Source organism: Actinophytocola sp., assembly GCF_036002505.1.
Lineage (GTDB): Bacteria > Actinomycetota > Actinomycetes > Mycobacteriales > Pseudonocardiaceae > DASYTH01.
Window position 1 is genome coordinate 56,169 of sequence record NZ_DASYTH010000196.1, and the last position, 50,014, is coordinate 106,182.

At 69.3% G+C, this 50,014-nt stretch carries 63 protein-coding genes and 2 pseudogenes (1 of these 65 running past the window's edge); 12 read left to right on the forward strand and 53 right to left on the reverse strand.

The window, feature by feature from the left end:
• Together VGR06_RS16645 and VGR06_RS16650 are read left to right on the forward strand one after the other, a co-directional pair.
• Positions 1 to 275, forward strand: partial view of a hypothetical protein gene (locus VGR06_RS16645; protein WP_327559985.1) — the 3' end only. The gene continues 1,102 nt to the left of window position 1, outside the view; 275 of the gene's 1,377 nt are visible here — the last part of the coding sequence; its start codon lies off the left edge, out of view; it ends in the stop codon at positions 273 to 275.
• 43 nt (positions 276 to 318) lie between these two features.
• The gene (locus VGR06_RS16650; RefSeq protein WP_327559986.1) at positions 319 to 1,218 is read left to right on the forward strand and encodes an alpha/beta hydrolase; all 900 of its coding nucleotides are present in this window, start codon (positions 319 to 321) and stop codon (positions 1,216 to 1,218) included.
• Positions 1,219 to 1,341: 123 nt separating this feature from the next.
• Here the strand turns inward: VGR06_RS16650 and VGR06_RS16655 are convergent, their stop codons facing one another.
• From VGR06_RS16655 to VGR06_RS16675, 5 genes are read right to left on the reverse strand one after another with little or no spacing between them, the layout of a single operon-like run.
• Positions 1,342 to 1,689 carry a hypothetical protein gene (locus VGR06_RS16655; RefSeq protein WP_327559987.1) on the reverse strand — a complete coding sequence of 116 codons (348 nt, stop codon included), beginning with the start codon at positions 1,687 to 1,689 and terminating at the stop codon, positions 1,342 to 1,344.
• 14 nt (positions 1,690 to 1,703) lie between these two features.
• Entirely contained in the window at positions 1,704 to 2,537 is an 834-nt protein-coding gene (locus VGR06_RS16660) for a PD-(D/E)XK nuclease family protein (protein ID WP_327560043.1), read from the reverse strand.
• A gap of 9 nt (positions 2,538 to 2,546) precedes the next feature.
• Entirely contained in the window at positions 2,547 to 3,407 is an 861-nt protein-coding gene (locus tag VGR06_RS16665) for a PHP domain-containing protein (protein WP_327559988.1), read from the reverse strand.
• Positions 3,408 to 3,437: 30 nt separating this feature from the next.
• The gene (locus tag VGR06_RS16670) at positions 3,438 to 3,998 is read right to left on the reverse strand and encodes a PH domain-containing protein (RefSeq protein ID WP_327559989.1); all 561 of its coding nucleotides are present in this window, start codon (positions 3,996 to 3,998) and stop codon (positions 3,438 to 3,440) included.
• An 18-nt stretch (positions 3,999 to 4,016) separates the two neighbouring features.
• Positions 4,017 to 4,181 (reverse strand): hypothetical protein, encoded by a 165-nt coding sequence (locus tag VGR06_RS16675; RefSeq protein ID WP_327559990.1) that lies wholly within the window; start codon positions 4,179 to 4,181, stop codon positions 4,017 to 4,019.
• A gap of 139 nt (positions 4,182 to 4,320) precedes the next feature.
• Between VGR06_RS16675 and VGR06_RS16680 the strand changes: the two genes are divergently transcribed.
• Positions 4,321 to 4,740 carry an NUDIX hydrolase gene (locus VGR06_RS16680; protein ID WP_327559991.1) on the forward strand — a complete coding sequence of 140 codons (420 nt, stop codon included), beginning with the start codon at positions 4,321 to 4,323 and terminating at the stop codon, positions 4,738 to 4,740.
• A gap of 133 nt (positions 4,741 to 4,873) precedes the next feature.
• Here the strand turns inward: VGR06_RS16680 and VGR06_RS16685 are convergent, their stop codons facing one another.
• Together VGR06_RS16685 and VGR06_RS16690 are read right to left on the reverse strand one after the other, a co-directional pair.
• Positions 4,874 to 5,983: a DUF2332 domain-containing protein gene (locus VGR06_RS16685; RefSeq protein ID WP_327559992.1), complete on the reverse strand. Its 1,110-nt coding sequence runs from the start codon at positions 5,981 to 5,983 to the stop codon at positions 4,874 to 4,876.
• A gap of 4 nt (positions 5,984 to 5,987) precedes the next feature.
• A complete protein-coding gene (locus VGR06_RS16690) occupies positions 5,988 to 6,494 on the reverse strand; it encodes a MaoC family dehydratase (RefSeq protein ID WP_327559993.1) in 507 nt (168 codons plus the stop codon).
• A 735-nt stretch (positions 6,495 to 7,229) separates the two neighbouring features.
• On the opposite strand from VGR06_RS16690, the gene VGR06_RS16695 reads away from it, so the two are divergent.
• The 3 genes from VGR06_RS16695 (at position 7,230) to VGR06_RS16705 (ending at position 9,451) form a co-directional block, all read left to right on the forward strand.
• Positions 7,230 to 8,309, forward strand: a complete 1,080-nt coding sequence (locus tag VGR06_RS16695) for a magnesium and cobalt transport protein CorA (protein WP_327559994.1) — start codon at positions 7,230 to 7,232, stop codon at positions 8,307 to 8,309.
• Positions 8,310 to 8,383: 74 nt separating this feature from the next.
• Positions 8,384 to 8,509, forward strand: a complete 126-nt coding sequence (locus VGR06_RS16700) for a hypothetical protein (RefSeq protein ID WP_327559995.1) — start codon at positions 8,384 to 8,386, stop codon at positions 8,507 to 8,509.
• Positions 8,510 to 8,569: 60 nt separating this feature from the next.
• On the forward strand, positions 8,570 to 9,451 hold the full coding sequence (locus tag VGR06_RS16705; RefSeq protein WP_327559996.1) for an SGNH/GDSL hydrolase family protein: 882 nt from the start codon (positions 8,570 to 8,572) through the stop codon (positions 9,449 to 9,451).
• On the opposite strand, the gene VGR06_RS16710 is transcribed toward VGR06_RS16705, so the two are convergent.
• On the reverse strand, positions 9,429 to 9,833 hold the full coding sequence (locus VGR06_RS16710; RefSeq protein WP_327559997.1) for a hypothetical protein: 405 nt from the start codon (positions 9,831 to 9,833) through the stop codon (positions 9,429 to 9,431). The genes VGR06_RS16705 and VGR06_RS16710 overlap by 23 nt on opposite strands.
• Before the next feature lie 2 nt (positions 9,834 to 9,835).
• Positions 9,836 to 11,455 carry a type VII secretion protein EccB gene (eccB, locus tag VGR06_RS16715; RefSeq protein ID WP_327559998.1) on the reverse strand — a complete coding sequence of 540 codons (1,620 nt, stop codon included), beginning with the start codon at positions 11,453 to 11,455 and terminating at the stop codon, positions 9,836 to 9,838.
• A gap of 279 nt (positions 11,456 to 11,734) precedes the next feature.
• On the opposite strand from eccB, the gene eccE reads away from it, so the two are divergent.
• From eccE to VGR06_RS16740, 5 genes are all read left to right on the forward strand, one after another.
• Positions 11,735 to 12,919, forward strand: a complete 1,185-nt coding sequence (eccE, locus tag VGR06_RS16720) for a type VII secretion protein EccE (RefSeq protein WP_327560044.1) — start codon at positions 11,735 to 11,737, stop codon at positions 12,917 to 12,919.
• Between the two features lie 133 nt (positions 12,920 to 13,052).
• The gene (locus VGR06_RS16725) at positions 13,053 to 13,787 is read left to right on the forward strand and encodes a hypothetical protein (protein ID WP_327559999.1); all 735 of its coding nucleotides are present in this window, start codon (positions 13,053 to 13,055) and stop codon (positions 13,785 to 13,787) included.
• A gap of 227 nt (positions 13,788 to 14,014) precedes the next feature.
• Entirely contained in the window at positions 14,015 to 15,220 is a 1,206-nt protein-coding gene (locus VGR06_RS16730; protein WP_327560000.1) for a S8 family peptidase, read from the forward strand.
• Between the two features lie 261 nt (positions 15,221 to 15,481).
• Positions 15,482 to 17,053, forward strand: a complete 1,572-nt coding sequence (locus tag VGR06_RS16735) for a S8 family peptidase (protein ID WP_327560001.1) — start codon at positions 15,482 to 15,484, stop codon at positions 17,051 to 17,053.
• 268 nt (positions 17,054 to 17,321) lie between these two features.
• Complete coding sequence (locus tag VGR06_RS16740; protein ID WP_327560002.1) at positions 17,322 to 19,157, forward strand: S8 family peptidase; 1,836 nt, start codon at positions 17,322 to 17,324, stop codon at positions 19,155 to 19,157.
• A gap of 117 nt (positions 19,158 to 19,274) precedes the next feature.
• Here VGR06_RS16740 and truA read toward each other — a convergent pair whose 3' ends face one another.
• The 14 genes and pseudogenes from truA to secY form a co-directional block, all read right to left on the reverse strand.
• On the reverse strand, positions 19,275 to 20,063 hold the full coding sequence (gene truA / locus VGR06_RS16745; RefSeq protein WP_327560045.1) for a tRNA pseudouridine(38-40) synthase TruA: 789 nt from the start codon (positions 20,061 to 20,063) through the stop codon (positions 19,275 to 19,277).
• A 514-nt stretch (positions 20,064 to 20,577) separates the two neighbouring features.
• Positions 20,578 to 21,016, reverse strand: a pseudogene (gene rplQ, locus VGR06_RS16750) (50S ribosomal protein L17); the annotation flags it as partial.
• A 50-nt stretch (positions 21,017 to 21,066) separates the two neighbouring features.
• Positions 21,067 to 22,119, reverse strand: a complete 1,053-nt coding sequence (locus VGR06_RS16755; RefSeq protein WP_327560003.1) for a DNA-directed RNA polymerase subunit alpha — start codon at positions 22,117 to 22,119, stop codon at positions 21,067 to 21,069.
• A 222-nt stretch (positions 22,120 to 22,341) separates the two neighbouring features.
• Positions 22,342 to 22,947 carry a 30S ribosomal protein S4 gene (rpsD, locus tag VGR06_RS16760; RefSeq protein ID WP_327560004.1) on the reverse strand — a complete coding sequence of 202 codons (606 nt, stop codon included), beginning with the start codon at positions 22,945 to 22,947 and terminating at the stop codon, positions 22,342 to 22,344.
• A 22-nt stretch (positions 22,948 to 22,969) separates the two neighbouring features.
• Positions 22,970 to 23,374, reverse strand: coding sequence for a 30S ribosomal protein S11 (rpsK, locus tag VGR06_RS16765; RefSeq protein WP_326467031.1), 405 nt, complete (start codon positions 23,372 to 23,374; stop codon positions 22,970 to 22,972).
• 229 nt (positions 23,375 to 23,603) lie between these two features.
• The gene (gene rpsM, locus VGR06_RS16770; RefSeq protein ID WP_327560005.1) at positions 23,604 to 23,984 is read right to left on the reverse strand and encodes a 30S ribosomal protein S13; all 381 of its coding nucleotides are present in this window, start codon (positions 23,982 to 23,984) and stop codon (positions 23,604 to 23,606) included.
• Between the two features lie 182 nt (positions 23,985 to 24,166).
• Positions 24,167 to 24,280 (reverse strand): 50S ribosomal protein L36, encoded by a 114-nt coding sequence (rpmJ, locus tag VGR06_RS16775; RefSeq protein WP_010148647.1) that lies wholly within the window; start codon positions 24,278 to 24,280, stop codon positions 24,167 to 24,169.
• Between the two features lie 28 nt (positions 24,281 to 24,308).
• A complete protein-coding gene (infA, locus tag VGR06_RS16780) occupies positions 24,309 to 24,530 on the reverse strand; it encodes a translation initiation factor IF-1 (protein ID WP_029136093.1) in 222 nt (73 codons plus the stop codon).
• Positions 24,531 to 24,706: 176 nt separating this feature from the next.
• Entirely contained in the window at positions 24,707 to 24,916 is a 210-nt protein-coding gene (locus VGR06_RS16785; RefSeq protein WP_327560006.1) for a DUF6186 family protein, read from the reverse strand.
• Positions 24,913 to 25,548, reverse strand: coding sequence for a hypothetical protein (locus VGR06_RS16790; RefSeq protein ID WP_327560007.1), 636 nt, complete (start codon positions 25,546 to 25,548; stop codon positions 24,913 to 24,915). Before VGR06_RS16790 ends, VGR06_RS16785 begins: the two co-directional genes overlap by 4 nt.
• Before the next feature lie 46 nt (positions 25,549 to 25,594).
• Positions 25,595 to 25,990, reverse strand: a complete 396-nt coding sequence (locus VGR06_RS16795; RefSeq protein ID WP_327560008.1) for a fibronectin type III domain-containing protein — start codon at positions 25,988 to 25,990, stop codon at positions 25,595 to 25,597.
• 106 nt (positions 25,991 to 26,096) lie between these two features.
• Positions 26,097 to 26,870, reverse strand: a complete 774-nt coding sequence (gene map / locus VGR06_RS16800) for a type I methionyl aminopeptidase (RefSeq protein WP_327560046.1) — start codon at positions 26,868 to 26,870, stop codon at positions 26,097 to 26,099.
• Positions 26,871 to 26,926: 56 nt separating this feature from the next.
• A complete protein-coding gene (locus tag VGR06_RS16805) occupies positions 26,927 to 27,481 on the reverse strand; it encodes an adenylate kinase (RefSeq protein ID WP_327560009.1) in 555 nt (184 codons plus the stop codon).
• Complete coding sequence (secY, locus tag VGR06_RS16810) at positions 27,478 to 28,806, reverse strand: preprotein translocase subunit SecY (RefSeq protein WP_327560010.1); 1,329 nt, start codon at positions 28,804 to 28,806, stop codon at positions 27,478 to 27,480. The genes VGR06_RS16805 and secY overlap by 4 nt, the downstream gene beginning before the upstream one ends.
• A gap of 235 nt (positions 28,807 to 29,041) precedes the next feature.
• Between secY and VGR06_RS16815 the strand changes: the two genes are divergently transcribed.
• Positions 29,042 to 29,476, forward strand: a complete 435-nt coding sequence (locus VGR06_RS16815; protein ID WP_327560011.1) for an SRPBCC domain-containing protein — start codon at positions 29,042 to 29,044, stop codon at positions 29,474 to 29,476.
• Here the strand turns inward: VGR06_RS16815 and VGR06_RS16820 are convergent.
• From VGR06_RS16820 to rpoC, 30 genes and pseudogenes are all read right to left on the reverse strand, one after another.
• Complete coding sequence (locus VGR06_RS16820; protein WP_327560012.1) at positions 29,467 to 30,051, reverse strand: hypothetical protein; 585 nt, start codon at positions 30,049 to 30,051, stop codon at positions 29,467 to 29,469. The genes VGR06_RS16815 and VGR06_RS16820 overlap by 10 nt on opposite strands.
• Positions 30,052 to 30,204: 153 nt before the next feature.
• Positions 30,205 to 30,654: a 50S ribosomal protein L15 gene (rplO, locus tag VGR06_RS16825; protein ID WP_327560013.1), complete on the reverse strand. Its 450-nt coding sequence runs from the start codon at positions 30,652 to 30,654 to the stop codon at positions 30,205 to 30,207.
• Positions 30,651 to 30,836: a 50S ribosomal protein L30 gene (rpmD, locus tag VGR06_RS16830; RefSeq protein ID WP_327560014.1), complete on the reverse strand. Its 186-nt coding sequence runs from the start codon at positions 30,834 to 30,836 to the stop codon at positions 30,651 to 30,653. Before rpmD ends, rplO begins: the two co-directional genes overlap by 4 nt.
• The gene (gene rpsE, locus VGR06_RS16835; protein ID WP_327560015.1) at positions 30,836 to 31,480 is read right to left on the reverse strand and encodes a 30S ribosomal protein S5; all 645 of its coding nucleotides are present in this window, start codon (positions 31,478 to 31,480) and stop codon (positions 30,836 to 30,838) included. Before rpsE ends, rpmD begins: the two co-directional genes overlap by 1 nt.
• Positions 31,481 to 31,511: 31 nt before the next feature.
• The gene (gene rplR, locus VGR06_RS16840; protein ID WP_327560016.1) at positions 31,512 to 31,925 is read right to left on the reverse strand and encodes a 50S ribosomal protein L18; all 414 of its coding nucleotides are present in this window, start codon (positions 31,923 to 31,925) and stop codon (positions 31,512 to 31,514) included.
• A 2-nt stretch (positions 31,926 to 31,927) separates the two neighbouring features.
• Complete coding sequence (gene rplF, locus VGR06_RS16845; protein WP_327560017.1) at positions 31,928 to 32,467, reverse strand: 50S ribosomal protein L6; 540 nt, start codon at positions 32,465 to 32,467, stop codon at positions 31,928 to 31,930.
• Between the two features lie 13 nt (positions 32,468 to 32,480).
• Entirely contained in the window at positions 32,481 to 32,879 is a 399-nt protein-coding gene (rpsH, locus tag VGR06_RS16850) for a 30S ribosomal protein S8 (RefSeq protein WP_327560018.1), read from the reverse strand.
• Between the two features lie 70 nt (positions 32,880 to 32,949).
• Positions 32,950 to 33,135, reverse strand: a complete 186-nt coding sequence (locus VGR06_RS16855) for a type Z 30S ribosomal protein S14 (protein WP_327560019.1) — start codon at positions 33,133 to 33,135, stop codon at positions 32,950 to 32,952.
• Complete coding sequence (rplE, locus tag VGR06_RS16860) at positions 33,135 to 33,698, reverse strand: 50S ribosomal protein L5 (RefSeq protein WP_327560020.1); 564 nt, start codon at positions 33,696 to 33,698, stop codon at positions 33,135 to 33,137. Before rplE ends, VGR06_RS16855 begins: the two co-directional genes overlap by 1 nt.
• Entirely contained in the window at positions 33,698 to 34,018 is a 321-nt protein-coding gene (gene rplX / locus VGR06_RS16865) for a 50S ribosomal protein L24 (protein WP_327560021.1), read from the reverse strand. Before rplX ends, rplE begins: the two co-directional genes overlap by 1 nt.
• Before the next feature lies 1 nt (position 34,019).
• Positions 34,020 to 34,388 (reverse strand): 50S ribosomal protein L14, encoded by a 369-nt coding sequence (gene rplN, locus VGR06_RS16870; RefSeq protein ID WP_325162124.1) that lies wholly within the window; start codon positions 34,386 to 34,388, stop codon positions 34,020 to 34,022.
• A 58-nt stretch (positions 34,389 to 34,446) separates the two neighbouring features.
• Entirely contained in the window at positions 34,447 to 34,740 is a 294-nt protein-coding gene (gene rpsQ, locus VGR06_RS16875; protein WP_327560022.1) for a 30S ribosomal protein S17, read from the reverse strand.
• 130 nt (positions 34,741 to 34,870) lie between these two features.
• Positions 34,871 to 35,119, reverse strand: a complete 249-nt coding sequence (gene rpmC, locus VGR06_RS16880; protein ID WP_327560023.1) for a 50S ribosomal protein L29 — start codon at positions 35,117 to 35,119, stop codon at positions 34,871 to 34,873.
• Positions 35,119 to 35,538 (reverse strand): 50S ribosomal protein L16, encoded by a 420-nt coding sequence (gene rplP / locus VGR06_RS16885; protein ID WP_327560024.1) that lies wholly within the window; start codon positions 35,536 to 35,538, stop codon positions 35,119 to 35,121. Before rplP ends, rpmC begins: the two co-directional genes overlap by 1 nt.
• Before the next feature lie 3 nt (positions 35,539 to 35,541).
• Complete coding sequence (gene rpsC, locus VGR06_RS16890; protein ID WP_327560025.1) at positions 35,542 to 36,420, reverse strand: 30S ribosomal protein S3; 879 nt, start codon at positions 36,418 to 36,420, stop codon at positions 35,542 to 35,544.
• Positions 36,420 to 36,887 (reverse strand): 50S ribosomal protein L22, encoded by a 468-nt coding sequence (gene rplV / locus VGR06_RS16895; RefSeq protein ID WP_327560026.1) that lies wholly within the window; start codon positions 36,885 to 36,887, stop codon positions 36,420 to 36,422. The genes rpsC and rplV overlap by 1 nt, the downstream gene beginning before the upstream one ends.
• 22 nt (positions 36,888 to 36,909) lie before the next feature.
• Complete coding sequence (gene rpsS / locus VGR06_RS16900; protein ID WP_327560027.1) at positions 36,910 to 37,191, reverse strand: 30S ribosomal protein S19; 282 nt, start codon at positions 37,189 to 37,191, stop codon at positions 36,910 to 36,912.
• 22 nt (positions 37,192 to 37,213) lie between these two features.
• Positions 37,214 to 38,050 carry a 50S ribosomal protein L2 gene (gene rplB, locus VGR06_RS16905; RefSeq protein WP_327560028.1) on the reverse strand — a complete coding sequence of 279 codons (837 nt, stop codon included), beginning with the start codon at positions 38,048 to 38,050 and terminating at the stop codon, positions 37,214 to 37,216.
• Positions 38,051 to 38,064: 14 nt separating this feature from the next.
• On the reverse strand, positions 38,065 to 38,364 hold the full coding sequence (rplW, locus tag VGR06_RS16910) for a 50S ribosomal protein L23 (protein WP_327560029.1): 300 nt from the start codon (positions 38,362 to 38,364) through the stop codon (positions 38,065 to 38,067).
• 266 nt (positions 38,365 to 38,630) lie between these two features.
• Positions 38,631 to 39,323 (reverse strand): annotated as a pseudogene (rplD, locus tag VGR06_RS16915) (50S ribosomal protein L4); the annotation flags it as partial.
• Positions 39,320 to 39,976, reverse strand: a complete 657-nt coding sequence (gene rplC, locus VGR06_RS16920; RefSeq protein ID WP_327560030.1) for a 50S ribosomal protein L3 — start codon at positions 39,974 to 39,976, stop codon at positions 39,320 to 39,322. The pseudogene rplD and the gene rplC, both read right to left, overlap by 4 nt.
• Positions 39,977 to 39,989: 13 nt before the next feature.
• Complete coding sequence (rpsJ, locus tag VGR06_RS16925; protein ID WP_003938093.1) at positions 39,990 to 40,295, reverse strand: 30S ribosomal protein S10; 306 nt, start codon at positions 40,293 to 40,295, stop codon at positions 39,990 to 39,992.
• A gap of 237 nt (positions 40,296 to 40,532) precedes the next feature.
• The gene (gene tuf / locus VGR06_RS16930) at positions 40,533 to 41,726 is read right to left on the reverse strand and encodes an elongation factor Tu (RefSeq protein ID WP_327560031.1); all 1,194 of its coding nucleotides are present in this window, start codon (positions 41,724 to 41,726) and stop codon (positions 40,533 to 40,535) included.
• A gap of 113 nt (positions 41,727 to 41,839) precedes the next feature.
• Complete coding sequence (gene fusA, locus VGR06_RS16935; RefSeq protein WP_327560032.1) at positions 41,840 to 43,939, reverse strand: elongation factor G; 2,100 nt, start codon at positions 43,937 to 43,939, stop codon at positions 41,840 to 41,842.
• A 54-nt stretch (positions 43,940 to 43,993) separates the two neighbouring features.
• Positions 43,994 to 44,464 (reverse strand): 30S ribosomal protein S7, encoded by a 471-nt coding sequence (gene rpsG / locus VGR06_RS16940; RefSeq protein WP_327560033.1) that lies wholly within the window; start codon positions 44,462 to 44,464, stop codon positions 43,994 to 43,996.
• Entirely contained in the window at positions 44,464 to 44,838 is a 375-nt protein-coding gene (gene rpsL, locus VGR06_RS16945; protein WP_030473471.1) for a 30S ribosomal protein S12, read from the reverse strand. Before rpsL ends, rpsG begins: the two co-directional genes overlap by 1 nt.
• Before the next feature lie 247 nt (positions 44,839 to 45,085).
• On the reverse strand, positions 45,086 to 45,493 hold the full coding sequence (locus VGR06_RS16950) for a type II toxin-antitoxin system VapC family toxin (protein ID WP_327560034.1): 408 nt from the start codon (positions 45,491 to 45,493) through the stop codon (positions 45,086 to 45,088).
• Positions 45,490 to 45,762 (reverse strand): type II toxin-antitoxin system prevent-host-death family antitoxin, encoded by a 273-nt coding sequence (locus VGR06_RS16955; protein ID WP_327560035.1) that lies wholly within the window; start codon positions 45,760 to 45,762, stop codon positions 45,490 to 45,492. Before VGR06_RS16955 ends, VGR06_RS16950 begins: the two co-directional genes overlap by 4 nt.
• 24 nt (positions 45,763 to 45,786) lie before the next feature.
• Positions 45,787 to 47,259, reverse strand: a complete 1,473-nt coding sequence (locus tag VGR06_RS16960; protein ID WP_327560036.1) for a SagB family peptide dehydrogenase — start codon at positions 47,257 to 47,259, stop codon at positions 45,787 to 45,789.
• A 58-nt stretch (positions 47,260 to 47,317) separates the two neighbouring features.
• A partial coding sequence (gene rpoC, locus VGR06_RS16965) for a DNA-directed RNA polymerase subunit beta' (RefSeq protein ID WP_327560037.1) occupies positions 47,318 to 50,014 on the reverse strand: 2,697 nt, incomplete at its 5' end.

A 50,014-nucleotide genomic window follows, 5' to 3' on the forward strand; every position in this document is an offset into this window, starting at 1 on the left:
ACTACTGGTGGACCGGATCCCGCACCATCGCGCTGCACGGCGTGGACCTGTACCCGCTCTGGACGCAGCAGGGCACGCTCGGCCCGGGCGTGGTGTTCGCCGGCCGGGGGCTGCTTCCGGTACCTGACGGAATCCGGGTGGTTGACGTGGCCACGGGACAGCCGGTAGGTACATTCCCGGTGGACCGCGGTGGCTACGCCGGACCGGTCATGATGTCGTCCATCGGGCCGATGGTGCTCGAGCAGCGGGGGCCGGATCTAGTCGCCCTTCGTTGAGCTTCGACAGCGCTTCTAGTACCTGTGGGGCACACTCGGAAGCGTGAGCCTCGTAGCACCTCCGCAATGGTCCCAGCTCAGCCCGCACCGGGCGAAGCGGGTCGACCTGCATGGCAGGTATGGGCCGATCGCCGCGCTGCGTGTCCGGGCCAGATCGAGGAGTACCGATCCGGTGCCGATCGTGGTGCTGGTCCCGGGCTACACCGGCTCGAAGGAGGACTTCGCGCCGCTGCTGGATCCGATCGCCGGCGAGGGCTTCGACGCCCTGGCCATCGACCTGCCGGGCCAGTACGAGTCCACCGGTCCGGACGAGGAGTCCGCCTACCTGCCGAGCGCGCTCGGCCTGGTGGTCGCGGAGCTCGCCGGCAAGCTGGCCGCCGACGGCCACCCGGTGATCCTGCTCGGCCACTCCTACGGCGGCCTGGTCGCCCGCGGCGCGGTGCTGGCCGGTGCCCCGATCATCGGGCTGACCCTGCTGGACAGCGGCCCGGCCGAGCTGCCCCAGGGCTGGCGCCGGCAGGCGCTGGACATCGGCGAGCCCGCCATCCGCCAGCACGGCATGGCGGCGGCCCAGCGGCTGCGCGACACGCTCGACGCCAACAACCCGGTCTGGGCCGCGCACCCCCAGCCGCTCAAGGACTTCCTGCGCGAGCGGTTCATGCGCTCGGTCCCCGCGGCGCTGCTCGGCATGGCCCACGGCCTGCGCACCGAGCCCGACCTGGTCGGCGCCCTGGCCCGGACCATGCAGTCCGGCCGCGCCGAGGGCCTGGTCATGTGCGGCGAGGGCGACGACGCCTGGCCGGTCTCCGCCCAGCGCGACATGGCCGACCGCCTCGACGCCGACTTCGCCGTGATCACCGGCGCCCGGCACTCCCCCAACACGGAGAACCCGGACGAGCTGCTCTACACGCTCATGCCCACCTGGCGCACCTGGCTCTACTGAGCCGCCTCTCCGGAATTTACTGCTGTTGTCGCGTTCCAGCGGACGGTGCGGATGGCAGGTTGACCGTGGCTGAGAACCGTCACGTTCCCCTGAGGTTGCGTTGGTCGGTGGGCGGCTGTGTCCTCAGGCCCACCAGAAGATCCAGAGCGTCACGGCGGCAACCAGCAGCACGCCGGTGACGGCTGCGGCGGCGGGCCAGCCGCGTAGCCGGTCGGCGAGGCGCTGAACCAGGACGGCGACAACCGCGGCGAACACGTGGCCGCCCACGGTGAGCAGGCCGGGGCCGGGCGTGCCGCGGATCCAGGCGACGACCTGGAAGCCCAGCACCACCACGGCGAGCACGCACAGCCCGATGGCCAGCGCGCCGGAAACCTCCGGCCAGAATCGGGACCGCCGGCGCTCCGGTAACGGCTCGGTCTGGTTCATGTCCGCCCGCAACTCGATGGTCTCGGCACCGGCCGGATCGTTCACCCAATCCTTCTTCCTCAGTCGGCGAGCATCGCCCACGGCTCGGCCGCGGGGCCGGCCGCCTGACCGTCCGGGCAGCTGCGCCGGAAGTCGCACCAGGCGCATTGCCGGCCCGGGTTGGCCGGGAACAGCACTTCCGGGTCACCACCGGCATCGAGGGTATCCCGGGCGAGCTGGAGCTCCTCAGCGGTCTCCTCGGCCCGGGACTGGTGCCGCGCCAACGACTCCTCGGTGTGCTCCCACGCGGCCACCGACCCGGTGGGCAGGTGGTGCAGCTCGACCCGGGTGCACGGCCGGCGCAGCGTCCGCCGGGCCGCGATCACGTACAGCGCCAGGGCCTGGGAGCCGCGGGCGTCGTCGGTGGTCAACCCGTGCCGGCCGGTCTTGTAGTCGACGATCACCAGCTCGCCGTCGCGCTCGTCGATCCGGTCCACCCGGCCCTCGGCGACGATCGTGCCGACCGGCGCGGACACCCACCGCTCCAGGCCGACCGGCTCCATGCCCACGTCCAGCCCGGCCACGTAGTCGGCCACCCAACCACCGGCCCGGTCCCGGAACATCGCCGACTGCTCCGGCCCGGCGAACCCGTCGTCCTTCCACCCGGACTTCACCAGCGCGACGGCGCTCTCCGGGGTCCGCTTGCGCACCGGCAGGTCGAAGAACGCCCGCAACGCGTTGTGCACCACCGCACCCAGCGTGCTGTGCGCCCACGGCCCACCCCGCGGCGGCGTGGGCCGGTCGAGATAGTTCATCCGGTACCGCCGCGGGCAGTCGGCCCAGACCGTGAGCCGCGCCGGGGTGACCCTGATCAGCCGGCGCGGCATGCTGTCGAACCCCAACTGCCCGTGCATGGTGCTCATCTAACCGGTCAGAACCTCCACGCCCGAGGCCCGGTCCGCGATCGCGTCCAGCATCTCTGGCGCGGTGCTTTCCTGTCCTAAGTAGACTGTCTTGTTCGTGCCGTGGTAGTCGCTGGCCCCGGTGGTCAGCAGGCCGAGTTCGCCGGCGAGGCCGCGCAGCTTCGCCCGGGTCTCGTCGTCGTGGTCCGGATGGTCGACCTCGAGCCCGTCCAGCCCGGCCGAAGCCAGCTCGGCGATCACCGACCCGGTGACGGTCGGGCCGCGCCGGTGGGCGAACGCGTGCGCCAGCACGGTCACCCCGCCCGCCGCGCGCACCATCCCGATCGCCTCCAGCACCGGGGTCCGCGAGCTCGGGACGTAGTACCGCCCGCGGTCGTTGAGAAACCGCGCGAAGGCTTCGTCCACAGTGGACGCGACACCGGCTCGAACCAGCGCCATGGCCAGGTGCGGCCGGCCCGCGGTCGAGTCCGGTGGCAGCGACCCGAGCAGCGTGTCGGCGTCGACCGGGAACCCGTCCGCCGCCATGCGCTCGGCGATCCGGCGCAGCCGCTCCCGCCGCTCCGCCCGCTGCCGGGCGTACGCGCTCACCACCGCGTCGGCGTCGGGGTCGAACAAGTAGCCCAGCAGGTGCACGTCGCACCGCCCGCCGCGCCCGTCCGGCGACGTGCAGGACAGCTCGGCGCCCCGGATCAGCCGCATGCCCGGGGGCAACGCCGCGGCGGCCTCCGCCCAGCCCGCGGTCGTGTCGTGGTCGGTGATCGCCAGCGCCGCCAACCCGGCCCCGGCCGCGGCGGCCACCAGCCCGGCGGGGGTGTCGGTGCCGTCGGACGCGGTGGTGTGGGCGTGCAGGTCGATGCGCATGACGTCCAGTCTGGACGACGCCGGGACCGGTCAGCCCACCGGCTTCTGGCCCTGGGCGATGCGCTGGGCGCGATACATGGAGAACCGCGCCTTGCGGGCGTCCTCGTCGCCGAAGATCAGGTCGGACAGGGCGTCGAAGACCTGCTCCGGCTTCGGCAGGAAGTCGATGTAGTTGAGCGCCTGGATCTGCCCGGCGGACTCCACGATCAGCGTGCCGTAGCCGAGCATGCGGCCGTTCACGGTCTGCTTGTAGGTCAGGTCGGTGACCTTGCCGATCGGCATCATCAGCGCCCTGGTGGTGAACAGGCCGGTGGTCATCAGGATCCGCTTGTCGGTGACCACGATCCGCTCGAGCCACCACATGAGCACCTGGTAGGCGTAGCGCAGCACGACGATCAGGGCGATGTACCACAGCACGTTCTGGATCAGCCAGCCCTGCGGCGGAAGCAGGTAGGAGATCATCATGCACACCGCGAGCAAGGCAATAGCCTCGAAGGTGTCCCAGGCCAGGTAGGCCCAGTGACGTCGAACCCTGATCACCCGCTGCTCAGTGTCCAGCAGGTACTCGTCAGGGTCCCGTGGCGCGAACATAGCCTGACGTTACCCGCTTCAGCCCTGGAATACCGAACGCACGAACGTGATGACCGCTTCGGCCGCGTTCTTGAGGCCGACGAGGATGTCGTTCACGAGTGCTGCGGACTGCACGGGTTGACTGATCAGAAAGAACGCGATCAATGCGGCCCCGACAATAATTGCCGCCTTCTTAACGTTCACGTGACCTGCCTGTCCCTTCGAACGTGATCTTGCCCTTAAGAGAAAGTTTTACAGCACTTCTGCGCCAAATGGGAGACGAGTCCCGCTGTTGGGTCAACGTGGCGTACGTCTACCGCAACAGGCGTTACGCTGTGTGTTCATGACCGGCTCCGGCGTTCGGATTATCAGGTGCGTCGGCGGCATTGTTCGTGACTCTGCGGGACGGCTACTCCTTGTGCTGCGGGCGAACGAGCCGGGACGCGGACTGTGGTCGCTGCCCGGCGGCCGGGTCGAGGCCGGCGAGAGTGACGCCGACGCCGTGACCCGGGAACTGCTCGAGGAGACCGGCCTTTCCGTGCGCGCCGGTCAACTCGTCGGAACCGTCGAACGCCCCGCGCCAGACGGAACCTACCTGATCTCCGATTATGCCTGCGAGGTGGCCGGCGGAACCCTCCGCGCCGGTACAGACGCACTGGATGCCGCGTGGTTCGACACAACCGAATTCACCGCCCTGGAACACGCCGGCGCCCTCACCCCCCAACTCGCCGACACCCTCCGCGCCTGGCAGGTCGTCCCATAGCCGCCACCGGCCAACATGCCGACGCGACACGCCAACACAGCAACGCGACCGGCCAACACAGCGACGTGAGCGGCCAACACGCATGTTTGCGTCTGGCGTCGGCGTGTTGGCGCGTGGCGTCGGTGTGTTGGCGTCAGGCGAGCCAGGTCATCCGCTGGCCATGCCACGCTGTGCGGGCCAGCGCCCGGCCCACCGGCCGGCCGTCCACCCACTGCACCAGGCCGAGCACGCCGAAGCTGGGCTCACCCTTGCCCCGGCGGAGATCGTCCCGGCCGGGCAGCACGTGCGCCATCGCCGCGACGTACTCGTCGTGGCTGATCCAGTGCACCGGCCGGTCCGCGGCGAGCTCACCCAGCGCGGCCAGGAACGCCTGCTGCCGCTCCGTGGTGAGGTAGAGCAGGGCCAGGCTGGTGATCACGACCAGCGGCAGCTCGGCCGGGATCCGGGCGGCGGCGCGGGCCAGGTCGGCCACGGCGTCCCCGGTGACCAGCTCCGGGCGGTTGCCGCGCTGCGCACCGGCTGCGGCGGCGAACTGGCGCAGCCGCTCCGGCTGGTCGGCCCAGATGCACGCCTCGAGCCAGGCGTACTCGTCCTCGTCGGTGAGGTCCACCGGCGAGCGGTCCAGCCCGACCCGGGCGCCGACCGTGATCTTCTTCGGCACCGCGGGCAGCTCCGCCCCGTCCGCCACCGACAGCGCGCAGTGCAGGCCCAGCGCGGGCTTGGCCGGCCCGGCCGCCAGCTGCCCGGCCTGCTCGGTCTGGTACCGGTAGCCGTACCGGTCCAGGTTCAGCAGCAGGCCCGCGCTGCAGCCCACCTCGAGCAGCCCGACCGGCCCGCGCCCGGCGGCCAGCGCCACGGCCGGGTAGAGCAGCGCCGCCCGGCCCACCTCGTTGGTCTGCACGGTGCGGGTGGCGATCAGGGTCCGGATCTCGCCGGCCCGCTCCAGCACGAACGACCGGAACACCCCCCAGGTGGCACCGTCCGGGCCGCACGCGCCGCCCATCGAGGGGTAGTAGTTGGTCAGCTCGTGGAACGGGTGCGCCTGCAGCGTCCGGTGCACCGCGGCGAACAGCAGCGTGGCCTGGGCGTCCTCGGGGTTGGTCGCGGTCAGCAGGCCGGCGATCTCGGTGTCCTCCGCCGCGAGCTCGGCGAGGTGGGCGTAGAGCGGGGAGAACCCGGCGGCGTCGATGCGGGCGAACCGGCGCAGCTTGCGCTGGGCCCGCTCCAGGGTCTCCGTGGCCATCCCGCTAGTCCGGGCGGGGAACCGGGCGGCCCGGCTGCTCGCCGCCGCGGGCTTCGCCGTAGGACCGCTTGGGCACCATGACCTTGCGGCGGAAGCTGAGCACGACCGTGCCGTCCTGCTTGTAGCCGCGGGTCTCCACGTAGACCACGCCGCGGTCGTCCTTGGACCGCGACGGCGTCTTGTCCAGCACCTCGGTCTCGCCGTAGATCGTGTCCCCGTGGAACGTCGGCTTCAGGTGCTTGAGCGACTCGATCTCCAGGTTGGCGATGGCCTTGCCGGAGACGTCGGGCACGGACATGCCGAGCACGAGCGAGTACACGTAGTTACCGACCACGACATTTCGCCCGAAATCCGTGGTGTTCTCGGCGTAGTTCGCGTCCAGGTGCAGCGGGTGGTGGTTCATGGTCAGCAGGCAGAACAGGTGGTCGTCGTACTCGGTGACGGTCTTGCCCGGCCAGTGCTTGTACACCGCGCCGACCTCGAACTCCTCGTAGTACCGCCCGAACTGCACGCCACGCCTCCCAGCCACCCGAAGGGAGCACCAGTGTGCCGCGCCGGTACCGGGACCGCGCAACGGGTGTGTGAGCGAGTCCACCAGGGCACCGGGCTCGACTGCCCCTCGGGTTCGCGTTGGCGGGCGACGGTGGGTCCGTGGCTGGGTTCAAAGACGGCTTGGCACAACTACGATGTGACTGTTGGTGCTGTTGTGGTAGAGCCTGATGTCATGAAGGGACCCTTCCTGTCATTGAACGTCCTGAAGGCGTCCTTCAGGGCGCTGGCCGATACCCCACCGGCCCCACCTGTCACACCAGCCCCAGCCCCAGCCCCAGCCCCCAGTCTTGGTCCTCGCCACCGCCGTCCGGGCACCGCAGCCCACCACCCCGCCCCACTCCTCCCGTCCTTGCCGTCTTGAGACCCGACCACCCTGCCAACGGCCACCCGCCGACGCCCCCAACCACCCGGCCAGCCTCGCGTCCGGACCGCCGCCCGCGAACGCCACCGGGGGTTGTAGCGCACGTCGAGATTAGGGCGATAGATCGTGAGTGGAGTACTCTGGGTGATTGGTGCCCGCACGGCACCTCGACCGCGAGGAGGTGAGGACGCATGGGCGATCCCCATACCGCCGACAGCCCATCCGGGTGCAGTACCACCCGCGTCCCCACCGGAGCTCCCCTCGTGCCCTAGTTAGGCCCCGTGGTTCCAACCGGGACGCGTCCCGCCACGACGTGCGCCGTTGGAGGACCACATGCCTACGATTCCCTCGCTGAGCGGCCTGCGGGGCCGGAACACCCGGCAGCCCGCGGTCGGCCGCATCCCGGTGCCGATGTCGGCCTACGTGGTCGACTGCGCGGTCTACGTCGACGGCAAGCGCTTGCCGCGGCGGTTCACCCACGCCGACGCCATCGCCGAGGTGCGCGAGCGCGGCGAGGGGTTCGTCTGGATCGGCCTGTTCGAGCCGGACGACGAGCAGATCCAGGGCATCGCCGAGACCTTCGGGCTGCACGAGCTGGCCGTGGAGGACGCGGTCTGCGCGCACCAGCGGCCCAAGCTGGAGCGCTACGACGAGACGCTGTTCATGGTGCTCAAGACGGTCCGCTACATCGAGCACGAGTCGCCGACCACGGCCAACGAGATCGTGGAGACCGGCGAGATCATGGCGTTCCTCGGCCGCGACTTCGTGGTCACCGTGCGGCACGGCCAGCACTCCGGCCTGCACGGCCTGCGCGGCGAGCTGGAGGCCGACCCGGAGCGGCTGTGCAGCGGACCGGCCGCGGTGCTGCACGCCATCGCCGACCGCATCGTGGACAGCTACCTCGCGGTGACCGACGCCATCGAGGAGGACATCGACGAGATCGAGTCGATGGTGTTCGCGCCGAACAGCCCGATCGGCGCCGAGCACATCTACCTGATGAAACGCGAGGTCCTGGAGTTGCGCCGGTCGGTGACGCCGCTGGCCAACCCGTTGCGCCGGCTGGCCGAGGGCTACTCGCCGCTGGTGCCCGACCAGGTCCGCTCCTACTTCCGCGACGTAGACGACCACCTGACCACCGTGTCCGAGCGGGTGGGCAGCTTCGACGAGCTGCTCACCACGCTGGTCGACGCCACCCTGGCCAAGATCACGCTGCAGCAGAGCACCGACATGCGCAAGATCACCTCGTGGGCGGCCATCGTCGCCGTGCCCACCATGGTGGTCGGCGTCTACGGCATGAACTTCGACTTCATGCCGGAGCTGCACTGGCGCTTCGGCTACCCGCTGGTGATGGCGATGATCCTGGTGGCCTGCCTGATCCTGTACCGAACCTTCCGCCGGAACCGATGGCTGTAGCTGGGTAGCCCGTCTCCGCGCCGCACCGGGCCGCCCAGCGAACCCCACGCCGACTGCCATCTCATCCTGCCCCGATGGAGGTTCCCGTGACTCGCCTGCTCACCAACCACTGGTTCTGGATTCTCACCTTCGTGGTCAGCTGGATCGCGATGATCACCGTGCTGATCGCGGACGGTTACGGCAGAGCCTCTGGTATCTAGCTGGTTGGCGGATAGACCGCACCTCCGGCCGAGCTGACAATCCGGCTGGAGGTGGCTGAGATGTCGAAGACGACCCCGGCTCCGTTCCGCTGGCTGGGCGTGCCCGCCGCACTGCTGATCATCACCCTGCTGCTGCCCGCCGGCACCGCCGCGGCGGCTCCCGGTCGCTACGTCGCCCTCGGTGACTCGGCCGCCGCCGGACCACTGATCCCGCTGCCCGACCTGGCCTCGCCGGGGTGCCTGCGCTCGACGGCCAACTATCCGAAGCTGGCGGCGCGGGCGCGCGGCGTGCCGATCACCGACGTCACCTGCTCCGGCGCGGTCACCGCGGACATGACGGCCCCGCAGCAGACCGAGCTGGGCACGGTGCCGCCCCAGTTCGACGCGCTCGGCCCGGACGTCAGCCTGGTGAGCGTGCAGATCGGCGGCAACGACGCGGGGCTGACCGGCCTCGCCCTGAACTGCGTGAACCTGCTGCCGCCACCGTTCGGCACCTCGTGCAAGGACGTCAACACCGCCGGCGGCCGGGACGTCTACGGCGAGCGGATCGCCGGCCTGGCCCCACGCATCGCCGCCGTGCTGGACGGGATCCACCAGCGTGCCCCGAACGCGCGGGTCTTCATCGTCGGCTACACCACCTACCTGCGGCCGAACGGCTGCTACCCGAAGGTTCCACTCTGGGCCCGGGACGCCAACTACATCCAGGCCAAGATCGACCAGCTGAACCAGGTGTTCGCGGACATCGCCGCGAGTCCCGGTGCGTCCTATGTGGACATCCGAACCCCGGGCATCGGCAAGGACGTCTGCGCCTCCTCGCTCACCCGCTGGGTCGAGCCGCTGATCCCGGCGAACCTCGCCGCGCCGCTGCACCCCAACGCCAACGGCATGATCGGGATGGCCGCGGTGCTGACCGCCGCGGTCAGTGCCGCCGCACGGTCGTAGCCAGCGCCAGCCCCGCCAGCACCAGCGCGGCGACGGCCAGCGTCCGGCGCCGCCGCCGGTTGATCGTGAACGTCTCGTCCCGCCCGCCGATCGAGAACGCCGAGCGGGTCGACAGCACCGAGAAGGCGGATCCGACCGAGAGGATCGAACCGGCAGAGCCGATCGACAGGATCGAGCCCGCCGAGCCGATCGACAGAATCGAGCCGGCCGAGCCGATCGAGAGGATCGAGCCGGCCGAGCCGAGGGACAGGATGGTGCCCGCGGACCCGGCGGACAGGGTGCCACCGGCCGACGCGACGCTGAGCGTCGACGCGACCGACAACGCGGATTTCTGGTTCCACGCCGGGTCCCAGTGGACGGCCGGCACCTCGACCGCGACCATGCTCAGCCGCCTCCGTTGGGGTTGTCGTACCGGCCAGGGCCGACCGGCACCGAGTCGTAGGTCTGCTGGACGTCCCGGGTGTTCAGCGAAGCCCCGTCGGGCAGCAGGTTCGTGATCGCGTAGTACGCCGGTTTCTGCCCGGACAGCCCCAGGATCTCCGCCGTCGCCGCGTCCGGCACGCCGTACTTCACGCCCCGGTCGGAGATCAGGTAGATCGGCCCGGTGCCGAAGTCCTCTTTGGACCGTGAGCCGCGCACCACCGCGGCCCGCCCCGGCGGCATGAAGAAGTGGTCGATGCGCTGCCCGTCCGAGCTGGGGGTGGCGATGTCGATGAACGTGTACCGGGTGCCGTCGGACTTCTTCGGCAGCGGAACCTCGGTGCCGACGTGCACGGCCGTGTGGTGGTCGGCGTCGACGCCCTCCCCGGTCACCTCCCAGCCCAGGCAGGCGACCGGGGTGGGCTGCGCCGTCAACACCTCCGGCTGGACCTGCGGGGACGCGCTGTCGTCGATCTTCTTGCCGTCCGCCGTGTCCCGCGAGACACCGGTGATCGCGTCCGGCGCGACCGGAGCGATCTCCTTGTTGTTCAACGACTCGGTGAACCGGATCAGGTCCGCGGTGGTCCGCTTGATCTGCTTGATGCCGTCCCGCAGCAGCACGTAGTAGTCGGGCTCCGGCTCGCCGGCCCGGACCACCTGGAACACCGCGCCCACCTTGAGGCCCTCGACGTCGAACCCGTTGGGCGCGGTGCCCCGGCCGGCGATGGCCGGCGGGGCGAGCTTCGGCGCCTCGGGGATCGCGTTGAGCATCCCGGTGGTGATCACCCGGATGTCGCCGTCGTTGAGCTTGAGCGCGGACTTGATGCTGGGGTTGCCCATGTCGACCTCGGCCCGCACCGCGTTGGCGTTCTTGATGTTCGCCGTGACCGGGGTGCGGTAGACCAGGTAGACCTTGGCGTTCTGGGCGCGGACCAGCAGCGCGTGCGACTCGGCCAGCTCCGGGCCGAGATCGTGCACGCCGGCGAGCACGGTCGTCTCGACCTTGTTCTCGCTCACCGGGTTGGGCAGGCTCGGGTCGACGCGGTAGGCGTCGCAGACCGCCCAGTCCTGCCCCGGCCGCTGCTCGCCGTTGGGCAGCAGGTCCGGGCCGTTCCGGATGCCGGTCATCCGGCCGCGCGGGATGTCCTTGAGCTCCTTCTCGTCCACGATGGTCGGCTGCACGACGTTGCCGGCCGCCCCGCCACCCGCCTGCTGGCCCCCCGCCTGGCCCTGGTTGTTGTTCTGCTGCTGCCGGGCGACCAGGTAGAGCCGGGCGGACGCCAGGTTGAACGTGGGGATCAGCCGCCGCTGGTCCTTCAGGTACACGTACACCTGGCCGGTCTGCTTGCTGATCACGATGCCGTCGTCGTTCGGGGGCGCCGGATCCGGGCTGAGGATCCCCCACACCAGGAAGCCGACCACGCCGACGGCGGCGAGGCACACCCCCACGATGGTGGCCCGGCTGTGCGTGCGCATCGGGTCGTGCAGCATCACCGCGTCCTTGCGCACCAGCGCGGACTGCATGCGGCGAAGGACGAAGCGGTACGCCTGGACCTGTGACTTGGTCGTCGGTGTTGACGGCATTCTCGGCCTGCAACTCTCCCGTTCGCGGTACGGTTTCGCAGGATAGCCGTACGCAACCAGCAGGGGAGTGAGAACGAGCGGATGTCCGTGACCACACCTCCGCGACCAGGCGGGATGCCCCCGCAGCGCGGCCAGGGCGCGGGCGGTGGGCCCAATGGCCCCGCCGGTCCGCCGCCTCCGAACGGACCCGGCCCGGGCCAGCCCCGGCCTCCCGGACCGCCACGCCCGGTGATCTCCGCCCGGCGCCGCACCAGCGGGGCCAGCCTGGGCGCGCTGCCGGTGGCCAACCTGGTGGTGCTGGAGGTCGGCGTCGCGATCGGCCTGGTGCTGCTGGCCATCGACCTGAAGCTGAAGTTCGTGGCCATCGGCGTGGCCGCGGCCGCGCTGCTGATGGCGTTCATCCGCTGGCACGGCCGCTGGTTCACCCAGTGGATCGGGCTCACCACGCGGTACACGTTCCGCTCGCACACCCGGGTCAGCCGGCAGACCGAGCCGGTGTCGATGGAGTCGCTGGCCGAGGCGGAGGGTTCCACGGTCACCGGCCCGGACGACGCGCGGGTGGGCCTGCTGCGGGTGATCGTGCCGGACCTCGTGGTGGCGCACGGCACCGACCACGAGCGGCACCCGCTGGGCCTGGCCTGGCACGAGGGCACCTGGACCGCGGTGCTGCTGGTCGACCCGGCACCGGCGCTGGTCACCCCGATCGGCGCGGCGCCCAGCCTGCCGATCGGCGCGCTCGCGCCCTGCCTGGAGGACCGCGGCGTGGTGCTGGACGCCATCCAGGTCATCTGGCACTGCTACCCCGGCAGCGCCGCGCTCCCGCCCAACTCCCCGGCTCTGGCTTCCTACCTGGAAGTTCTCGGCCCGCTGCCGGCCGCGGCCCGGCGCACCACCTGGGTGGCCGTCCGGATGGACCCGCAGCGCTGCCCGGCCGCGGTCCGCGAGCGCGGCGGCGGCGTGGTCGGCGCGCACCGGGCGCTGATCGGCGCGCTGTCCCGGGTCCGCAACGCGCTCGAGTCGCGCGGCGTGCCGACCCGACCGCTGGATCCCGACGAGCTGCTCAAGGCCGGCATCTCGGCGGCCGAGCTGACCGCGGTGGCCGGCTCCAGCCAGCGCATCGGCCTGCGCGAGCGGTGGACCGGGGTGACCGCCGCCGGCATCGGCCACGCCAGCTACGCGGTCACCGGCTGGCCCCGCGGCAAGGCGGCCACCAGCCTCAACTCGCTGACCGGCGTCCGCGCCCTGTCCGCCACCGTGGCCATGTCGATCTCCCCGGGCAGCGAGGAGAACCGCGTCGGGCTGCGCGGCCTGGTCCGGGTCAGCGCCCGCAACCCCCGCGAGCTCGAGCACGCCGACGAGCGGCTCAGCGCCATCGCCAACCGGATCGGCATCACCCTCACCCCGCTCCGCGGCCTCCAGGTCGCCGGCCTCGCCGCCACCATCCCGTTGGGAGGCCGGGCATGAAGGATCACACCCCGCGCGGGCCGGCGGTGTCTGGACTGAGGAGCAGCGCAGGGAGCGAGCGCCAGCGAGCGACCGAGCAGCGCCCGAAGGAAGACACCGCGTCAAGGCCCGCGCATGCGAGCGGAGCGAGCCAATGAAACACAGCTCGAGTCGGTTGCTGGACGCGCATGGTGGGGACCGCGGGATCGCGCAGGAGTTCCTGGTGTCGCCGGCGATGCTGGACGCGGTGAGCCCGTCCGGGGACCGCGGCGGCATGGTGCTGGGCTCCGGGTTGCAGGGCGAGCCGCTGACCATGTCGGCGCTGCGCCCGGCACCCACCCGGATCGTCGTGGTGGGCGGGCTGTACCTGGCCCGCCAGGTGGCCCTGCGCGCGATGGCCGTGGGCGCCTGGGTGGTCATCGCCACCGGCCGCCCGGCGGCCTGGCAGGCGCTGCAGAAGGCCGCCGGTACCGGCACCGACGGCCGGCCCGCGCCGATCGTGCAGATCCGCCGGCTCAGCCCGGTCGAGCTCCCCCGCCCGTCCGAGGACGGCCCGCTGCTCGTCGTGCACGACGGCGGCCCCACCCCGCAGGAGCTATTCCCGCCCCGCGCCCCGTGGCAGACCACCGTGTACGTGCTCCCGTACATGCACCCCCAGGCCGGCGCCACCGCCAACGCCGCGGATCTCGTTCTGCTGCAACGACTTCCGGTCGGCCAGGCCCAGCTCGCCGCGCGCATCTGGCGGCTGCCCCCGCCCATGGTGCACCAGCTCACCACGCTCGCCGACGAGCAGGTCGTCGCGCTGGGCCGCAACCTCTGGAAGCCCTTCCGCCTCGTCACGACCGCCCGGGAGCAACAGATCCTCGGGCCCGTCCGCCGCGGCGACTGAGGTATCAACCACGATCACCGCATGCCCGGAATGAGGCATTCGTTCCAGACGCTGGGCCGAACGGGCTAATCCGGTCGTCGCCAACTGCGGGAAGCCACGCGACTCCCTTGCGTAACGGGATGGGGCGGACCAATCTGAGAGCGTTTCCCTCTCCGTCCGCATGCGGCCCGCCGTCGAGGGCGTGAGGGCCGGCGGTCGCATGCACCCTGCAGCAAGGAGATCCTGCAATGGGTGAAGCTCGTGACAGGACATTCCGCCGCCTCGGCTCGCTGGCCTTCGCCGTGGCCACCGCGGCCGCCGTGGCGGTAGCGACCCCGACGGTGGCTCAAGCACACTTCGGTGACGTCCATATCAATGTGCTGGGCGCCGGCTCGCCGAACGCGATTCCGGGAAGCTACATCGTCGTGTTCAAGGATGGCCGTACCAGCAGCCAGACCATGACCGCGAAGTACGGCGGACAGGCGAAGAGCGTGTGGTCGGCCGCCCTGCACGGATACTCCGCGACGATGTCCGAGCACCAGGCCCAGCATCTGGCCGCCGACCCGTCCGTGGCGTTCGTCGAGCAGGACCAGACCTTCAGCCTGCTGGCCACCCAGACGCCGGTGCCGTCCTGGGGCCTTGACCGGATCGACCAGCGCGCCCTGCCGCTGAACAACACGTACAACTTCACGCCGACCGGCGCCGGCGTGACGGTCTACATCATCGACACCGGCATCCGGACCACGCACAACACCTTCGGTGGCCGCGCGGTCTGGGGTACCAACACCACCGGCGACGGCAACAACACCGATTGCAACGGCCACGGCACCCACGTGGCCGGCACGGTCGGCGGCTCGCAGTACGGCGTTGCCAAGGGCGTTCGGCTGGTGGCGGTGAAGGTCCTCACCTGCTCCGGTTCCGGCTCGACGACCGGTGTCATCAACGGGATCAACTTCGTGACCGCGCAGCACGCGGCCGGCACGCCCGCGGCGGCGAACATGAGCCTCGGCGGCGGGGTCAGCACGGCGCTCGACAACGCGGTGCGCAACTCCATCGCCGACGGCGTGACCTACGCGATCGCGGCGGGCAACTCCAACGCCAACGCGTGCAACTTCTCGCCGGCCCGGGTCACCCAGGCGATCACGGTGAACGCCAGCACGCAGACCGACGCGCGCGCGTCGTTCTCCAACTTCGGCACCTGCACCGACATCTTCGCGCCGGGTCAGGGCATCACCTCGTCGTGGAACACCAGCAACACCGCGACGAACACGATCAGCGGCACGTCGATGGCCACCCCGCACGTGGCCGGCGCGGCGGCCCTGTACCTCCAGGGTCACCCGACGGCGAGCCCGGCGACCGTGCAGAGCGCGCTGACCGCCAACGCCACCGCCAACAGGATCACCAACCCCGGTACCGGCTCGCCGAACCGGCTGCTGTTCACGATCGGCCTGTAACCGCACGACGCTGAAGGTGGCCGCCGCCCCTTGCGAGAGGGCGGCGGCCACCTTTGCGTTAGGCCGAACGTCGTAATCCTTTCCCAGCCGGAAAACTGTTCAGAACGCCACGGTGAGAAACTGCCCGGCTCTCTTGCGTAACGGAGATTTGCCAGCAAGTCTTGTTGTTGTTCGCCGGCGAATACCACTTTCATTTCCAGTACCGCACGCGGCCCCATCGAGGGCTGGCGGTCGCGTGCGCCCTGCAAAGGAGATCCAGGCATGCGAGAACCTCGCGAACGGTCGCGGCTGGCCGGACTCGGCTTGGCCGCAGCGGCGGCGATCACGGTGGCCATCGGCGCGGCGACCCCCGCCACGGCCGCGGAGGGCCAGGTCCTGTACGCCGGCTCGGCGGACGTGATCGACGGCAGCTACATCGTGGTGTTCAAGGACGGGTTCACCACCCAGAGCGTGGTGAGCCAGGTGGAGAGCACCACCGCCAAGTACGGCGGCCAGGCCACCTACACCTACCAGGCCGCGTTGCGCGGCTACAACGCCAAGATGACCGAGCAGGAGGCGAAGCGCGTCGCCGCGGACCCGGCGGTGGCGTTCGTCGAGCAGAACCGGGCGGTGCACATCGAGGCCACCCAGCCGAACCCGCCGTCCTGGGGCCTGGACCGGCTCGACCAGCGTGACCTCCCGCTGAGCGCCAGCTACACCTATCCCGACTCGGCCGGCTCGGGCGTGGTCGCCTACGTGATCGACACCGGCATCCGGGTCACGCACACCACGTTCGGCGGCCGCGCCCAGTTCCTCACCAACACCACCGGGGACGGCAACAACACCGACTGCAACGGGCACGGCACCCACGTCGCCGGCACCATCGGCGGCTCGCAGTACGGCGTGGCCAAGAACGTGCAGTTGCGTGCGGTGAAGGTGCTGGACTGCGGTGGCTCCGGCTCGTTCGCCGGTGTCGCGCAGGGCATCGACTTCGTGACCTCGAACCACACCAGCGGGCCCGCGGTGGCGAACATGAGCCTGGGCGCGCAGGGCTCCGACACGGCGACCGAGAACGCGGTGCGGAACTCCGTCGCCGACGGCGTGACCTACGCGATCGCCTCCGGCAACTCGAACTCCGACGCGTGCAACTTCACCCCGGCCCGCGTCGCCGAAGCGATCACCGTGAACGCGTCCGACATCAACGACGTGCGCGCCTCGTTCTCCAACTTCGGCACCTGCACCGACATCTTCGGCCCCGGTGTCAACATCACCTCGTCCTGGATGACCAGCGACACCGCCACGAACACGATCAGCGGCACCTCGATGGCCACCCCGCACGTGGCCGGCGCGGCGGCGCTGCTCCTCGGCGCCACCCCGTCGCTGACGCCCGCGCAGGTGCAGGCCCAGCTGAAGGCCAACGGCACCCCGAACAAGATCACCAACCCGGGTACCGGGTCGCCGAACACGCTGCTGTTCACCGGCGCCGGCTCGCCCCCGCCGCCGCCCGGCCCGTGCCCGGCGGCGACCAACGGCACCGACGCGGCCATCCCCGACCTCGGCACCGGCACCAGCTCGATCACGATCTCCGGCTGCACCGGCAACGCCAGCGCGGCATCGACCGTTGAGGTGCACATCGTGCACACCTTCATCGGTGACCTCGTGGTCGACCTGATCGCGCCGGACGGCTCGGTCTACAACCTGTGGAACCGGCAGGGCGGCGGCACCGACAACATCAACCAGACCTTCACGGTCAACCTGTCCGCCGAGGGCACGAACGGAACCTGGCGGCTGCGGGCTTCGGACCGTGCAGCCATCGACAGCGGTCGCATCGACAGCTGGACGCTCGACCTGTAGCGATTGAGATCAACCGACGGTGGCCGTTGCCGGCACGCTCCGGCAACGGCCGCCTCGCAATATCGACCGAACGGCCTAATCCGTTCCCATTCCGAACAAATCTGTTCATAAGGCCACCCAGCGAAGCGGTTCGACTCTCTTGCGTCATGGGCGTTCGCGGATGAGTCTGATTCCGTCCGCTCGCTCGCGAACGGACAAATCACCTCCATCCACATGCGACCCCGCGAGGGCGGGGGTCGCATGTGCCCTGCCACAAGGAGGCCTGCGAATGGAACGCTCCCGTGCCGGTTCCATGGGGCGCCTGGCCGGGCTCGGCACCGCGACTGCCGCGTTCGTGGTCGCCGCGACGCTGAGCCTCGCACCAGCCGCCGTTGCCGAGGGTCAGGTGCTGTACGCGGGGGCGGCAGATTCGATCAGGGACAGCTACGTCGTCGTCTTCAAGGGCTCGGTGTCCGCGCAGAACATCGACAACCAGGTGCGGAGTTCGACCTCCCGCTACGGCGGCCGGGCGACGCACACCTACCGCGCCGCGCTGCACGGCTACGCGGCCACCATGAGCGCGCAGCAGGCCCGCCGGCTCGCGGCCGACCCGGCGGTGGCCTACGTGCAGCAGGACCGCGAAGTGCACGTCACCGACGTGCAGCCCAACCCGCCGTCCTGGGGACTGGACCGGGTCGACCAGCGCGACCTCCCGCTGGACAACAGCTACACGTTCGACACCACGGCCTCGAACGTGACCGCGTACGTGATCGACACCGGGATCCGGCTCACCCATCAGACCTTCGGCGGCCGCGCCACCTGGGGTACCAACACCACCGGGGACGGCAACAACACCGACTGCAACGGGCACGGCACGCACGTCGCCGGCACCATCGGCGGCTCGCAGTACGGCATCGCCAAGGGCGTGAACCTGGTCGCGGTGAAGGTGCTCAACTGCAGCGGCTCCGGCTCCTTCGCCGGTGTGGCCGCGGGGATCGACTTCGTGACCCAACAGCACCAGGCCGGCCAGCCGGCCGTGGCCAACATGAGCCTCGGCGCGCAGGGTTCGGACACGGCGACCGAGAACGCGGTGCGCAACTCGATCGCCGACGGCGTGGTCTACGCCATCGCCTCCGGCAACTCGAACTCCGACGCCTGCAACTTCACCCCGGCCCGGGTCGCCGAGGCGATCACGGTCAACGCCTCGGACATCGACGACGCCCGTGCCTCGTTCTCCAACTTCGGCACCTGCACCGACATCTTCGGCCCCGGTGTCAACATCACCTCGTCCTGGATGACCAGCGACACCGCCACGAACACGATCAGCGGCACGTCGATGGCCACCCCGCACACCGCCGGCGTCGCGGCGCTGTGGCTGGCCGCCCACCCGGCCGACACCCCGGCCCAGGTGGCCGCCGGCCTGATCGCGAACTCCACCCCGAACAAGATCACCAGCCCGGGCACCGGCTCGCCGAACCGGCTGCTGTTCACCAACCCCTCCGGCGGCACGCCGGGCGCGCCGAACGTGACCAACCCGGGTGGCCGCACCGGCACCGTCGGGGTGGCGACCAGCCTGCAGCTCACCGCGTCCGGCGGCACCCCGCCGTACATCTGGTCCGCGACCGGGCTCCCGCCCGGGCTGTCGATCAACGCCTCGTCCGGGTTGATCTCCGGCACGCCGACCACCGCCGGCACGTTCGGCGTCACGGCCACCGCCACCGACACCGCCAGCCAGTCCGGCAGCGCCACGTTCAGCTGGACGATCAGCCCGGCCGGCAGCGGCTGCGCACCCGTGACCAACGGCACCGACGTGGCCATCCCGGACCTCGGCACCGGCACCAGCTCGATCACCATCGCCGGCTGCTCCGGGAACGCCGGGACGGCCGCCACGATCGAGGTGCACATCGTGCACACCTGGATCGGTGACCTGGTCGTCGACCTGATCGCGCCCGACGGCACGGTCTACAACCTGCACAACCGCTCCGGTGCATCGGCGGACAACATCAACCAGACGTACACCCGCAACCTCTCCTCCGAGGTGGCGAACGGCGTCTGGCGGCTGCGGGCCCGGGACGCCGCGCTCCTCGACAGCGGCCGCATCGACAGCTGGACTCTGAACCTCTGACTGTTCCGCCTCTCCGGAATTTTGCTGTCGTCGCGTTCCAGCTGATGGTGCGGGTGGCGGGTGAACCGTGGCTGAGTACCGTCACGTTCCCCTGAGGTTCCGTTTGATTTGAGCCCGCTAAAGTCGGTCCGAGCTGGTGCGGACGTTGCGGGTGAGGCCGGCCCGGGCGGCGAGGTCGGCGTCGGCGGGATAGTCCACGCCGATCAGCGTCAGGCCGTGCGCGGGCGCCACCGCCACCGTGCTCGGGCGTTCGGTCGCGGTCAGCAGGGAGGCGGGCCAGGTCACCGGGCGCCGGCCCTCGCCGACGCTCAGCAGCGCGCCGACGAGGCTGCGCACCATGGAGTGGCAGAACGCGTCGGCGGTCACCAGGGCTTCGAGAATGCCGTTTTCCCGCGTCCACTCCAGCCGCTGCAGCTCGCGGATCGTCGTGGCACCTTCGCGCCGGCGGCAGAACGCCACGAAGTCGTGTTCCCCCAAGAGAAGCTCGGATGCCGCGGTCAGCGCCGCCACCTCGAGCGAGCGCGGCCACGGCACGATGTGCCGGCGCAGCAACGGATCCGTCCGCCACGGCGTGTCGCTCACGCGGTACACGTAGTGCCGGCGCAGCGCCGAGAAGCGGGCGTCGAACTCGGCCGGCACCGGGCGGATCGCCGTCACCCGCACGTCCTCCGGCAGCGCCCGGGCCACCCGGGCGACGAGGGCCTCGGGGTCGACCGGCTCCGGCAGGTCGGCATGCGCGACCTGACCGCTGGCGTGCACTCCGGCGTCGGTGCGCCCGGCCACGGTCAGCCGCACCCGGTGCCGCAGCACCAGACCCAGCGCCTCCTCGAGGACCGAGCACACCGTGCGCCGGCCGGGCTGCCGCGCCCACCCGGAGAAGTCCGTTCCGTCGTAAGCGATGTCCAGCCGGAACCGGGCCAGCCCGGCACCGGTGGGCGAATCAGGCTCATCCCCGCTCGCCGCGGAGCGATCCCTGACGGGCCCGTCGACGAGGGTCAGCCCGCGGGGACGGGTGGCCCGATCGACGGTCCGCCCGCCAGGACTCGAACCACCAGCGGCCGCGAGCCCGCCGACCCCGGGTGGGGTGGCGGGCTCGCCGGCTGGATGAACCCGCTCGGTCAGGACTCGCCCTCGTCGCCGTCCGGCTGGGTGAACCCGGCGGCCTCGGCGGCCTCGGCGGTGGCGAACCACACCTCGGCCACGGTCCGGTCGTACTGCGCGCTACCCGGCACGTGGTACAGCATCGAGTCGGTGCTGCCCTTGACCGGGAAGCCGTCCGGCTCCGAGCCGTCCTCCGGCGCAACGTGGCTGCCGGGGCCGTAGGGGTGCTCGTCGTCGGATCCGCTCTCCTCGACCTCGACACCGGCCGCGGTCGCCTCGTCCACCGCGTCCCCGTCCACCGCTTCGTCCACTTCGGACTCAGCGGTGGCGGCCTCCGCCTTGGCCTTCTCGTCCTTGGCGAACCGGGTCTTGCGCGCCGCCTCGGCCTCGGCCGTGACGGTCTTCTCCTGGACCAGCTCGATGATCGCCATCGGGGCGTTGTCGCCCTTGCGCGGCACGGTCTTGACGATCCGCGTGTAGCCGCCCTGGCGGTCGACGAAGAACGGCCCGATCTCGGTGATCAGCCGGTGCACGACCTCCTTGTCGCGGATCACCCGCATGATCATGCGCCGGTTGTGCAGATCACCCTTCTTCGCCTTGGTGATCAGGCGCTCGGCGAACGGGCGTAGCCGGCGCGCCTTGGTCTCGGTGGTGTGGATCCGGCCATGCTGAAACAGCGACGTGGCCAAGTTGGCCAGCATCAGCCGCTCGTGGGCCGGCGAACCGCCGAGCCGGGCACCCTTGGTTGGGGTGGGCATCACTTGCTCCTCGGGGAAATCACCGCTCGGACCGTCCTGTCAGGACCAGATCAGAGCTGCTCCGTCTCTGCGTAGTCCTGTCCGTCGTCGTGGTGCGTGTCGGCGCTGACGTCGGACCAGCCGTCGCTGCCGTAGTCGGTGGCGGCGGCCGAGGGGTCGAACCCGGGCGGGCTGTCCTTGAGCGCGAGGCCCAGACCGACCAGCTTCATCTTGACCTCGTCGATCGACTTCGCGCCGAAGTTGCGGATGTCGAGCAGGTCCGCCTCGCTGCGCGAGACCAGCTCGCCCACCGTGTGGATGCCCTCGCGCTTGAGGCAGTTGTACGAGCGCACGGTGAGGTCGAGGTCCTCGATCGGCATCGCGTAGGCGGCGATGGTGTCCGCCTCCTGCGGCGACGGACCGATCTCGATGCCCTCGGCGTCCACGTTGAGCTCGCGGGCCAGGCCGAACAGCTCGACCAGGGTCTTGCCGGCGGAGGCGACCGCGTCCCGGGGCGTGATCGACGGCTTGGTCTCCACGTCCAGGATCAGCCGGTCGAAGTCGGTGCGCTGCTCGACACGGGTGGCCTCGACCTTGTAGGTCACCCGCAGCACCGGCGAGTAGATCGAGTCCACCGGGATCCGGCCGATCTCCGCGCCGGCCTGCTTGTTCTGCACGGCCGGGACGTAGCCGCGGCCGCGCTCGACCACGAGCTCGATCTCCAGCTTGCCCTTGCCGTTCAGGGTCGCGATGTGCAGGTCCGGGTTGTGCACGGTGACGCCGGCCGGGGGCACGATGTCGCCCGCGGTGACCTCACCGGGGCCCTGCTTGCGCAGGTACATGGTGACCGGCTCGTCCTCCTCGGAGCTGACCACCAGCTCCTTGAGGTTGAGGATGATGTCGGTGACGTCCTCCTTGACGCCGGGCACGGTGGTGAACTCGTGCAGCACGCCGTCGATGCGGATGCTGGTCACCGAGGCGCCGGGGATGGAGGACAGCAGCGTGCGCCGCAACGAGTTCCCGAGCGTGTAGCCGAAGCCGGGCTCCAACGGCTCGATGACGAACCGGGACCGTGTTTCGTTGACCGGCTCCTCGCCGAGGGACGGTCGCTGTGAGATCAGCACTCTAAACTTTCCTTTCCTAGGGCGCCCGCCATATGACGCCGCTGGGATACCCGCCTCAGTCCACCGTGGACAGGGCGGCCCCTAGAGATCCTGCCTCACCCCGCCGGGGGTCCGGGGGCTTGCCCCCGGGCGGGGTGTGGGGGCTGCGCCCCCACAAGACACTCGAGACGATCCGGCTCGCGCTTTCCGCGAGCACACCTCGCTCAGAAGTCTCGACTCGACTCACTTCGAGTAGAACTCGACGATGAGCTGCTCCTGCACGGGCACGTCGATCTGCGCCCGCTCGGGAACCTGGTGCACCAGGATCCGCAGGGTGTTCGGAAGGACCTGCAGCCAGCCGGGGATCGGCCGGTCGCCGAAGGTCGCCTTGGCCACCTCGAACGGCAGGGTGGGCATCGACTTCGGCTTCACGTCGATGATGTCGAACTTGGACACCTGGAAGCTCGGGATGTTCACCTTCCGGCCGTTGACCACGAAGTGGCCGTGGCTGACCAGCTGGCGGGCCTGCCGCCGGGTGCGGGCGAGCCCGGCCCGGTAGACGACGTTGTCCAGCCGGCGCTCCAGCAGCTGCAGCAGGACCTCACCGGTCTTGCCCTTCTGCCGCGCTGCCTCTTCGTAGTAGCGGCGGAACTGCCGCTCCAGCACGCCGTAGGTGTAGCGGGCCTTCTGCTTCTCCTGGAGCTGCAGCAGGTACTCGCTCTCCTTGATCCGGGTGCGGCCGTGCTGGCCGGGCGGATACGGGCGGCGTTCGAAGGCCTGGTCGCCGCCGACCAGGTCGACCTTGAGCCGCCGCGAGATGCGGGTCGCGGGGCCGGTGTAACGAGCCATCGGTTTGTCTCCTCCCCCGCGCCTAGACCCGACGCCGCTTCGGCGGGCGGCAGCCGTTGTGCGGCTGCGGGGTCACGTCCTGGATGGTGCCGACCTCGAGGCCGGCCGCCTGCAGCGAGCGGATCGCCGTCTCCCGGCCGGAACCGGGACCCTTGACGAACACGTCGACCTTGCGCATGCCGTGCTCGGCGGCCTTGCGGGCGGCGTTCTCCGCAGCCATCTGCGCGGCGAACGGCGTGGACTTGCGGGAGCCCTTGAAGCCGACGTGGCCGCTGGACGCCCAGCTGATCACGTTGCCGTTCGGGTCGGTGATCGAGACGATCGTGTTGTTGAACGTGCTCTTGATGTGCGCGTGGCCATGCGAGACGTTCTTCTTCTCCTTGCGCCGCACCTTCTTCACGGCGCCAGTACGGGACTTCGGTGGCATGTTGTGGGACTACTCCTAAGTCAACGCGAGGTAGCGGCGGGGGTGGCAGTAGTAGTGGCACTGTCTGCGGTCTCTGGCTTCTCCCCGCGCCGGATGCGGGACCCGGCGTCCAGGTAGAGCTCGCGCAGTGCCTGCGGGCGCGGACACTTGGGCGCGACCTGCATGGCCACGAAGGGCCGGTTGCGTCGCCGTTGGGTGGTGATGGCGACGACCGTGCCGCAGCTCTTGCTCACTTCTTCCCGGCCTTCTTCTTGCCGGCGACCGTCTTCTTCGGACCCTTGCGGGTGCGGGCGTTGGTCTTGGTCCGCTGCCCGCGGACCGGTAGACCGCGGCGCCACCGCAGGCCCTCGTAGCAGCCGATCTCGATCTTCCGGCGGATGTCGGCGTTCACCTCGCGGCGGAGGTCACCCTCTACCTTGAAGTTCGACTCGATGTAGCCGCGCAGCTTGAGCACGTCCTCGTCGGACAGGTCTCGGGCGCGCAGGTCGGGGCTGACGCCGGTGGCGGTCAGCAGTTCCTTGGCTCGGGTACGGCCGATGCCGTAGATGTAGGTCAGCGCGATCTCCATCCGCTTCTCGCGGGGAAGGTCGACGCCTGCGACTCGGGCCATGTCTCCTCTTGTCGGTGTGTTCCAGGTCTGCTCCCCCACCGTCCCGAGCCGACCCTTGCTCGCTCGGGCCCCGGCCTGGATTCCGGGGGTGAACCGGGTCCGTGTGACCCGGCAGGTATGGGGAGGTCCTTCTATACTGGCGCTACGCCAGCGAGTAGATCCTCAATGTAATTGTGCGGTGGTCAGCCCTGACGCTGCTTGTGGCGCAGGTTCTCGCAGATCACCATGACCCGCCCGTGACGGCGGATCACCTTGCACTTGTCGCAGATCTTCTTGACGCTCGGTTGGACCTTCACGGTCTGGTTCTCCTGCTTGGCCGCGGGGTCACTTGTAGCGGTAGACGATGCGGCCACGGGACAGGTCGTAGGGCGAAAGCTCCACCACCACCCGATCCTCGGGCAGGATGCGGATGTAGTGCTGTCGCATCTTGCCGCTGATGTGGGCGAGCACCCTGTGTCCGTTCTCCAACTCGACGCGGAACATCGCGTTGGGGAGTGGCTCGACCACGCGACCTTCGACCTCGATGGCCCCGTCCTTCTTGCCCATGTCCTCCGCGTTTCGTGACGGTGTTCAAGTAGTTTGTAGCTCAGTGGTGGTGCACAGTTCGACACACGCCGCCCTGCCCTACCCATGTGGGCGATGCGCACGACGGAGACGGCGCAACGCGTGCGCCACCGTCCTAGTGTACGCGCGCTGCGCACAAGCCCCCAAATCGGGTACCTTCAGCGGCCCGCGTCGCCGAAGAAGTGCCAGCCGACCCACCACCAGCTCAGCACCACCAGCACCTGCACCGAGCGCCGGCCCAGCCCGCCGCTGAGCAACTGGCGCAGCGTCGGCACCGGAGTGCGCGGCAGCCGGGCCACCATCTCCAGGCCCAGCAGCGCGAGGCCGAGCAGCCCGAACACCCAGATGGTGACCGCGTGCATCGTCATCGCTCCTCCTCGCGCGGGGCGCCGACCAGGCGGCGGGCCAGCCACAGGCCGACACCCAGCCAGGCCACCAGCAGCACGGTGCGCGCGGTGGCCGAACCGAACAGCGGGTTCAGGATGGCGCTGAGCGTCGGATGGTCGTAGGAGTCGGTCTGCGGGTCCGGCTGGCTCAGGAACGAGATCAGCTCCCAGACGCAGACCAGGACCATCACGCCGGCCCAGGTCCACTTGGCCCGCCCCGGCCGCGTGGTCTCCGGGTCCGAGACCGGTCGCCAGGCCAGCGGCAGGATCAACAGGCCAGGGATCGCGACGGCGACCACGACGCCGGCCGACGCCGGGGCCCCCTGCCCGACCAGGGCACCGAAGCCGAGGCAGACCAGCACCCCGACAAAGATCCACATCGCGCCGAGCGGCTCCCGCCCGGCGGTTCGCGGCGCCGGCGGCGCGGACCGGTCCCGCAACTCCGCGATCACCAGCGCGACGCCGATCGTGACGAACACCAGCCCGTCCACCTCGGCACCGCGGCCGAAGTGGAACAGGCCGGCGATCAGGATGATCAGGATGGGCAGGTCCCGCCACAGCGGCTTCCGCCCCACCTCGGCCGGAACCGCCGCTCGGGCTTCGGGATCGATCACCCTTCCATGTTGCCCAAATTTCCGGTGAGAAGGTCACCGTGTTCCATTACCCGACGACGTTGATCTCGATCGGGGCGCTCGGTGCGGAGCGGTTCAGCGCCCGGTCCACGGCCTGCACGGTGATCTTGTGCAGGCCCGGCTCGATCCGGCACAGGTCGACCAGCGTCTGGATGTTGTACGTGGTGGCCGCCGGCCGGGCCCGCTGCTGGCCGTCCACGATCACCCAGTAGTGGTAGACCGACCCGGAATCGTCGGTCGAGGCGTCCCAGACCAGCACCGCGTTGCCCCGGAACGTCGTGGGGCTCCGCAGGTTCTGCGGCACCGACGGCGCTGACGTGTCGCCGGCGGCCGCGGCCGGCACCATGCCGGCCAGTATCCCGCTGACCACGGCGCCCAGGCACACGCCGGCCTTCAGCACGGTCAGGATTTTCGGCGAGCTCATGCGCTCTCCCTCCATGGCATGACACAAAGCCACTAGGGGTTACGCGCAGCCTTCCTGGAACGGTTCAACCGAATGGTCACGGTTTCCTGTCAACGAGTACCGGAACTCAGTCCGGTGGGGCGGTGAGGACCCAGGGGCCGTCTTCGGTGATGGCGACGGTGTGCTCCCAGTGGGCGGCGCGGGAGCCGTCACGGGTGACCACGGTCCAGCCGTCGGCGAGCTCGTCGGTGCGGGGCGAGCCCAGCGTCAGCATCGGCTCGATGGCGATGGCCATGCCGACCCGCAGCCGGGAGCCCTTGCCGGGGCGGCCGTAGTTGGGCAGGAACGGGTCCATGTGCATGGCGCGGCCGATGCCGTGGCCGCCGTAGTCGCGGACGATGCCGTAGCGGCGGCCGTGCTCGCGTTCGGCGCGGTGGGTGGCCGCCTCGACGGCGCGGGAGACGTCGTTGAGCCAGCCGTCCGGCTGGATGGCCTCGATGCCGGCCAGCATCGAACGCCGGGTGGCCTCGGACAGCGCCAGGTCGACGGCGCCGACCGAGCCGACCGGAACGGTGACGGCCGCGTCGCCGTGCCAGCCGTCCAGAATCGCGCCGCAGTCGATGGAGACCAGGTCGCCGTCCGCGAGCACCTGCCGCGCGCTGGGGATGCCGTGCACCACCTGCTCGTTCACCGACGCGCAGATGCTCGCGGGGAAGCCGTGGTAGCCCTTGAACGACGGCACCGCGCCGGCGTCGCGGATCGTCTGCTCGGCCAGCTCGTCCAGCTCGGCGGTGCTGACTCCGGGCCGAACCGCTTCAGCGAGCAGTTCAAGGGCCCGGGCGACGACCAGACCGGCGCCGCGCATGGCGTCCAGCTCGGCGGAGGTCTTGATCTCGATCATGCGGTCACGCCGCTGCTGCAGTCCGTTCCGGAGCCGGCCGAGCAGCCCGACACTACTCACGTCCGGTCGCGGAGCGCGGCGAGAAGCCGGTCGGTGACCTCATCGACCTCGCCGACGCCGTCCACGGTGATCAGCAGGTCGCGGTAGTAGTCCAGCAGCGGCTGGGTCTCCGAGCGGTACACCTGCTGGCGGTGCCGGATGACGTCCTCGTTGTCATCGGCCCTTCCCCGGGCGAGCAGCCGGCGAACCAGGGCGTCCTCGTCGACCTGGAGCTCGATCACCGCGTCCAGCTTCTCGTCCCGGTCGGCCAGGATGTTGCTCAGCAGGTCGGCCTGCCGGACGTTGCGCGGAAACCCGTCGAGCAGGAAACCGTCCTCCGTGTCGGGCTCGCCGAGCCGGCCGCAGACCATCTCGATGGTCAGCTCGTCCGACACCAGCCCGCCGGAGTCGAGGATGCCCTTCACCCTGCGGCCCAGCTCCGTCTCCGCGTTGATATGCGAGCGGAACAGGTCGCCGGTGGAGATGTGCGGTACCCCGAGCTTGTCGCTCAACGTGGCGGCCTGGGTGCCTTTGCCGGCCCCAGGCGGGCCGACGAGAACGACCCGCGTCACCTGAGGAACCCTTCGTAGTTACGTTGCATCAGCTGGCTTTCGATCTGCTTCACGGTGTCCAGGCCGACGCCCACCATGATCAGTACCGCGGTGCCGCCGAACGGGAAGTTCTGGTTCTGCCCCTGACCGGTCAGGTCGAGGAAGAAGTTCGGCAGCACGGCGATGGTGCCGAGGTAGATCGAGCCGGGGAGGGTGATCCGGTTCAGCACGAAGGCCAGGTACTCGGCGGTCGGCCGGCCGGGCCGGATGCCCGGGATGAAGCCGCCGAACTTCTTCATCTCGTCGGCCCGCTCGGTCACGTTGAACGTGATCGTGATGTAGAAGTACGTGAAGAAGATGACCAGCGCGAAGTACACCGCGATGTGCACCGGGTTGGACTGCGAGGCCAAGTAGGTGTTGATGAAGCGCTGCCACCAGCTGTTGCTGGTGCCGACCAGTCGGGAGATCAGGTCCGGCAGGTAGAGCAGCGACGAGGCGAAGATGACCGGGATGACGCCGGCCTGATTCACCTTGAGTGGCAGGTAGGTCGACGTGCCGCCGTACATCCGCCGGCCGATCATCCGCTTGGCGTACTGCACCGGGATGCGGCGCTGGCCCTGCTCGACGAACACCACGCTGACGATGATGAACAACCCGAACGCGCAGACCACCGCGAAGATCAGGCCGCCGGTGACGTCGTTGCTCAGGATGTTGGCGCCCTCGAACGGGATCCGGGCGGCGATGTTGACGAACATCAGCAGGGACATGCCGTTGCCGACGCCCCGCTCGGTGATCAGCTCGCCCAGCCACATGATCACCGCGGTACCGGCGGTCATGGAGATCACGATGATCGTCAGGTCCCACACCGAGTTGTGCGGGATGATCTTGATGTCGACGCCGCTGACCGGGTCCTTGCAGTTGCCGAACAGTTGACCCCGGTCGGCCATCGCGACGATGCCGGTGGCCTGCAGGATCGCCAAGCCGATCGTCAGGTAGCGGGTGTACTGGGTCAGCTTTCCTTGGCCCGCCTGGCCTTCCTTCTTCAACTGCTCGAAGCGCGGGATGACCACCGTCAGCAGCTGGATGATGATGCTCGCGGTGATGTAGGGCATGATCCCCAGCGCGAACAGCGACAGCTGCAGCAGCGCACCGCCGCTGAACAGGTTGAGCAGCTGGAAAACGCCCTGCTGGTCGACGTCCGCGATGCACTTCTGCACATTCGGATAGGAGACCCCCGGCGACGGCAGAGTGGCGCCGACCCGGTACACCGCGATGATCAGCAGGGTGAACAGGATCTTTTTGCGCAAGTCCGGCGTAGCAAGAGCCGAGCGGAAGGCGCTGAGCACGCGAGACCTCCTCGGCGATCACCGGGTGCCGGTGATCGGCTTAGCCGGTTTGCGGCCGGCGGGAACACGGTCTGGCCACCAGGTGCCGGCAAGCCAGGAACGCTTCGGGGGGCATTCCACCCGAAGCGTGCTCACGACTCTAACAGGAGCCGGCCGCCCAGTTGCACCCCAGGGCAGGTGGAGATTGACAGGCAACCAAATAGTTGCCTATCGTCGCGGTTGTGGAGGAGAAACCATGACCGAGCTGCGCACGTTCACCTACGTCACCTACATCGCCAGCACCCGCGAGGAGATCTGGCGGGCGCTGACCGAGCCGGAGTTCACCCGCCAGTACTGGAACGGCCGGCTGGTCGAGTCGGACTGGCGGATCGGCTCCCCGGTGACCATCCGGCATGACTATGACGACGGCGTGGACTCCTTGGGCGGCAAGGTGATCATCGCCGACCACCCGCGCCGGCTGAGCTACGGGGTGCCGCCCAACATCGTGACGTTCGAGCTGACCGAGCACGACGACGTGGTGAAGCTGACCGTGATCCACGAGGGCCTCGACGACGTCGGCGTCGCGTCCGTGAGCGAGGGCTGGGCGTTCATCGTGTCCAACCTCAAGACCCTGCTCGAGTCCGGCCGTCCGCTGCCCATGCCGGAGGGCGTGCTCGCCGCCTACCGCTGAGCCGGTGGCTCGTCGGGCAGCCGCACCACGACGGGAACGCCCAGCGGCGGCGTGTCCGGCTCCTCCCGCTCCGGCGCGACCGCCGGCCGGAGCGCCAGCAGCGCGGCCAGACCCGCCACCAGCACCGCCGCGACCAGGACGTGGAACCCGCTGCCGACAGCCAGGTCGATCGCCAGATTCGGCATCGTGACGAGGATCCCGGCCGGCCGAAAAACCTCCGGCCAGGTGGACTCCTGCACCCAGATGGTCAGCACCGTCCCGGCGAGAAACCCCGCTCCGGCCAGCGCCGCCCCACGTTTGACAACGGCAAGCAGCAGCAGAGCCGCGGCCAGCACGAGCGGCACACCGTTGACCGCCACCTCGATGTCCGGCGCCCGGTCCGGCAACCCGTTGGCCGTAGCCTGGACTCCCCATCCGGTGACAATCACCTTCAACACCGAAAGCGGATAGCCGAGCCGCGTCGTGCTGACGAACAACGGCAGAAACGAGCCAGCCACGGTCAACCCGGCGGCCACCACACAGCACGCCACCACCAACCACCGCCGGCGCTCCCGCCATGCCCAGCTCAGTGTCACAGCTCGATCGTCGCGCGCAAACCCGCCCAGGACAACGACGCAGTACAACCGCGCAGCCCGCACCCGCCCGGGCTGCCGGAGCATCGAACCCACGCGGGGCATACGACATCGGCCGGGTCGCGCGGAGCGCGGCCCGGCCGATGTCGTTGGGACTTACAGAGTTGTGGTGGTGCCACCGGCGGCGGCGATCTTCTCGGTGGCGCTCTTGGAGAAGGCGTGGGCGGTGACGTCCAGTTTGATGCCTTCGAGGTCGCCGTTGCCGAGGACCTTCACGAGCTTGTTCTTGCGGACCAGGCCGCCGGCCACCAGCTCGTCGACGCCGACCGTGCCACCTTCGGGGAAGATGCGGGCGATGTCGCCGACGTTGACCGGCTGGTACTCGGTGCGGAACCGGTTCTTGAAGCCGCGCAGCTTGGGCAGGCGCATGTGGATGGGCATCTGCCCGCCCTCGAACGCCGCGGGGACGTTCTTCCGTGCCTTGGTGCCCTTGGTGCCGCGGCCGGCGGTCTTGCCGCCCTTGCCACCCTCACCGCGACCAACCCGGGTCTTCTCGGTCTTGGCGCCGGGCGCCGGGCGCAGGTGGTGGATCTTTATGGCGGTCATGACTCGACCTCCTCGACGGTCACGAGGTGGCGGACCGTGTGGATCAGGCCGCGCACCTCCGGGGTGTCCTCACGCACCGTCGACTGCCGGATCTTGCGCAGGCCCAGCGTGCGCATCGACTCGCGGTGGTTCCGCTTGGCGCCGATGGTGCTCCTGACCTGAGTCACCTTGAGCTTGGCCATCACGCCCCCTGCCCGGCCCGCGCCCGCAGCATGCCGGCCGGGGCCACGTCCTCCAGCGGCAGCCCGCGCCGGGCGGCCACCTCCTCGGGACGCTGCAGGCCCTTCAGCGCGGCCACGGTCGCGTGCACGATGTTGATCGCGTTGTCACTGCCCAGCGACTTGGACAGCACGTCGTGGACGCCGGCACATTCCAGCACGGCACGCACCGGGCCACCGGCGATGACCCCGGTACCGGCCGACGCCGGGCGCAGCAGCACCACGCCGGCGGCCTCCTCACCCTGGATCGGGTGCGGGATCGTGCCACCGATGCGCGGCACCTTGAAGAAGTTCTTCTTGGCCTCCTCGACGCCCTTGGCGATCGCCGCGGGCACCTCCTTGGCCTTGCCGTAGCCGACGCCGACCATGCCGTCGCCGTCACCGACCACGACCAGCGCGGTGAAGCTGAACCGCCGGCCACCCTTCACGACCTTGGCCACACGGTTGATCGCCACCACGCGCTCGAGGTGCGGGGTCTTCTCCTGGGCCGCCCCGCCACGGCCGCTGTCGCGACGGTCCCGGCGGTCCCGGCGCTCGCCGCGCTCTCCGCGGTCGCCGCCCTGGCCACCACCCTGGCCGCCGCCGAATTGCCGCGTACGTCCCGGCATCAGGCGTCCCTTCCCGTCTCAATAGTCATGATCAGAACTCCAGACCGGCTGCGCGGGCCGCGTCAGCGAGCGCAGCAATCCGGCCGTGGTAGTCGTGGCCGCCGCGGTCGAACACGACCTTGGCGACCCCGGCGTTCTTCGCCCGGGCCGCGATCAGCTCGCCGACCTTGGCCGCGCGGGCCTTCTTGTCGCCGTCCACCGTTCGCACGTCGGCCTCCAGCGAGGACGCCGAGGCCAGCGTGTGCCCGGCCAGGTCGTCGATGAGCTGGGCGCTGATGTGCCGGGACGAACGGGTGACCGACAGCCGCGGCTTCTCCGGCGTGCCGCTGACCCGCTTGCGCAGCCGGAAGTGGCGGCGGGCCTTGGCGATCCGGCGCCGGGTGGAGATGTCCTTGCCCACCGGCTTACGTCGGGTTGTTGTGGACGCTGTGGCAGTCTCAGCCATGATCACTTACCCGTCTTTCCGACCTTGCGGCGGATCTTCTCGCCGGCGTAGCGGACGCCCTTGCCCTTGTACGGGTCGGGCTTGCGCAGCTTGCGGATGTTCGCGGCCACCTCGCCGACCCGCTGCTTGTCGATGCCCTGTACGGAGAACCGCGTCGCCGTCTCCACGGTGAACGTGATCCCCTCCGGCGGGATGACCTTGACCGGGTGGCTGAAGCCGAGCGAGAACTCCAGGTCCGAGCCCTTCAGCAGGACGCGGTAGCCGACGCCGTGGATCTCGAGCTTCTTCTCGTAGCCCTCGGTGACACCGACCACCAGGTTGTTCACCAGCGAGCGGGTCAGCCCGTGCAGGGCACGGTTCTGCCGCTCGTCGTTGGGACGCTTCACCGCCAGCGTGCCGTCCTCGGCGCGCTCGACCGTGATCGGCTCGGCCACGACGTGCGCAAGGGTGCCCTTGGGCCCCTTCACGACCACCTGCTGGCCGTCGATGGTGACGTCCACTCCGGACGGAACCGGGATCGGCAGCTTTCCGATGCGCGACATAGGGTTCCCTCCTCTACCAGACGTAGGCGAGGACTTCCCCGCCTACCCCTTGTTTGCCGGCCTGCCGATCGGTGAGCAGCCCGGAGGACGTCGAGATGATCGCCACTCCCAGGCCGCCCAGTACCTTGGGCAGACCGGTCGACTTCGCGTACACCCGCAGCCCCGGCTTGGACACCCGGCGCAGCCCTGCGATGCTGCGCTCCCGGTTGGGGCCGTACTTCAGCTCGACGATCAGGTTCTTGCCCTGCTCGCCGTCCTCGCTGCGGTATCCGGTGATGTAGCCCTCGCGCTTGAGGATCTCCGCGATGCTCTCCTTGAGCTTCGAGTGCGGCAGGACGACCTCGTCGTGGTACGCCGAGTTCGCGTTGCGCAGACGGGTCAAGAAGTCCGCGATCGGGTCGGTCATCGTCATGGTGACCTGTCAACCTTTCTCGCCGTGGTTCCCAAGCGGGCCTTCGGCGAACTGGGGGTCTGGGGCTGGCTTACCAGCTGGACTTGCTCACGCCGGGCAACTCGCCGCGGTGGGCCATTTCCCGCACGCAGATCCGGCACAGGCCGAACTTGCGCAGCACCGCACGCGGCCGGCCGCAGCGCTGGCACCGGGTATAGCCCCGCACCTTGAACTTGGGCTTCTGCGCCGCCTTGTAAACCAAAGCCTTCTTGGCCATCAGTTCTCCCTGAACGGGAAGCCCAGGTGCCGCAGAAGCGCCCGGCCCTCGTCGTCGTTGGTCGCGGTGGTGACGATCGTGATGTCCATGCCGCGTTGCCGGTCGATGGAGTCCGGGTCGATCTCATGGAACATGGACTGCTCGTTGAGCCCGAACGTGTAGTTGCCGTTGCCGTCGAACTGCTTGGGCGACAGGCCCCGGAAGTCACGGATACGGGGCAGCGCGATGGTCAGCAGGCGGTCCAGGAACTCCCACATCCGGTTGCCGCGGAGGGTGACCTTGGCCCCGATCGGCATACCCTCGCGCAGCTTGAACTGCGCGATGGACTTGCGCGCCTTGCGGATCTCCGGGCGCTGGCCGGTGATCGTGGACAGGTCGCGGACCGCGCCCTCGATCAGCTTGCCGTCCCGGGCCGCGTCGCCGACGCCCATGTTGACCACGATCTTGACCACGCGCGGGATCTGCATCGGGTTGCTGAAGGTGAAGTCCTCCTGCAGCGCGGGAACGATCCGCTCGCGGTAGCGGGTCTTCAGCCGGGGGATGATCTTCTGGGCGGTCGTCATCAGATTTCCTTGTCCTGGCCGTGCTTGCCGCGGGCCACGCGGACCTTGCGGCCGTCCTCGGCGATCTTGTAGCCCACCCGGACCGGCTTGCCGTCGAACACCAGCATCACGTTGCTGACGTGGATCGGCGCCTCCTGGGTGATGATCCCGCCGGACTTCGCGCCACGCTGGGTCTGGGTGATGCGGGTGTGCTTCTTCACCCGGTTCACGCCCTCGACCAGGATCTTCTCGGTCTTCGGGTAAGCCTGGATCACCTTGCCGCGAGCGCCCTTGTCCTTGCCGGCGATCACCTGCACGGTGTCACCCTTCTTGATCTTCATGTCAGAGCACCTCCGGTGCCAGCGAGATGATCTTCATGAACTTCTTGTCGCGCAGCTCCCGGCCGACCGGGCCGAAGATGCGGGTGCCGCGCGGCTCGTTGTCCGGCTTGATCAGCACCGCGGCGTTCTCGTCGAACCGGATGTAGCTGCCGTCCGGGCGGCGCTTCTCCTTGGCGGTGCGGACCACGACCGCCTTGACGATGTCGCCCTTCTTAACGGCGGCACCGGGGATCGCGTCCTTCACCGTGGCGACGATGATGTCGCCGATGCCCGCGTAGCGACGCGCCGAGCCGCCGAGCACCCGGATGCACAGGATCTCCTTGGCACCCGTGTTGTCGGCGACGCGCAGTCGCGACTCCTGCTGGATCACTTCCTACTCCTGACCCGTTGCGGCGTATCAGATTTCCGACCTGGTACGCGCGGTCTGGTTACTTGGCCTTCTCGACGATCTTCACCAGCCGCCAGCGCTTGGTGGCCGACAGCGGGCGGGTCTCCATCAGCAGGACGCGGTCGCCGATGCCGGCGGTGTTGTCCTCGTCATGCGCCTTCACCTTGGTGGTGGACCGCAGCACCTTGCCGTACAGCGGGTGCTTCTTGCGGTCCTCGAGGGCGACCACGATCGTCTTGTTCATCTTGTCGGAGACCACCAAGCCCTCGCGTACCTTGCGGCGGCCGCGGGTCTTGTCGTGGAACACCTCACCGGTGTTGATCGGCTCGCTCATGCTGTGTCCTTTCGGCTCGCTCCGCTCGCGGGAGCGGGCCTCAACGCGGCGCCTTCCCTCCTGCGCTGCTCACTCACTCGCTGGCGCTCGCTCGCTGCGCTGCTCGTCAGTCCAGACACCGCCGGCCCGCTCATGCGGAAACCTCATCGCTGGGAACCTCGTCCGGGGACACCGAGAGGCCGAGCTCGCGCTCGCGCATCACGGTGTAGATCCGGGCGATGTCGTGGCGGACCGTGCGCAGCCGGCGGTTGTTGTCCATCTGCCCGGTGGCCATCTGGAAGCGGAGGTTGAACAGCTCCGCCTTCGACTCACGCAGCCGCAGCACGAGCTCCTCGTCGTTCAGCTCACGCAGCTCGGCAGCCGGAGTGCCCGATGCCATCAGAAGTCACCACCTTCACGCGTGACGATGCGGCACTTCATCGGGAGCTTGTGCATCGCGCGGCGCAGCGCCTCACGGGCCACGACCTCGTTCGGGAAGCTCAGCTCGAACATGACCCGGCCCGGCTTCACGTTGGCGATCCAGTGCTCGGGCGAGCCCTTGCCGGAGCCCATCCGGGTCTCGGCCGGCTTCTTGGTCAGCGGGCGGTCCGGGAAGATGTTGATCCACACCTTGCCACCACGGCGGATGTGCCGGTTGATGGCGATACGCGCGGACTCGATCTGCCGGTTGGTCACGTAGGCGGACGTGAGCGCCTGGATGCCGAACTCGCCGAAGTTGACCCTGGTGCCACCTTTGGCCATGCCGGCCCGCTTCGGGTGGTGCTGCTTGCGATGCCTGACCTTGCGTGGGATGAGCACGACTCAGCCCTCCCCGTCCGTGCCTGTGCCTGTGTTGTCGCTGGGTGGCGGCGTCTCGGCGACGCCGTTGGTCGTCGTCGCGTCGAGCGCGCTGGCGGCGGCGGCCTGCTCGGCGGCGTCCGCGCGGCCGGCGTCGGTCCCGGTCCCGGTCGTGCCCGAGGCTCCGGACCGGCGGGCCCGGGTCGGCCGCTCGCGTCGCGGCGCGCGCTGCTGGTCGGTCGCCGCGTGCGCGGTGGCGTCCCGCTCGCGGCGGCCGCCGACCACGTCACCCTTGAAGATCCACACCTTGACGCCGATCCGGCCGAAGGTGGTGCGGGCCTCGAAGAAGCCGTAGTCGATGTCGGCGCGCAGCGTGTGCAGCGGCACCCGGCCCTCGCGGTAGTGCTCGGAGCGGGACATCTCGGCACCGCCGAGCCGCCCGCTGCACTGCACCCGGATGCCCTTGACCTGCGGCGAGCGCATGGCCGACTGGATGGCCTTGCGCATGGCGCGGCGGAAGGAGACGCGGTTGGACAGCTGCTCGGCGGTCACCTGGGCGACCAGTTGGGCGTCCGCCTCGGGGTTCTTCACCTCGAGGATGTTCAGCTGCACCTGCTTCTTGGTGAGCTTCTCCAGCTCGCCCCGGATGCGGTCGGCCTCGGCGCCGCGCCGGCCGATCACGATGCCCGGCCGGGCGGTGTGGATGTCCACCCGCACCCGGTCCCGGGTGCGCTCGATCTCCACCTTGGAGATGCCGGCCCGCTCCATGCCCTTGGAGAGCAGGCGGCGGATCTTGACGTCCTCCGCCACGTACTCCGCGTACTGCTTGTCGGCGTACCAGCGGGACTTCCAGTCGGTGGTGATCCCCAGCCGGAAGCCGTGCGGGTTGATCTTCTGTCCCACTAGCTGGCACTCCCCTTCGCGCTGGACTTGCGGCCGGTCTCGGGCTTCTCGGACTTCTTGGACCGGGCGGCCTTCGCGGGCTTCTTCTCGATCTTGAGCGACTCGACCTCGACGGTGATGTGGCTGGTGCGCTTGCGGATCCGGTAGGCGCGGCCCTGCGCGCGCGGCCGGAACCGCTTCAACGTCGGGCCCTCGTCCACGTAGGCCTTGCTGATCCAGAGCGTCTCCGGATCGAGGTCGAGGTTGTTCTCGGCGTTGGCCATCGCGCTCTTGATCACCTTGGCCACCGGCTCGCTCGCCGCCTGGGGGGCGAACTGGAGGATGGCCAGGGCCTCCTCGGCGCTGCGGCCCCGGATGAGGTCGACGACCCGGCGCACTTTCATCGGCGTGGCTCGGACATAGCGGGCCCGAGCGATGGCACGCGGAAGCTCCTCTTCCGGCGCCACCTGAGCGTTACGGGCGTTCATCGCTTTCTTCCCTCACTAGGTCCTAGCGCCTGCGCGCCTTGCGGTCGTCCTTGACGTGGCCACGGAACGTACGGGTGGGCGCGAACTCACCCAGCTTGTGCCCGACCATGGACTCGGTGATGTAGACCGGCACGTGCTTGCGGCCGTCGTGCACCGCGATGGTGTGGCCCAGCATGTCCGGGATGATCGTGGACCGGCGGGACCAGGTCTTGATCACGGTCTTCTTGTTGGACTCGTTGAGCGCGTCCACCTTCTTGAGCAGGTGGTCGTCGACGAACGCGCCCTTCTTCAAGCTACGAGGCATCTGCTGTCACTCCCTCCTGCTCTTAGCGCTTCTTACCGGTCCGCCGGCGGCGGACGATCATCTTGTCGCTCGGCTTGCCTTTGCGGCGGGTGCGGCCCTCCGGCTTGCCCTTCGGGTTCACCGGGTGCCGGCCACCGGAGGTCTTGCCCTCACCACCACCGTGCGGGTGGTCGACCGGGTTCATCGCCACACCGCGGACGGTCGGGCGCCGGCCCTTCCACCGCATCCGGCCGGCCTTGCCCCAGTTGATGTTGGCCTGCTCGGAGTTGCCCACCTCGCCGACCGTGGCGCGGCAGCGCACGTCGACGTTGCGGATCTCGCCGGAGGGCATGCGCAGTTGCGCGAACCGGCCCTCCTTGGCCACCAGCTGCACGCTGGCGCCGGCCGAGCGGGCGATCTTGGCGCCACCACCGGGCCGCAGCTCGATCGCGTGGATCACCGTGCCCACCGGGATGTTGCGCATCGGCAGGTTGTTGCCCGGCTTGATGTCGGCCCGCGGACCGTTCTCGATCGTGTCGCCCTGCTTGAGCTTCTCCGGGCAGATGATGTAGCGCTTCTCCCCGTCGGCGTAGTGCAGCAGCGCGATCCGCGCGGTGCGGTTCGGGTCGTACTCGATGTGCGCGACCTTCGCCGGCACACCGTCCTTGTCGTGCCGGCGGAAGTCGATGAGCCGGTACGCCCGCTTGTGCCCGCCGCCCTTGTGCCGTGTGGTGATCTTGCCGTGCACGTTCCGGCCGCCGCGGCCGTGCAGCGGGCGAACCAGCGACTTCTCCGGGTGGTCCCGGGTGATCTCGGCGAAGTCTGCGACGCTCGCACCACGACGCCCCGGCGTCGTCGGCTTGTACTTGCGAATGCCCATGTCTGATCAGTCCCTCAGGTCGCCGGTCCGCCGAAGATCTCGATCGGCTTGCTGTCCGCGGTCAGCGTCACGATCGCCCGCTTGGTGTCCTTGCGCTTGCCGTATCCGGTGCGGGTGCGCTTGCGCTTGCCCTGCCGGTTGAGCGTGTTCACGCTGATCACCTTCACGCCGAACACCTTCTCCACCGCGATCTTGATGGCGGTCTTGTTGGCGTGCGGGGCGACGACGAACGTGTACTTGTTCTCCTCGAGCAGCCCGTAGGACTTCTCGGAGATCACCGGCGCGAGCAGGATGTCTCGGGGGTCGGGGATCACTTGTCGGCCTCCTTCGCCTTCTTCTGCGACGGCGGCAGCTCGAAGCCCGCGGCCTCGGCGTCCTCCTCGGTGGCGAACCACACGTCGGCGACGGTCCGGTTGTAGTGCGAGCTACCCGGCACGTGGTACCGCTTCGTGCTGGCGTTGCCCTTGATCGGGAAGCCGTCCGGCTCCCCGCCGTCCTCGAGCGGGAAGTGGCTGCCCGGGCCGTAGTCGGCCGTGGCCTCCTCGGCCTCGGCCTGCTCAGCGGCGGCCTTCTTGGCGGGCTTCTCCGCCGTGGGCTCCGCGACCGAAGCGCCGGCTTCCGTCGAGGTCGCCACCGCGGTGCCGACCTTCGCCGGGCCGCCGAGCAGCACCTCGAGCGCGGCCTTCGAGAAGATCACGTCGTCGTTGACCAGCACGTCGTAGGTGTTGAGCTGGTCCGGCGAGAGGATGTGCACGTTCGGCAGGTTGCGCGCGGACACCCAGTCGACGTCCTGGTCCCTGGTCAGCACCAGCAGCAGGCGCTTGGCCGAGCTGACCGACTCGAGCACCTTGCGCGCCGACTTCGTGGAGGGCGTGTCGCCGTCGACCAGGCCGGTGACCACGTGCACCTGGCCGTTGCGGGCCCGGTCGGAGAGCGCGCCACGGAGCGCTGCGACCTTCATCTTCTTCGGGGTCCGCTGGGAGTAGTCCCGCGGGGTGGGACCGTGCACCACGCCGCCGCCGGTGAACTGGGGCGCCCGGGTGGAACCCTGCCGGGCCCGGCCGGTGCCCTTCTGCCGGTACGGCTTCTTGCCACCGCCGCGGACCTCGCCGCGGGTCTTGGTGTCGTGCGTGCCCTGGCGCGCCGCGGCCTGCTGGGCCACCACGACCTGGTGCATCAGCGCGATGTTGGCCTGCGCGTCGAAGATCTCGGCGGGCAACTCGACGGAGCCGTCGGTGTCGCCGTCCGGGGTCCGGAGGTCAACGCTGGTCATTCCGCCGCACCACCCTTCGCGGCGGTCTTCAGGAAGACCAGGCCGCCCTTGGGACCGGGGACCGCGCCCTTGATCAGGATCAGGCCGGAGTCCGCGTCCACCCGGTGCACGGTGAGGTTCTGGGTGGTGACCCGGACGTGGCCCATCCGGCCGGCCATCCGCAGGCCCTTGAACACCCGGCCCGGGGTGGCGCAGCCGCCGATCGAGCCCGGGCTGCGGTGCTTGCGCTGGGTGCCGTGGCTGGCGCCGAGGCCGGCGAAGCCGTGCCGCTTCATCACACCCGCGGTGCCCTTGCCCTTGCTGGTGCCGGTCACGTCGATCACGGTGCCGGCCTCGAACACCTCGGCGGTGATCTCCTGGCCGACCTCGTAGGTCTCGGCGTCGGTGGTGCGCAGCTCGGCGAGGTACCGCCGCGGGGTCACGTCGGCCTTCTTGAAGTGACCGGTGCGCGGCTTGTTGACCTTGCGCGGGTCGATCGCGCCGAAGGCCAGTTGCACGGCCGCGTAGCCGTCGTTGTCCGCGGTGCGGATCTGGGTGACCACGTTCGGGCCGGCCTTGATCACGGTGACCGGGACGATCCGGTTCTTCTCGTCGAAGACCTGGGTCATCCCGAGCTTGGTGCCCAGGATCCCCTTCATCTGCCTGTCAGACATATCTACTCAGGCCTCACTGGATGTTGACGTCGACGCTGGCCGGGAGGTCGATGCGCATCAGGGCGTCGACCGTCTTCGGCGTCGGGTCGAGGATGTCGATCAGACGCTTGTGCGTGCGCATCTCGAAGTGCTCGCGCGAGTCCTTGTACTTGTGCGGCGAGCGGATGACGCAGTAGACGTTCTTCTCGGTGGGCAGCGGCACCGGCCCGACGACCCGAGCGCCGGTGCGCGTCACGGTCTCGACGATCTTGCGCGCGGACGCGTCGATCGCCTCGTGGTCGTAGGCCTTGAGCCGGATGCGGATCTTCTGTCCCGCCATGGTGGCTTGCCGTCCTTCTTGAGTGCCGCTCCGGTCCACGCGGTCGGGTGTGTCGCGCCCTTCGCGCAGACCGACCCCTTGGACATGTTGCCGTTGGGGTTGGTCATGGGATGGCTCGCGTGTCCCGCGGGCCCGCTCGCAGCGGGGCGGCCGGCTGATGAAACCGACCGGCCGCCCCACGACGAGCAACCTGTCCAGGATGCCACACCGACGTGCGGCGACCCAAACCGGGGGTCGTTACTTGATGATCTTGGTGACGCGGCCGGCGCCGACGGTCCGGCCACCCTCGCGGATGGCGAACCGGAGACCCTCGTCCATGGCGATGGGCTGGATGAGGTCGACCTTCATCTCGGTGTTGTCGCCCGGCATGACCATCTCGGTGCCCTCGGGGAGGGTCACCACGCCGGTCACGTCCGTGGTCCGGAAGTAGAACTGCGGGCGGTAGTTGTTGAAGAACGGGGTGTGCCGGCCGCCCTCGTCCTTGGACAGGATGACGACGTTGGCTTCGAACTGCACGTGCGGGGTGGTGGTGCCCGGCTTCACGACGACCTGGCCGCGCTCCACCTCCTCGCGCTTGATGCCACGCAGCAGCAGGCCCACGTTGTCGCCGGCCTGGCCCTGGTCGAGCAGCTTGCGGAACATCTCGACACCGGTGACGGTGGTCGACTGGGACTTCTCCCGGATGCCGACGATCTCGACCGTCTCGCCGACCTTGACGATGCCGCGCTCGACCCGGCCGGTCACCACGGTGCCGCGGCCGGTGATGGTGAACACGTCCTCGATCGGCATCAGGAACGGCTTCTCGGTCTCGCGGACCGGCTCCGGCACGTTCTCGTCGACCGCGTCCAGCAGGTCCATCAGCTTGGCGCTCCACTCGGCGTCGCCCTCCAGCGCCTTGAGCGCGGAGACGCGGACCACCGGCAGGTCGTCACCGGGGAACTCCTGGCTGGACAGCAGCTCGCGGACCTCCAGCTCGACCAGCTCGAGGATCTCCTCGTCGTCGACCATGTCGGCCTTGTTCAGCGCCACCACGATGTAGGGCACGCCGACCTGGCGGGCGAGCAGCACGTGCTCACGGGTCTGCGGCATCGGGCCGTCGGTCGCCGCCACCACCAGGATCGCACCGTCCATCTGCGCCGCGCCGGTGATCATGTTCTTGATGTAGTCGGCGTGACCGGGGCAGTCCACGTGCGCGTAGTGCCGCTTCTCGGTCTGGTACTCGATGTGCGCGATCGAGATCGTGATACCGCGGGCCTTCTCCTCCGGCGCCTTGTCGATCTCGTCGAACGGCGTGAACGGGTTCAGGTCCGGGTACTTGTCATGCAGGACCTTCGAGATCGCCGCGGTCAGCGTCGTCTTGCCGTGGTCGATGTGACCGATGGTCCCGATGTTGACGTGCGGCTTGGTCCGCTGGAACTTCGCCTTCGCCACTTTCTTCGTCCTCCTGGACTTGTTCTCTACGCTGCCGTGGCCGACCGCGTTGTCAGGTTCGGTAGTGCGGAACCATAGAGGCAGTGCTCAACCGGGTCCGCACCGGATCTGTCTTACTCGCCAGTCGCCTTGGCGATGATCTCCTTCGCGACGTTCGTCGGAACCTCCGCGTAGGAGTCGAACTGCATCGAGTAGTTCGCCCGGCCTTGGGTCCTGGACCGCAGGTCGCCGACGTACCCGAACATCTCGGAGAGCGGCACCAGCGCCCGCACGACACGGATCCCGCTGCGCTCCTCCATGGCCTGGATATGCCCACGCCGGGAGTTCAGGTCACCGATGACGTCGCCCATGTAGACCTCGGGTGTGGTCACCTCGACCGCCATCATCGGCTCGAGCAGCACCGGGCTGGCCAGGCGGGCGGCCTCCTTGAGCGCCATCGAGCCGGCGATCTTGAAGGCCATCTCGGAGGAGTCCACCTCGTGGTAGGCACCGTCCAGCAGGGTGACCTTGATGCCGACCAACGGGTAGCCGGCCAGCACGCCATACTGCATGGCGTCCTGGCTACCGGCGTCCACCGAGGGGATGTACTCCTTCGGAATCCGGCCACCGCTGACCTTGTTCTCGAACTCGTACAGCGCACCATCCAGAGTGGGCAACGGCTCGAGCTTGATCAGCACCTTGGCGTACTGCCCCGAACCGCCGGTCTGCTTCTTGTGCACGTAGTCGTGCTTCTCGACAATCTTGCGGATCGTCTCGCGGTAGGAGACCTGCGGCTTGCCGATGTTGGCCTCGACCTTGAACTCGCGACGCATCCGGTCGACCAGGATGTCGAGGTGCAGCTCCCCCATGCCCTCGATGATGGTCTGGCCGGTGTCCTCGTTCTGGCTGACCCGGAACGTCGGGTCCTCGTCGGCGAGCTTCTGGATGGCCATGGACAGCTTGTCCTGGTCGGCCTTGGTCTTCGGCTCGATGGCGACCGAGATGACCGGCTCCGGGAACGTCATCGACTCCAGCACGATCGGGTTGGCCGAGTCAGACAGCGTGTCGCCGGTGGTGGTCTCCTTCAGGCCGATCATCGCGTAGATGTGACCGGCGCGCGCCTCGTCGACCGGGTTCTCCTTGTTGGCGTGCATCTGGAAGAGCTTCCCGATGCGCTCCTTGCGCTCCTTGGTGGAGTTGATCACCTGGGAGCCCGGGTGCACCTTTCCGGAGTACACCCGGACGTAGGTCAGCTTGCCGAAGAACGGGTGCGCAGCGATCTTGTACGCCAGCGCGGAGAACGGGTCGTCGGTGCTGGGCTTGCGGGTGGCCGTGGTGACGCCGTCGGTCAGCAGGCCCTCGACGGCCGGCACGTCCAGCGGGGACGGCAGGTAGTCGATGACCGCGTCCAGCATCGGCTGCACGCCCTTGTTCTTGAACGCGGAGCCGCACAGCACCGGGTAGGCGTCGCCGGAGATGGTGAGCTTGCGGACGCCGGCCTTGATCTGCTCGACGGTGAGCTCCTCGCCGGCGACGTAGAGCTCCATGAGCTCGTCATCAGCCTCGGCGACCGCCTCGATCAGCTGCTCGCGGTACTCCTGCGCCTTCTCCAGCAGCTCGGCCGGGATCCCCTCGACGGTGTAGTCCTCACCTTTCTTGACCTCACCGTGCCAGGTCAGCGCGCGCATCTCGACCAGGTCGATGACGCCCTCGAACGCGCTCTCCTCGCCAATCGGGAGCTGGATGGGCAGCGGCTTGACGCCGAGCCGCTCGGAGATCGTGCGGACGGTGAAGTAGAAGTCCGCGCCGAGCTTGTCCATCTTGTTGACGAAGCAGATCCGCGGGACGTCGTACTTGCTGGCCTGCCGCCAGACCGTCTCGGACTGCGGTTCGACGCCCTCCTTGCCGTCGAACACCGCGACGGCGCCGTCCAGCACACGCAGCGAGCGCTCCACCTCGACGGTGAAGTCGACGTGGCCGGGCGTGTCGATGATGTTGATCTGGTGGTTGTCCCAGAAGCAGGTGGTGGCGGCGGACGTGATCGTGATGCCGCGCTCCTGCTCCTGCTCCATCCAGTCCATCACCGCCGCGCCGTCGTGCACCTCGCCGATCTTGTAGCTGATCCCGGTGTAGAACAGGATCCGCTCGGTCGTCGTGGTCTTGCCCGCGTCGATGTGGGCCATGATCCCGATGTTGCGGACCTTGGCCAGGTCGTTCAGCACGTCGAGTGCCACGGGTCTCTTCCCCTGCTTCCTGAAGCTGTGGCCGGCCGGTAGGCCGGCACTACATCACCAGCGGTAGTGAGCGAAGGCCTTGTTGGACTCCGCCATCTTGTGCGTGTCCTCGCGGCGCTTGACGCTCGCCCCGAGTCCGTTGCTCGCGTCGAGCAGCTCGTTCATGAGCCGCTCGACCATGGTCTTCTCGCGGCGCTGCCGGGAGAAGTTGACCAGCCAGCGCAGGGCCAGCGTGGTGCTCCGGCCCGGCTTGACCTCGATCGGCACCTGGTAGGTGGCGCCACCGACCCGCCGGCTCTTCACCTCGATGGTCGGCTTGACGTTGTCCAGCGCGCGCTTGAGCGTGACCACCGGGTCGGTGCTGGTCTTCTCCCGGGCGCCCTCGAGCGCCCCGTAGACGATCTTCTCCGCGACCGAGCGCTTACCGTCCCGCAGCACCTTGTTCACCAGCTGGGTGACCAGCGGTGAGCTGTAGACCGGGTCGGAGATCAGCGGCCGCTTGGGGGCCGGGCCCTTACGTGGCATCAGCTCTTCTCCTTCTTCGCGCCGTAACGGCTGCGGGCTTGCTTGCGGTTCTTCACGCCCTGGGTGTCCAGCGAGCCGCGAATGATCTTGTAGCGGACACCGGGAAGGTCCTTCACCCGGCCGCCGCGGACCAGGACCATCGAGTGCTCCTGCAGGTTGTGGCCCTCCCCCGGGATGTAGGCCGTAACCTCGATGCCGCTGGTCAGCTTCACCCGGGCGACCTTCCGCAGCGCCGAGTTCGGCTTCTTGGGGGTAGTGGTGTACACGCGTGTGCACACGCCGCGCCGCTGCGGGCTCCCCTTGAGAGCCGCAGTCTTCTGCTTGGCGACCTTGTCCTGGCGGCCCTTGCGGACCAGCTGCTGGATCGTGGGCATAGACCGGCTTTCTTCTCAACAATCCGTCTTTGGCTTGTTATTCCGCCCGGCCCCGCCGTATCCCGAGGTCGGGCGTGTCGCCCTCGCTCAGGACTCCGCGTGGGACAGCATGATCCCAACGGGGTTCGAGAGGAACTTCGACATGCTTGGCATGAAGTCACGCACAGGCATACCGACCGACCCGACATGGGTCGGGCACAAGTAGCAAAGATACCCGTTCCCGCCACCGGAGGTCAAAGCGGGTCCCCTACACCGCCCCCGGAGCCACCACGGGTAGCCCGGCCTCCGCCGCAGCCGATGCCAGGCGTTTGTCATAGGTGACGAACGCGGTGATGCGTTCCCCCGATGCCACAAGGTTCTCCGCGGTCGCCAGGTGGATTGCGTCGAGGGATCGAAGGAGCGGATCGACGTAGGCCGCGGCCGTGGCTCGGACAGGTTCGTCCATAGCCATGCGCGTCACCTGACGGAGTTTGGCCGCAGCCGCTGCCAAGGCCGCGGGATTGCTACGCCGTAGAGCGCGGGGTACCTCGACTTCAACCAAGGCCGACGACACGAACTCACCGTCGGGTTGGAGGCCGAGCCAGGTGATCAGCTGAGGGGTCTCGTCCTCCTCATGGATCAGCTTGATCAGCGCATTCGAGTCGAGATAGATCAACTACGCTCCTCGTCGCGAAGCTGCCGGATCAGCGCACCGGCGTCGGAGCCGGGCGGCGCCTTGATCGTTGGCATGGTCCATGGCCCGCGGTTCGTCGCGGGGGTGACGCGACCCTGCGCCACCAGATCAGCCAACGGGCCGTCGTACACGGGGACGATCCGGGCGACGGGCTTGCCGCGGCTGGTGATTTCCACGGTGTTGCCCTCCTCCACCCGCGCCAGCACGCCCGCGGTGTCCTGGTTCAATACCCGCACGGGGATCTGCTCCATACCACGATCTTACTACAGGTTGTACTACGGGGCGCGGCTCGAGAGGGTGAACTCGCCGACGCTGGCTTCTTCGAGGGGGTTGAGGTTGGTGGCTTGCGCGAAGAGGTCGCTGTCGCCGGCGCCGATGGCGCAGGGGGCGAGGTTCATGGCGGTGGCGACGAGGTACATGGTCTGCATGAGCGCGCCGGTGTCCTTGAGGATGAGGGCGTAGGCCATGCCCTGGTACTTCCACATCACGCGGCTGAAGCGGGCGGCGAGGATCAGGAGCACCTGGGGTGGCGGTGCGCCGGTCGCGGCGGTGGTCCGCTGGACGAGCTGGGCGGTGGCGAGCGGGTCGGCCGGCACCGGTTCGAGCGTGTGGTCGAACGGGTCGTAGTGGTACATGCCGGGGGCGAGCCCGGACATCGAGGTCACCACCGGGTAGATCTCCAGGGAGTGCAGCGCGCCGCCGGAGGGGCTGGGGCGCAGCGTGAGCTCCTGCCCGGACGCCTCCGTGGTCCACCGGACCCGGGCGGACCAGTGCAGGAACTCGCTCAGCTGAGCCAGAGTCAGCGGGTTGTCGCCGTCCGGGACGCGCAGCGAGCGGCGGGCCTCCAGCACGGCGCCGAACGATCCGTCCAGCGTGGTCCGATCGGGTGTGGGGAGCGGCACGGCGGGGCCTGGCCAGGGCTCCCGGCGACCCGGTGGCGGCGGGTACCGCGCGGCGCCCCAGGACGTGGCGCCCAGCGGGTAGTCGTGGAAGCCCTCCCGGCTGCGGGCGTGAAACCAGAGCTCGTGCGTGCTCCACTGCTCGGTGGTCAGGTCGGGGCGGTCGTCCTCCCCGGCCTCGTGCACGAAGCCGTACCAGGCCAGCTCGGTGATGATCTCGGCGACGACCGGGGCGGGCAGCGTGCTGGCCGGTGCGGGGTCCCTCGCGGCGAGCCCGTGCAGCACCGCCATCACCTCGGTGTCGCGCACCAGCATCGCGGCCCGGCACCGCGGGGACTCGAGCAGGAGCGTGTCGCCGTCCCGGCGGAGCACGGCGAACCGGGACAGCAGCGGCTCGACCGGTGGGCCGGTCGGGTGCGGCTCGCGGTACGGCCCAAGCGGGCGGACGGTGACCAGGACGCGGTCGTGGTAGGCGTAGCTGACGGTGAGCCAGCCGCCGGCCCGCAACCGGGACAGCAGCGTGCTTTCCGGGCCGAGCCGGGCGGAGAGCTCGGACTCGGACTGCTCGGCGACGCCGAGCTCGTACAGCACGGCCTGCTCCTCCGCGCTGAGCTCATCGAGCCGCTCGCCCCACCGGGCGGAATGCACCAGGGCGATCCGACCGTCCACATCGGTCACCATGGACACCCGCGGTCGCAGGCGCAATTGTCTGTTGCAGCGCTCGGTCACGGCGTGGTCGCGTCCACCCGAGAACCTCCTCCGCGCCGACCCCTTGGCGCAGACGTTAATTGACAATTCCTCGCCACCGATAGAGCCGGAGATCACGAACTCCCGTGAAGGTGAACGCACGAAGGCCACCTTCACCTGCGTGGAAGCGGTGAAGGTGGCCTTCGGGTCGATTGTGCGGTTAGCGGTAGTCGCGGCCGAAGTCGTAATCGTCCAGCGGAACCGCGGGGCCGGTGCCGGTACCGAACACGTCCGGGGTGTAGTAGCCGTCGTCGTAGGACGGGATCGCGTACGCCGCGACCCGGGCCTCCTCGGTCGGCTGGACCTGGATGTTCCGGTACTTGTTGATGCCGGTGCCGGCCGGGATCAGCTTGCCGATGATCACGTTCTCCTTGAGGCCGACCAGTTTGTCCGACCGGCCGTTGATGGCGGCGTCGGTCAGCACCCGGGTCGTCTCCTGGAACGAGGCGGCGGACAGCCACGAATCCGTGGCCAGCGACGCCTTGGTGATGCCCATCAGCACCGGACGGCCGGACGCCGGCTCGCCGCCGCCGGCCACCACCCGCCGGTTCTCCCGCTCAAACTCAGCCCGCTCGATGAGCGCACCGGGCAGGAACTCCGCGGCACCGGAGTCGAGAATGGTCACCCGGCGCAGCATCTGGCGGACGATCACCTCGATGTGCTTGTCGTGGATGGACACACCCTGTGCCCGGTAGACCTTCTGCACCTCGTCGACCAGGTGCAGCTGAGCCTCGCGCGGACCCATGACCCGCAGCACCTCGTGCGGGTCGGGCGTGCCTTCGAGCAGCTGCTGGCCGACCCGCACGTGGTCCCCGTCGGCCAGCGGTGCACCCTCGGGGGTGAGGGCCAGCCGCTGCCGCTTGGACAGCTTGTCGAGGACGATCTCCTCGCTGCCGTCGTCCGGGATCAGTGTGATCTTCCAGTACCGGTCGCCGTCCTCGATCCGCACCCGGCCGTCGACATCGGCGATCGGCGCCTTGCCCTTCGGCACGCGAGCCTCGAACAGCTCCTGGACACGCGGCAGACCCGTGGTGATGTCCTCACCGGCGACGCCGCCCTGGTGGAAGGTGCGCATGGTCAGCTGGGTGCCGGGCTCACCGATCGACTGCGCGGCCACGATGCCGACCGCCTCGCCGACGTCCACCAGCTGCCCGGTGGCCATCGAGCGGCCGTAGCAGGTGGCACACACCCCGACGACGGACTCACAGGTCAGCACGCTGCGCACCTTGGCCCGGGTGACGCCGGCGTTGGCCAGCTTCTCGATGGCCGGGTCGCCGAGGTCGTCACCGCGGTTGAGCAGGACGTTGCCGTCCTCGTCGGCGATGTCCTCGGCCAGCGTGCGGGCGTAGACGCTGGTCTCCACGTGCGTGTCGCGGACGATGGTGCCGTCCGGACCCTGCTCGCCGACCGTCATCACAATGCCGCGGCTGGTGCCGCAGTCGATCTCGCGCACGATGACGTCCTGCGACACGTCCACCAGGCGCCGGGTCAGGTAACCCGAGTCGGCGGTGCGCAGTGCGGTGTCGGCCAGACCCTTGCGGGCACCGTGCGTGGCGATGAAGTACTCCAGCACGGACAGGCCCTCGCGGAAGTTGGACTTGATCGGCCGCGGGATGTACTCGCCCTTCGGGTTGGACACCAGACCACGCATCCCGGCCAGCGACCGGACCTGGGTCATGTTGCCCGCCGCACCCGACTTGACGATCATCGGGATCGGGTTGTCCTCGGGGAAGTGGTCCTCCATGGCCTTGGCAACCTCCTCGGTCGCCTGGCCCCACACCTTCACCAGCTCGTTGTTGCGCTCGGAGTGGGACAGCTGCCCGCGCTGGTAGCGCTTCTCGACGGCGTCCGCCTTGGCCTCGTAGGAGTCCAGGATCTCCTGCTTGTTCGGCGGCACCACCACATCGGAGATGGCGATGGTGACGCCGGACCGGGTGGCCCAGAAGAAGCCGGCGTCCTTGAGCTTGTCCAGCGTCCGGGCCACGGTGACCATCGGGTACCGCTCGGCTAGGTCGTTCACGATCGCGGCCTGCCGCTTCTTCGGCATGGCCTCGTTGATGAACGGATAGTCCTCCGGCAGCAGGTCGTTGAACAGCACCCGGCCCAGCGTGGTCTGGGCCAGCCAGGAGCCGCCCGGCTCCCAGTCCTCCGGCCGGTCCTGCGAGTTCGGCGCGCGGTCGTGGATGCGCACCTTGATCAGGGACTGCAGCTCGATCGCCTTGCGGTCGAAGGCCATGATCGCCTCGGCCGGCGAGGAGAACGCCCGCCCGGCACCTGCGCCCTCCTCCTTGAGGAGGGTCAGGTGGAACAGGCCGGTCACCATGTCCAGCCGGGGCATGGCCAGCGGGCGCCCGGAGGCCGGCGAGAGGATGTTGTTCGAGGACAGCATCAGGATCCGTGCCTCGGCCTGGGCCTCGGCGGACAGCGGCAGGTGCACCGCCATCTGGTCACCGTCGAAGTCCGCGTTGAACGCCTCGCAGACCAGCGGGTGCAGCTGGATCGCCTTGCCCTCGACCAGCTGCGGCTCGAAGGCCTGGATGCCGAGGCGGTGCAGCGTCGGCGCCCGGTTCAGCATCACCGGGTGCTCGGTGATGACCTCCTCGAGCACGTCCCACACGACCGGGCGGGCCCGCTCGACCATCCGCTTGGCCGACTTGATGTTCTGCGCGTGGTTGAGATCCACCAGACGCTTCATCACGAACGGCTTGAACAGCTCCAGAGCCATCTGCTTGGGCAGGCCGCACTGGTGCAGCCGCAGCTGCGGGCCGACCACGATGACCGAACGGCCGGAGTAGTCGACGCGCTTGCCGAGCAGGTTCTGCCGGAACCGGCCCTGCTTGCCCTTGAGCATGTCGGA

What these genes read in the sequence shown, in the direction of transcription:
- rplO (WP_327560013.1), bottom strand. Translation starts at nt 30,654, where the DNA reads ATGACCGCCATAAAGATCCACCACCTGCGCCCGGCGCCCGGCGCCAAG.
- VGR06_RS16955 (WP_327560035.1), bottom strand. Translation starts at nt 45,762, where the DNA reads ATGGAGCAGATCCCCGTGCGGGTATTGAACCAGGACACCGCGGGCGTG.
- VGR06_RS16710 (WP_327559997.1), bottom strand. Translation starts at nt 9,833, where the DNA reads ATGGTCGCGGTCGAGGTGCCGGCCGTCCACTGGGACCCGGCGTGGAAC.
- rplV (WP_327560026.1), bottom strand. Translation starts at nt 36,887, where the DNA reads ATGAACGCCCGTAACGCTCAGGTGGCGCCGGAAGAGGAGCTTCCGCGT.
- rpsJ (WP_003938093.1), bottom strand. Translation starts at nt 40,295, where the DNA reads ATGGCGGGACAGAAGATCCGCATCCGGCTCAAGGCCTACGACCACGAG.
- VGR06_RS16665 (WP_327559988.1), bottom strand. Translation starts at nt 3,407, where the DNA reads ATGCGCATCGACCTGCACGCCCACACCACCGCGTCCGACGGCACCGAC.
- eccB (WP_327559998.1), bottom strand. Translation starts at nt 11,455, where the DNA reads ATGCCGTCAACACCGACGACCAAGTCACAGGTCCAGGCGTACCGCTTC.
- rplR (WP_327560016.1), bottom strand. Translation starts at nt 31,925, where the DNA reads ATGGCTGAGACTGCCACAGCGTCCACAACAACCCGACGTAAGCCGGTG.
- VGR06_RS16795 (WP_327560008.1), bottom strand. Translation starts at nt 25,990, where the DNA reads ATGAGCTCGCCGAAAATCCTGACCGTGCTGAAGGCCGGCGTGTGCCTG.
- rplF (WP_327560017.1), bottom strand. Translation starts at nt 32,467, where the DNA reads ATGTCGCGCATCGGAAAGCTGCCGATCCCGGTTCCGTCCGGAGTGGAC.
- VGR06_RS16815 (WP_327560011.1), top strand. Translation starts at nt 29,042, where the DNA reads ATGACCGAGCTGCGCACGTTCACCTACGTCACCTACATCGCCAGCACC.
- VGR06_RS16695 (WP_327559994.1), top strand. Translation starts at nt 7,230, where the DNA reads ATGCCTACGATTCCCTCGCTGAGCGGCCTGCGGGGCCGGAACACCCGG.
- rpmD (WP_327560014.1), bottom strand. Translation starts at nt 30,836, where the DNA reads ATGGCCAAGCTCAAGGTGACTCAGGTCAGGAGCACCATCGGCGCCAAG.
- VGR06_RS16680 (WP_327559991.1), top strand. Translation starts at nt 4,321, where the DNA reads ATGACCGGCTCCGGCGTTCGGATTATCAGGTGCGTCGGCGGCATTGTT.
- rpsL (WP_030473471.1), bottom strand. Translation starts at nt 44,838, where the DNA reads ATGCCCACGATCCAGCAGCTGGTCCGCAAGGGCCGCCAGGACAAGGTC.
- VGR06_RS16685 (WP_327559992.1), bottom strand. Translation starts at nt 5,983, where the DNA reads ATGGCCACGGAGACCCTGGAGCGGGCCCAGCGCAAGCTGCGCCGGTTC.
- VGR06_RS16735 (WP_327560001.1), top strand. Translation starts at nt 15,482, where the DNA reads ATGCGAGAACCTCGCGAACGGTCGCGGCTGGCCGGACTCGGCTTGGCC.
- rplE (WP_327560020.1), bottom strand. Translation starts at nt 33,698, where the DNA reads ATGACGACCGCCCAGAAGATCATCCCCCGGCTGAAGACCCGCTACCGC.
- rpsM (WP_327560005.1), bottom strand. Translation starts at nt 23,984, where the DNA reads ATGGCCCGAGTCGCAGGCGTCGACCTTCCCCGCGAGAAGCGGATGGAG.
- rpsH (WP_327560018.1), bottom strand. Translation starts at nt 32,879, where the DNA reads ATGACGATGACCGACCCGATCGCGGACTTCTTGACCCGTCTGCGCAAC.
- rpsK (WP_326467031.1), bottom strand. Translation starts at nt 23,374, where the DNA reads ATGCCACCGAAGTCCCGTACTGGCGCCGTGAAGAAGGTGCGGCGCAAG.
- rplX (WP_327560021.1), bottom strand. Translation starts at nt 34,018, where the DNA reads ATGAAGATCAAGAAGGGTGACACCGTGCAGGTGATCGCCGGCAAGGAC.
- infA (WP_029136093.1), bottom strand. Translation starts at nt 24,530, where the DNA reads ATGGGCAAGAAGGACGGGGCCATCGAGGTCGAAGGTCGCGTGGTCGAG.
- rplC (WP_327560030.1), bottom strand. Translation starts at nt 39,976, where the DNA reads ATGTCTGACAGGCAGATGAAGGGGATCCTGGGCACCAAGCTCGGGATG.
- VGR06_RS16700 (WP_327559995.1), top strand. Translation starts at nt 8,384, where the DNA reads ATGGAGGTTCCCGTGACTCGCCTGCTCACCAACCACTGGTTCTGGATT.
- rpsE (WP_327560015.1), bottom strand. Translation starts at nt 31,480, where the DNA reads ATGCCGGGACGTACGCGGCAATTCGGCGGCGGCCAGGGTGGTGGCCAG.
- VGR06_RS16740 (WP_327560002.1), top strand. Translation starts at nt 17,322, where the DNA reads ATGGAACGCTCCCGTGCCGGTTCCATGGGGCGCCTGGCCGGGCTCGGC.
- VGR06_RS16660 (WP_327560043.1), bottom strand. Translation starts at nt 2,537, where the DNA reads ATGCACGGGCAGTTGGGGTTCGACAGCATGCCGCGCCGGCTGATCAGG.
- VGR06_RS16725 (WP_327559999.1), top strand. Translation starts at nt 13,053, where the DNA reads ATGAAACACAGCTCGAGTCGGTTGCTGGACGCGCATGGTGGGGACCGC.
- rpsG (WP_327560033.1), bottom strand. Translation starts at nt 44,464, where the DNA reads ATGCCACGTAAGGGCCCGGCCCCCAAGCGGCCGCTGATCTCCGACCCG.
- VGR06_RS16730 (WP_327560000.1), top strand. Translation starts at nt 14,015, where the DNA reads ATGGGTGAAGCTCGTGACAGGACATTCCGCCGCCTCGGCTCGCTGGCC.
- rpsS (WP_327560027.1), bottom strand. Translation starts at nt 37,191, where the DNA reads ATGCCTCGTAGCTTGAAGAAGGGCGCGTTCGTCGACGACCACCTGCTC.
- map (WP_327560046.1), bottom strand. Translation starts at nt 26,870, where the DNA reads ATGATCGAGATCAAGACCTCCGCCGAGCTGGACGCCATGCGCGGCGCC.
- VGR06_RS16785 (WP_327560006.1), bottom strand. Translation starts at nt 24,916, where the DNA reads ATGACGATGCACGCGGTCACCATCTGGGTGTTCGGGCTGCTCGGCCTC.
- VGR06_RS16855 (WP_327560019.1), bottom strand. Translation starts at nt 33,135, where the DNA reads ATGGCCAAGAAGGCTTTGGTTTACAAGGCGGCGCAGAAGCCCAAGTTC.
- VGR06_RS16670 (WP_327559989.1), bottom strand. Translation starts at nt 3,998, where the DNA reads ATGTTCGCGCCACGGGACCCTGACGAGTACCTGCTGGACACTGAGCAG.
- rpsQ (WP_327560022.1), bottom strand. Translation starts at nt 34,740, where the DNA reads ATGAGCGAGCCGATCAACACCGGTGAGGTGTTCCACGACAAGACCCGC.
- VGR06_RS16705 (WP_327559996.1), top strand. Translation starts at nt 8,570, where the DNA reads ATGTCGAAGACGACCCCGGCTCCGTTCCGCTGGCTGGGCGTGCCCGCC.
- rpsD (WP_327560004.1), bottom strand. Translation starts at nt 22,947, where the DNA reads ATGGCTCGTTACACCGGCCCCGCGACCCGCATCTCGCGGCGGCTCAAG.
- rpmC (WP_327560023.1), bottom strand. Translation starts at nt 35,119, where the DNA reads ATGGCATCGGGCACTCCGGCTGCCGAGCTGCGTGAGCTGAACGACGAG.
- rplB (WP_327560028.1), bottom strand. Translation starts at nt 38,050, where the DNA reads ATGGGCATTCGCAAGTACAAGCCGACGACGCCGGGGCGTCGTGGTGCG.